Origin of the sequence: Microbacterium sp. PA5, from assembly GCF_049860775.1 — a bacterium.
In the GTDB taxonomy this organism is placed as follows: Bacteria; Actinomycetota; Actinomycetes; order Actinomycetales; family Microbacteriaceae; genus Microbacterium.
Window position 1 is genome coordinate 2,827,565 of record NZ_CP187567.1, and the last position, 56,588, is coordinate 2,884,152.

At 71.6% G+C, this 56,588-nt stretch carries 49 protein-coding genes (2 of these 49 running past the window's edge); 12 read left to right on the forward strand and 37 right to left on the reverse strand.

Annotated elements, in window-relative coordinates; genetic code table 11:
* Positions 1-133: the 3' portion of a hypothetical protein gene (locus tag ACPWUT_RS13375; RefSeq protein ID WP_284529101.1), read on the forward strand. Its footprint begins 17 nt before the window's first position; 133 of the gene's 150 nt are visible here — the last part of the coding sequence; its start codon lies off the left edge, out of view; the stop codon is at positions 131-133.
* Positions 134-263: 130 nt separating this feature from the next.
* Here ACPWUT_RS13375 and ACPWUT_RS13380 read toward each other — a convergent pair whose 3' ends face one another.
* From ACPWUT_RS13380 to ACPWUT_RS13415, 8 genes are all read right to left on the reverse strand, one after another.
* The gene (locus ACPWUT_RS13380) at positions 264-1,145 is read right to left on the reverse strand and encodes a transglutaminase family protein (RefSeq protein WP_284529097.1); all 882 of its coding nucleotides are present in this window, start codon (positions 1,143-1,145) and stop codon (positions 264-266) included.
* Entirely contained in the window at positions 1,142-2,074 is a 933-nt protein-coding gene (locus ACPWUT_RS13385) for an alpha-E domain-containing protein (RefSeq protein ID WP_284529096.1), read from the reverse strand. The genes ACPWUT_RS13380 and ACPWUT_RS13385 overlap by 4 nt, the downstream gene beginning before the upstream one ends.
* Positions 2,068-3,795: a circularly permuted type 2 ATP-grasp protein gene (locus tag ACPWUT_RS13390; RefSeq protein ID WP_425838455.1), complete on the reverse strand. Its 1,728-nt coding sequence runs from the start codon at positions 3,793-3,795 to the stop codon at positions 2,068-2,070. The genes ACPWUT_RS13385 and ACPWUT_RS13390 overlap by 7 nt, the downstream gene beginning before the upstream one ends.
* Before the next feature lie 141 nt (positions 3,796-3,936).
* Complete coding sequence (gene rocD / locus ACPWUT_RS13395) at positions 3,937-5,157, reverse strand: ornithine--oxo-acid transaminase (protein WP_284529094.1); 1,221 nt, start codon at positions 5,155-5,157, stop codon at positions 3,937-3,939.
* On the reverse strand, positions 5,154-5,960 hold the full coding sequence (ddaH, locus tag ACPWUT_RS13400) for a dimethylargininase (RefSeq protein ID WP_425842301.1): 807 nt from the start codon (positions 5,958-5,960) through the stop codon (positions 5,154-5,156). Before ddaH ends, rocD begins: the two co-directional genes overlap by 4 nt.
* Positions 5,961-6,213: 253 nt before the next feature.
* Complete coding sequence (locus ACPWUT_RS13405; protein WP_425838459.1) at positions 6,214-7,209, reverse strand: NAD(P)-dependent alcohol dehydrogenase; 996 nt, start codon at positions 7,207-7,209, stop codon at positions 6,214-6,216.
* Positions 7,206-7,433 carry a helix-turn-helix transcriptional regulator gene (locus tag ACPWUT_RS13410; protein ID WP_284529092.1) on the reverse strand — a complete coding sequence of 76 codons (228 nt, stop codon included), beginning with the start codon at positions 7,431-7,433 and terminating at the stop codon, positions 7,206-7,208. Before ACPWUT_RS13410 ends, ACPWUT_RS13405 begins: the two co-directional genes overlap by 4 nt.
* Positions 7,433-7,879 carry a hypothetical protein gene (locus ACPWUT_RS13415; protein ID WP_284529090.1) on the reverse strand — a complete coding sequence of 149 codons (447 nt, stop codon included), beginning with the start codon at positions 7,877-7,879 and terminating at the stop codon, positions 7,433-7,435. Before ACPWUT_RS13415 ends, ACPWUT_RS13410 begins: the two co-directional genes overlap by 1 nt.
* A gap of 137 nt (positions 7,880-8,016) precedes the next feature.
* On the opposite strand from ACPWUT_RS13415, the gene ACPWUT_RS13420 reads away from it, so the two are divergent.
* On the forward strand, positions 8,017-8,757 hold the full coding sequence (locus tag ACPWUT_RS13420) for a hypothetical protein (RefSeq protein ID WP_284529088.1): 741 nt from the start codon (positions 8,017-8,019) through the stop codon (positions 8,755-8,757).
* A gap of 184 nt (positions 8,758-8,941) precedes the next feature.
* Here ACPWUT_RS13420 and ACPWUT_RS13425 read toward each other — a convergent pair whose 3' ends face one another.
* Genes ACPWUT_RS13425 through ACPWUT_RS13440 form a run of 4 tightly spaced genes read right to left on the reverse strand, consistent with a single transcriptional unit; the run spans position 8,942 to position 13,595 of the window.
* Positions 8,942-10,183, reverse strand: coding sequence for an FAD-binding protein (locus ACPWUT_RS13425; RefSeq protein WP_425838464.1), 1,242 nt, complete (start codon positions 10,181-10,183; stop codon positions 8,942-8,944).
* Positions 10,184-10,230: 47 nt separating this feature from the next.
* Entirely contained in the window at positions 10,231-11,745 is a 1,515-nt protein-coding gene (locus tag ACPWUT_RS13430) for an alpha-N-arabinofuranosidase (protein ID WP_425838467.1), read from the reverse strand.
* 45 nt (positions 11,746-11,790) lie between these two features.
* Positions 11,791-12,636 (reverse strand): carbohydrate ABC transporter permease, encoded by an 846-nt coding sequence (locus ACPWUT_RS13435; RefSeq protein ID WP_425838470.1) that lies wholly within the window; start codon positions 12,634-12,636, stop codon positions 11,791-11,793.
* Entirely contained in the window at positions 12,633-13,595 is a 963-nt protein-coding gene (locus tag ACPWUT_RS13440) for a carbohydrate ABC transporter permease (protein ID WP_425838473.1), read from the reverse strand. Before ACPWUT_RS13440 ends, ACPWUT_RS13435 begins: the two co-directional genes overlap by 4 nt.
* Positions 13,596-13,772: 177 nt before the next feature.
* Between ACPWUT_RS13440 and ACPWUT_RS13445 the strand changes: the two genes are divergently transcribed.
* Both ACPWUT_RS13445 and ACPWUT_RS13450 read left to right on the forward strand, forming a co-directional pair.
* On the forward strand, positions 13,773-15,038 hold the full coding sequence (locus ACPWUT_RS13445; RefSeq protein WP_425838476.1) for an ABC transporter substrate-binding protein: 1,266 nt from the start codon (positions 13,773-13,775) through the stop codon (positions 15,036-15,038).
* Between the two features lie 64 nt (positions 15,039-15,102).
* The gene (locus ACPWUT_RS13450) at positions 15,103-16,344 is read left to right on the forward strand and encodes a family 1 glycosylhydrolase (protein WP_425838479.1); all 1,242 of its coding nucleotides are present in this window, start codon (positions 15,103-15,105) and stop codon (positions 16,342-16,344) included.
* 31 nt (positions 16,345-16,375) lie between these two features.
* Here the strand turns inward: ACPWUT_RS13450 and ACPWUT_RS13455 are convergent, their stop codons facing one another.
* Together ACPWUT_RS13455 and ACPWUT_RS13460 are read right to left on the reverse strand one after the other, a co-directional pair.
* On the reverse strand, positions 16,376-17,380 hold the full coding sequence (locus tag ACPWUT_RS13455) for a LacI family DNA-binding transcriptional regulator (RefSeq protein WP_425838482.1): 1,005 nt from the start codon (positions 17,378-17,380) through the stop codon (positions 16,376-16,378).
* A 91-nt stretch (positions 17,381-17,471) separates the two neighbouring features.
* Positions 17,472-21,164 carry a proline dehydrogenase family protein gene (locus tag ACPWUT_RS13460; RefSeq protein WP_425838485.1) on the reverse strand — a complete coding sequence of 1,231 codons (3,693 nt, stop codon included), beginning with the start codon at positions 21,162-21,164 and terminating at the stop codon, positions 17,472-17,474.
* Positions 21,165-21,296: 132 nt separating this feature from the next.
* Between ACPWUT_RS13460 and ACPWUT_RS13465 the strand changes: the two genes are divergently transcribed.
* Genes ACPWUT_RS13465 through ACPWUT_RS13475 form a run of 3 tightly spaced genes read left to right on the forward strand, consistent with a single transcriptional unit; the run spans position 21,297 to position 23,485 of the window.
* Complete coding sequence (locus tag ACPWUT_RS13465) at positions 21,297-22,181, forward strand: LysR family transcriptional regulator (RefSeq protein ID WP_284529085.1); 885 nt, start codon at positions 21,297-21,299, stop codon at positions 22,179-22,181.
* Positions 22,182-22,238: 57 nt separating this feature from the next.
* On the forward strand, positions 22,239-22,892 hold the full coding sequence (locus tag ACPWUT_RS13470) for a hypothetical protein (protein WP_425838488.1): 654 nt from the start codon (positions 22,239-22,241) through the stop codon (positions 22,890-22,892).
* The gene (locus ACPWUT_RS13475; RefSeq protein ID WP_425838491.1) at positions 22,889-23,485 is read left to right on the forward strand and encodes a hypothetical protein; all 597 of its coding nucleotides are present in this window, start codon (positions 22,889-22,891) and stop codon (positions 23,483-23,485) included. The genes ACPWUT_RS13470 and ACPWUT_RS13475 overlap by 4 nt, the downstream gene beginning before the upstream one ends.
* A gap of 371 nt (positions 23,486-23,856) precedes the next feature.
* Here ACPWUT_RS13475 and ACPWUT_RS13480 read toward each other — a convergent pair whose 3' ends face one another.
* On the reverse strand, positions 23,857-25,194 hold the full coding sequence (locus ACPWUT_RS13480) for a hypothetical protein (protein WP_425838494.1): 1,338 nt from the start codon (positions 25,192-25,194) through the stop codon (positions 23,857-23,859).
* Between the two features lie 70 nt (positions 25,195-25,264).
* Between ACPWUT_RS13480 and ACPWUT_RS13485 the strand changes: the two genes are divergently transcribed.
* The gene (locus ACPWUT_RS13485; protein ID WP_425838497.1) at positions 25,265-26,824 is read left to right on the forward strand and encodes a collagen-binding domain-containing protein; all 1,560 of its coding nucleotides are present in this window, start codon (positions 25,265-25,267) and stop codon (positions 26,822-26,824) included.
* Here ACPWUT_RS13485 and ACPWUT_RS13490 read toward each other — a convergent pair.
* Positions 26,821-27,381, reverse strand: a complete 561-nt coding sequence (locus tag ACPWUT_RS13490; RefSeq protein ID WP_425838500.1) for a thioesterase family protein — start codon at positions 27,379-27,381, stop codon at positions 26,821-26,823. The two genes, ACPWUT_RS13485 and ACPWUT_RS13490, sit on opposite strands and share 4 nt — an antisense overlap.
* 132 nt (positions 27,382-27,513) lie before the next feature.
* Between ACPWUT_RS13490 and ACPWUT_RS13495 the strand changes: the two genes are divergently transcribed.
* Both ACPWUT_RS13495 and ACPWUT_RS13500 read left to right on the forward strand, forming a co-directional pair.
* Positions 27,514-28,017, forward strand: coding sequence for a GNAT family N-acetyltransferase (locus tag ACPWUT_RS13495; RefSeq protein WP_284529078.1), 504 nt, complete (start codon positions 27,514-27,516; stop codon positions 28,015-28,017).
* Between the two features lie 5 nt (positions 28,018-28,022).
* On the forward strand, positions 28,023-28,778 hold the full coding sequence (locus ACPWUT_RS13500; protein WP_425838503.1) for a nucleotidyltransferase domain-containing protein: 756 nt from the start codon (positions 28,023-28,025) through the stop codon (positions 28,776-28,778).
* An 18-nt stretch (positions 28,779-28,796) separates the two neighbouring features.
* On the opposite strand, the gene ACPWUT_RS13505 is transcribed toward ACPWUT_RS13500, so the two are convergent.
* Genes ACPWUT_RS13505 through ACPWUT_RS13515 form a run of 3 tightly spaced genes read right to left on the reverse strand, consistent with a single transcriptional unit; the run spans position 28,797 to position 32,327 of the window.
* Positions 28,797-30,569 carry a cytochrome b/b6 domain-containing protein gene (locus ACPWUT_RS13505; protein ID WP_425838506.1) on the reverse strand — a complete coding sequence of 591 codons (1,773 nt, stop codon included), beginning with the start codon at positions 30,567-30,569 and terminating at the stop codon, positions 28,797-28,799.
* Positions 30,569-31,540 carry an electron transfer flavoprotein subunit alpha/FixB family protein gene (locus tag ACPWUT_RS13510; RefSeq protein WP_425838509.1) on the reverse strand — a complete coding sequence of 324 codons (972 nt, stop codon included), beginning with the start codon at positions 31,538-31,540 and terminating at the stop codon, positions 30,569-30,571. The genes ACPWUT_RS13505 and ACPWUT_RS13510 overlap by 1 nt, the downstream gene beginning before the upstream one ends.
* 10 nt (positions 31,541-31,550) lie before the next feature.
* Complete coding sequence (locus ACPWUT_RS13515; RefSeq protein ID WP_425838512.1) at positions 31,551-32,327, reverse strand: electron transfer flavoprotein subunit beta/FixA family protein; 777 nt, start codon at positions 32,325-32,327, stop codon at positions 31,551-31,553.
* Between the two features lie 99 nt (positions 32,328-32,426).
* On the opposite strand from ACPWUT_RS13515, the gene ACPWUT_RS13520 reads away from it, so the two are divergent.
* Positions 32,427-32,945, forward strand: coding sequence for a MarR family winged helix-turn-helix transcriptional regulator (locus tag ACPWUT_RS13520; RefSeq protein ID WP_425838515.1), 519 nt, complete (start codon positions 32,427-32,429; stop codon positions 32,943-32,945).
* On the opposite strand, the gene ACPWUT_RS13525 is transcribed toward ACPWUT_RS13520, so the two are convergent.
* The 8 genes from ACPWUT_RS13525 to ACPWUT_RS13560 all read right to left on the reverse strand — a co-directional run bounded on the left by ACPWUT_RS13525 (position 32,932) and on the right by ACPWUT_RS13560 (position 47,072).
* Complete coding sequence (locus tag ACPWUT_RS13525) at positions 32,932-33,708, reverse strand: enoyl-CoA hydratase-related protein (RefSeq protein ID WP_284529068.1); 777 nt, start codon at positions 33,706-33,708, stop codon at positions 32,932-32,934. The genes ACPWUT_RS13520 and ACPWUT_RS13525 overlap by 14 nt on opposite strands.
* Before the next feature lie 42 nt (positions 33,709-33,750).
* The gene (locus ACPWUT_RS13530) at positions 33,751-34,950 is read right to left on the reverse strand and encodes an acyl-CoA dehydrogenase family protein (protein WP_425838518.1); all 1,200 of its coding nucleotides are present in this window, start codon (positions 34,948-34,950) and stop codon (positions 33,751-33,753) included.
* 190 nt (positions 34,951-35,140) lie between these two features.
* The gene (pulA, locus tag ACPWUT_RS13535; protein WP_425838521.1) at positions 35,141-41,188 is read right to left on the reverse strand and encodes a pullulanase-type alpha-1,6-glucosidase; all 6,048 of its coding nucleotides are present in this window, start codon (positions 41,186-41,188) and stop codon (positions 35,141-35,143) included.
* Between the two features lie 177 nt (positions 41,189-41,365).
* The gene (locus ACPWUT_RS13540; protein WP_425838524.1) at positions 41,366-42,538 is read right to left on the reverse strand and encodes a thiolase family protein; all 1,173 of its coding nucleotides are present in this window, start codon (positions 42,536-42,538) and stop codon (positions 41,366-41,368) included.
* A gap of 122 nt (positions 42,539-42,660) precedes the next feature.
* On the reverse strand, positions 42,661-43,851 hold the full coding sequence (locus ACPWUT_RS13545; protein ID WP_425838527.1) for a bifunctional 2-methylcitrate synthase/citrate synthase: 1,191 nt from the start codon (positions 43,849-43,851) through the stop codon (positions 42,661-42,663).
* A complete protein-coding gene (gene prpB / locus ACPWUT_RS13550) occupies positions 43,848-44,774 on the reverse strand; it encodes a methylisocitrate lyase (protein WP_425838530.1) in 927 nt (308 codons plus the stop codon). Before prpB ends, ACPWUT_RS13545 begins: the two co-directional genes overlap by 4 nt.
* Before the next feature lie 130 nt (positions 44,775-44,904).
* Positions 44,905-46,446: an MmgE/PrpD family protein gene (locus ACPWUT_RS13555; RefSeq protein ID WP_425838533.1), complete on the reverse strand. Its 1,542-nt coding sequence runs from the start codon at positions 46,444-46,446 to the stop codon at positions 44,905-44,907.
* On the reverse strand, positions 46,443-47,072 hold the full coding sequence (locus ACPWUT_RS13560) for a GntR family transcriptional regulator (RefSeq protein WP_425838536.1): 630 nt from the start codon (positions 47,070-47,072) through the stop codon (positions 46,443-46,445). The genes ACPWUT_RS13555 and ACPWUT_RS13560 overlap by 4 nt, the downstream gene beginning before the upstream one ends.
* 177 nt (positions 47,073-47,249) lie before the next feature.
* On the opposite strand from ACPWUT_RS13560, the gene ACPWUT_RS13565 reads away from it, so the two are divergent.
* Positions 47,250-47,783, forward strand: a complete 534-nt coding sequence (locus ACPWUT_RS13565) for a ribonuclease H family protein (protein ID WP_284529057.1) — start codon at positions 47,250-47,252, stop codon at positions 47,781-47,783.
* 15 nt (positions 47,784-47,798) lie between these two features.
* Here the strand turns inward: ACPWUT_RS13565 and ACPWUT_RS13570 are convergent, their stop codons facing one another.
* The 10 genes in view from ACPWUT_RS13570 to ACPWUT_RS13615 are tightly spaced (at most 37 nt apart) and all read right to left on the reverse strand, a layout consistent with a single transcriptional unit that may run on beyond the window.
* Entirely contained in the window at positions 47,799-48,161 is a 363-nt protein-coding gene (locus tag ACPWUT_RS13570) for a VOC family protein (RefSeq protein WP_425838540.1), read from the reverse strand.
* 37 nt (positions 48,162-48,198) lie between these two features.
* Positions 48,199-48,678 carry an NUDIX domain-containing protein gene (locus ACPWUT_RS13575; RefSeq protein WP_284529054.1) on the reverse strand — a complete coding sequence of 160 codons (480 nt, stop codon included), beginning with the start codon at positions 48,676-48,678 and terminating at the stop codon, positions 48,199-48,201.
* A 20-nt stretch (positions 48,679-48,698) separates the two neighbouring features.
* On the reverse strand, positions 48,699-49,712 hold the full coding sequence (locus tag ACPWUT_RS13580) for an aldo/keto reductase family protein (protein WP_425838544.1): 1,014 nt from the start codon (positions 49,710-49,712) through the stop codon (positions 48,699-48,701).
* 29 nt (positions 49,713-49,741) lie between these two features.
* Positions 49,742-50,965 (reverse strand): 23S rRNA (adenine(2503)-C(2))-methyltransferase RlmN, encoded by a 1,224-nt coding sequence (gene rlmN / locus ACPWUT_RS13585; RefSeq protein ID WP_425838547.1) that lies wholly within the window; start codon positions 50,963-50,965, stop codon positions 49,742-49,744.
* Between the two features lie 29 nt (positions 50,966-50,994).
* A complete protein-coding gene (locus tag ACPWUT_RS13590; RefSeq protein WP_425838550.1) occupies positions 50,995-52,620 on the reverse strand; it encodes an ABC transporter ATP-binding protein in 1,626 nt (541 codons plus the stop codon).
* A complete protein-coding gene (locus tag ACPWUT_RS13595) occupies positions 52,617-53,126 on the reverse strand; it encodes a GbsR/MarR family transcriptional regulator (RefSeq protein WP_284529049.1) in 510 nt (169 codons plus the stop codon). Before ACPWUT_RS13595 ends, ACPWUT_RS13590 begins: the two co-directional genes overlap by 4 nt.
* Before the next feature lie 5 nt (positions 53,127-53,131).
* A complete protein-coding gene (locus ACPWUT_RS13600; protein WP_425838554.1) occupies positions 53,132-54,550 on the reverse strand; it encodes a serine hydrolase domain-containing protein in 1,419 nt (472 codons plus the stop codon).
* Between the two features lie 2 nt (positions 54,551-54,552).
* Positions 54,553-55,443: an ABC transporter permease gene (locus ACPWUT_RS13605; RefSeq protein ID WP_425838557.1), complete on the reverse strand. Its 891-nt coding sequence runs from the start codon at positions 55,441-55,443 to the stop codon at positions 54,553-54,555.
* Positions 55,436-56,368 carry an ABC transporter permease gene (locus ACPWUT_RS13610; protein ID WP_425838560.1) on the reverse strand — a complete coding sequence of 311 codons (933 nt, stop codon included), beginning with the start codon at positions 56,366-56,368 and terminating at the stop codon, positions 55,436-55,438. Before ACPWUT_RS13610 ends, ACPWUT_RS13605 begins: the two co-directional genes overlap by 8 nt.
* A protein-coding gene (locus ACPWUT_RS13615; RefSeq protein ID WP_425838563.1) for a M14 family zinc carboxypeptidase crosses the window boundary here: on the reverse strand, positions 56,365-56,588 show its 3' portion. The gene runs 1,123 nt beyond the window's last position; only the last 224 of its 1,347 coding nucleotides appear in the window; its start codon lies beyond the right edge, outside the window; it ends in the stop codon at positions 56,365-56,367. Before ACPWUT_RS13615 ends, ACPWUT_RS13610 begins: the two co-directional genes overlap by 4 nt.

Genomic DNA, 56,588 nt, shown 5'->3' on the forward strand with positions numbered 1-56,588 from the left:
GTCCGACGACGCATCCACCGAGCAGCAGGCCCCGGTCGGGGGCGACGAGACCACCGAGGACGAACTCCAGGCCGACAACGCCGTGGAGGCCGACACCTTGAAGACCCTCGACCCCGACGACGCCCCGGCCTGACCCTCCGCCGAGCCGACACGATCCGCGCGAACCGACATCGTCCGCACCGCGCGGACCGTGTCGGCTCGGCGGAATCTTGTCGGCTCGGCGAAGGAGAAGGGCAAAAGGAGGGGCGAGGGACCCGGCGGGGTCACGCCTCGCGCGTGATGGTCACCTTCACGTGCAGGTCGCTCTTGAAGGGGCCCGCGTACACGCCGCGCAGCGGCGGGACGTCGTTGTAGTCCCGCCCGCGCCCGACGAGCACGTGGCGGTCGCCGATCTCGACGCCGTTGGTGGGATCGAATCCCTGCCAGTCGCCGGCGAACCACTCCACCCAGGCGTGCGACTCGCCCGACACGGGCACGCCGATCTCGGGGTTCGCCTGCGGGTGCAGGTAGCCGGAGACGTAGCGCGCCGGGATGCCGACGTGACGGAGTGCACCGAGGGTGATGTGCGTGATGTCCTGGCAGACGCCCTTGCGCTCCACCCACGCGTCGGCCGCGGTCGAGTGGACGCCGGTGATGCCGTGCATGTACTCGACGGCGTCGCCGATGGCGCGCGCGATCGCCAGGGCGGCGTCGGCGGGGCGGTCGTGCTGGTCGGCGATCGAGCGGGCGATGCCGGCGACCTCGGGGTGAGGCGCCGTGCGCGAGGTCTGGCCGAGCATCTCGACCGTCGCGATCTGACGCTCGGCCTCCTGGGCCAGCTGCGCCCAGTCCATCCCGCTCGGCTCGAAGGGCCGCGGGCGCACCTCGACCAGCGAGCGCGCCGTGATGTTGAGCGCCGAGTGCGCGGCGAGCACGTCGAACGCGGCGACCCGCGTGCCGAAGTAGTCGACGTACTGGTTGACGCTCGTCGACGGCTCGATGTCGAGCTGCGAGCTCAGCACGAACTGGCTGTCGGTCGAGCTCGGCAGCATGCGCGCCTCGTTGTACGACGCCCCGACCTCGCCCTGGTAGGTGAAGCCGGTGGCGTGCTCGATCCGCAGCCGGCGCGGCCCCTGCACGGACTCGGGTCCCAGGCGGAAGGTCATGAGGTCTCTCCGATCCAGCTCGGCTCGGCGTGCGTCGGGAAGAAGCGCCCGCGGATGGCCTCCGAGGCCTCCCGCGTCACCTTCTGGACCTGCTCCATGTGGGCGGGAAGCTCGTCCAGGACCTCTCCGATCGGCCGGTACTCCAGGTCGTTGCGGATGCGTCCGAGGGCTCGCAGGACCGTGTTGGAGTGACCGACGCGGTCGGCGACCGGGTCGATCGCCCGCATGCAGTCCTCGGCGCGCTGGATGGAGTGGATGATCGAGCGCGGGAACAGCCGGTCCAGCAGCAGGAACTCGGCCGCGTTGCGCGCGCTCGGCATGCCGCGGTAGGTGCGCAGGTACGCCTCGTACGCGCCGCAGGAGCGGAGGATCGTCGTCCACGACGGCCCCGACGCCTCGGTGAGGGAGCGGGTAGCAAGAAGGCGCGCCGTCATGTCGGTGCGCTCGATCGAGCGGCCGAGGGTGAAGAACTGCCAGGCCTCGTCGCGGCTCGTCGACGAATCCGAGATGCCCACGGCGAGCGCCGCGCGCTCGCGCACCCACTGGAAGAACTCGTGCACCTTCTCGTCGTTGAGCCGCCGCGGCATCCGCGAGTACGTGGTGTTGAGCGTCTCCCACAGCTCGGTGGAGACGATCTCCCGCGCGCGGCGCGCATTCTCGCGCGCCGACTGGAGCGCGTAGGCGATGCTCGACGGGTTCTGCCGGTCGACGGCGAGCCGGGTGAGCACGTCGCCGCGCGTCACGCGCTCCACGTCGTCGGGCGTGGGCGATCCCATGACGCCCATGAGCGAACGGCACGCGGTGTCCTCGTCGATCCACGGGTCCTCCAGCAGCAGCTGCAGGTGGACGTCGAGGATGCGGGCGGTGCCGTCGGAGCGCTCGATGTAGCGCCCGATCCAGAACAGGCTCTCGGCGATGCGGCTCAGCATGGCGTCACCCCCGTTTCGTCTCGCTGCGCTCGGTCGACGACAGGGAGGTCCGCGCCCCCGGTCTGCTGCTGCTGTTGCTGCTGCTCCTGCTGCTCGCCGGTGGTCGCCGGGCGGTCCTGCGGGGAGTGGTCCGGCTCGTGCTGCGGGTCGTAGACGATCGAGATCGCCTCGGTGATCGAGGCCTGCTCGGCCACGAGGCCGGCGAGGTTCTGCCGCTGCCCGTACTCCGTCGTGCGGGGCGCGTCGCCGCCGACGATCCACGTGTCCTTCGACCCGCCGCCCTGGCTGGAGTTGACGACCAGCTGGCCCTCCGGGAGCGCCACGCGGGTGAGGCCGCCCGGGAGCACCCACACCTCGTCGCCGTTGTTCACCGCGAACGGACGCAGGTCCGCGTGGCGGGGGCGCATGCCGTCCTCGACGAGCGTCGGGATCGTGGAGAGCATGACCACCGGCTGGGCGATCCACCCGCGCGGATCCTTCTGGAGCTTCTTGCGGAGCTTGTCGAGCTCGGCGGGGCTCGCGTCGGGGCCGACGACCAGTCCCTTGCCGCCGGACCCGTCGACCGGCTTGACGACCAGCTCGTCGAGCCTGTCGAGCACCTCCTCGAGGGCGCCGGGATCCTCCAGGCGCCAGGTGTCGACGTTCTTGAGGATGGGCTCCTCGGCCAGGTAGTAGCGGATGAGATCGGGCACGTACGTGTAGAGGAGCTTGTCGTCGGCGACGCCGTTGCCGACCGCGTTGGCGATCGTGACGTTGCCGAGCCGGGCGGCGAGCATGAGACCCGGCGCCCCGAGCATGGAGTCGGCGCGGAACTGCAGCGGGTCGAGGAAGTCGTCGTCGACCCGCCGGTAGATGACGTCGACGCGCTTGGGGCCTCGCGTGGTGCGCATGAAGACCTTGCCGCCCATGCACTGCAGGTCGCGTCCCTCGACGAGCTCCACGCCCATGAGGCGCGCGAGCAGCGTGTGCTCGAAGTAGGCCGAGTTGTACACGCCGGGGGTGAGGACGACGACGTTCGGATCCTCGATCCCGGGAGGCGCGGCGGCCTGCAGCGCCTGCAGGAGCTTGTTCGGGTAGTCGCCCACGGGGCGCACCCGCATCGAGACGAACAGCTCCGGGAGGGTCTGGGCCATCACCCGGCGGTTGGAGATGACGTAGCTGACGCCCGAGGGCACGCGCACGTTGTCCTCGAGCACGCGCATCTCGCCGTTCTCGTCGCGGATCAGGTCGATGCCCGACACCTGGATGCGCACGCCGTTGGCCGAGCGGATGCCCGCCGCCTGACGGTAGTAGTACTGCGACGACGCGATCAGCGCCGCGGGGAGCACGCCGTCGCGGACGCAGTGCTGGTGGCCGTAGGCGTCGTCGAGGAAGGCCTCGAGCGCGCGGACCCGCTGCTGCACGCCCTTCTCGATGCGCGACCACTCGTCGAACGCGATGATCCGCGGCACGGCATCGAGCGGGAACGGACGCTCCTCGCCCGCGAAGTCGAAGGTGACCCCCTGGGCGAGATAGGAGCTGGCCAGGGAGTCGGTGCGTCCGCGCAGCTCCTCCTGCGTCATCTGCGCGAGGGCCTGGTACAGCTCGCGGTAGGCCGTGCGCGACTCCGCCGTCTCGCCCGGATGCCGGGGCTGCCCGAACATCTCGTCGAAGGCGGGCACGCCCGACGCGGTCTTGCGCGGCGCCAGCGTGGAGCCGTATCCGTCGAACAGGTCACCCATGTCACGAGCCTAGTCCGGGGCGTGTTTCATGAGTGTGTCGGCCCGGCCCGGCGCCGCATGTCCCACTTTCGGTCGTTCCGAAGCGCCCCCATCAACCGAATGTGGGACATGCGTCACGGAAAGTGGGACACCCCGGCGGCGTCAGCCGGCGAGGACCACCCTCAGCTGCTCCACGGCCCAGTCGAGCTCGGTCGCGCGGACCACGAGCGGCGGCGCGATGCGGATCGTGTGCCCGTGGGTGTCCTTCACGAGCACGCCGCGGGCGATCAGCCGCTCCGCGACCTCGCGGCCCGTGCCCACGGCGGGGTCGATGTCGATGCCCGCCCACAGGCCCGCGACGCGGACCGCCGTGACACCGTGGCCGACCAGGCCGGCGAGCTTCTCCTCCAGGTGGGCGCCCAGCGCGACGGCCCGCGACTGGAACTCGCCGGACGCGAGCATGTCCACAACCTGGCGGCCCACGGCGCACGCCAGCGGGTTGCCGCCGAAGGTCGACCCGTGCTCCCCCGGACGGATGACGCCCAGCACGTCGCGATCGGCGACGACCGCCGACAGGGGCACGATGCCGCCGCCGAGCGCCTTGCCGAGGAGATAGATGTCGGGCACGACGTCCTCGCGGTCGCACGCGAACGTGGTCCCGACGCGGGCGAGTCCGGACTGGATCTCGTCGGCGATGAACAGCACGCGGTGCCGGTCGCAGATCTCGCGGACGGCGCGCAGGTAGCCCTCCGGCGGGATGATGACACCGCCCTCGCCCTGGATGGGCTCGATGAGCACCGCGGCCGTGTCGGCGGTGATCGCCGCCTCGATCGCGGCGGCGTCGCCGTACGGCACCGAGACGAAGCCGGGGGTGAAGGGCCCGAAGTCGTCCCGGGCCTGCGGGTCGTCGCTGAAGCTCACGATCGTCGTCGTGCGGCCGTGGAAGTTGCCGTCCGCGACGATGACCGTCGCGGCGTCCTCCGTCACGCCCTTGACGCGATAGGCCCACGCGCGCGCGACCTTGATGCCCGTCTCGACGGCCTCGGCCCCGGTGTTCATCGGGAGCACGAGGTCCTTGCCGCACAGGTCGGCCAGCGCCGCCGCGAAGCCGCCGAGCTGGTCGTTGTGGAACGCGCGGCTGGTGAGCGTCACCCGTCCGAGCTGCTCGGTCGCCGCGGCGACGAGGGCGGGATGCCGGTGGCCGAAGTTCAGCGCCGAGTAGGCCGACAGCAGGTCGAGATACCGCTTGCCCTCCACGTCGGTCACCCAGGCGCCCTCGCCGCGGGAGACGACCACCGGGAGCGGGTGGTAGTTGTGGGCGACGTGCGCGTCCTCGGACTCGATGAGGTGGGCGGTGGTCGCATCGACGGTGGGCGTGGTCATCGGGATCCTCGCAGTTCGAGCGTGCAGCACTTGATGCCGCCACCGCCGAGCAGGAGCTCGGACAGGTCGACGGGGACGGGTCGGTATCCGCGCTCGCGCAGCTGCTCGGCGAACCCGGTGGCGCGCGGGGAGATGAAGACGTTGAGGCCGTCGGAGGCGGCGTTGAGGCCGAACACGGCGCCGTCGGCGTCGGAGACCCGGATGGCGTCCGGGTAGCGCTCCTCGAGGATCGCCCGCGAGCCGTCGTCGAACGCCGACGGCAGATAGGCGATGTTGGCGCGCTCGACTCCCCCGGGGCCCTCGACCGGATCGAGGACGGCGATGGCGGTGTCGAGGTGGTAGAAGCGCGGATCGGTGAGGCGCAGCGAGACCACCTCGCGCCCGAAGACCTCGCCGAGCTCGCGGTGGCTGTCGCCGACGGAGCGGAAGCCGGTGCCCGCGAGGATCGTGTCGCCGACGAGCAGGAAGTCGCCTTCGCCCTCCTGCACCTCCACCGGCTCGACCACCTCGAACCCGTGCGCGGCGAACCAGTCCATGAACGGGCGCTCCTCGCCGCGGCGCTCCTCGACGCGGAAGCGCACGCCGAGCGCCCTGCCGTCGATGACGAAGCCGCCGTTGGCGGTGTAGACCATGTCGGGGAGGCCCGGGACCGGGTCGATGAGCTCGACCTCGTGGCCGAGCTCGACGTAGGTGTCGTGCAGCACCTGCCACTGGGCGAGGGCCTTCGCGGTGTCGGTCGGGTTCGCCGGCTCCATCCACGGGTTGATGCGGTAACTCACCGTGAAGTGCTCGGGCCGGCACATGAGGTACCGCCGGTGCTGGGCGACGCGACCGGACCCGGACGGGTCTGCTGCCGGCGCGGCCGCGACGGGCGCCTGATCCTGGGACAGGGGGGACATTTCGCTCCTCGGGACGAAGGGCGGCGGACGCTGTCCTGAGGCCCGGCGGCCCTTCGACCCGCGCTCACGCGGAGGGCGGGGAAAGGTCGTGGCGGGCACGCCGAGGCCCATTCTGCCAGACGGCCCTCGGCGACGCCGGTGCGCGCCGCCGCGGCGTTCAGCGAACGACGACCACTTTGCCGACGGTGTGCCCGGCGTCGACGTGGGCCATCGCCGCGCGGGCCTCGGACAGGCTCCAGGTGCGCTCCACCGGCGGCACGAGCTCGCCCGACGCGGCGAGCGCGAGCAGGCGCGCAGTGATCTCGGGACGTGCGACCGCCGCGAGCGGACGCAGCGCGCGCCGGGCTCCGATCGACAGGACCGCGGCGCGGAGGATGCGGCCCAGCGGGCCGGTCACGCGGTTCGAGCCGCCGGACACGAGCGCCACGGCGCCGCCGGCCCGGACGAGGCGCCGCAGGGTGCGCAGCGGCGTGGATCCGGCGATGTCGATCACGGCGTCGTACGCATCGGCCTCCCACGCGGCGAGGTCGGCGCCGCGGTAGTCCTCGGCGCGCCGCGCCCCGAGCGCCGCGACGACGGGGACGGCCCGTGCGCCGCACAGCGCGTCGACCTCGGCGCCGCGCAGCACGGCCAGTCGCACCGCGAAGGTGCCGACCCCGCCCCCGGCGCCGACGACCAGCACACGCGAGCCCTCGCTGACGCGGGCGAGGTCGAGCGCCTGCCAGGCCGTCCCGCCGGCCAGCGGGAGGGTGGCGGCGACGGCGAGGTCGAGGCCGTCGGGCACCGCGACGAGCCTGTCCGCGGGAGCGGCGACCGCGTCGCCGAGGCCGCCGCCGCTGAGCTCGCCGGCCACGCGGTCGCCCACCCTCCAGGCGGTCACTCCCGCGCCGACGGCCGAGACGACGCCGGCGACGTCGCGACCGGGCACGGCGGTCCGCGGGCGCCGCAGGCCGAAGGCGAGGCGCACCAGGAGGGGATCGCCCCGCATGATGCGCACGTCGGCGGAGTTCAGCGCAGCGGCGGCGACGTCGACGACGACCTCGCCGTCGCCGGCGACGGGGCGCGCGACCGTCGCGGCGGTCAGGACCTCGGGACCGCCGTAGCGCGACTGGCTCCAGACGGTCATCGTGGTGGCGGGGGCGTGGGCGGTCATGATTCCTCCGTGGAGTCCGGGTACTGGAAGACGTCGTCGAGGCGCACCCCGAGGACGCGGGCGATCTGGAAGGCGAGCTCGAGCGTCGGCGAGTAGCGGCCCTGCTCGAGGGCGATGAGCGTCTGGCGGGTGACCCCGATGCGGGAGGCGAGCTCCGCCTGGGTCAGGGCGGCCGCCTCGCGGAGGGGGCGGATGACGTTGGTGACGCGCGTGGGCCGGACCATCAGGCGAGCCCTCGGCGGTAGGCGACCAGGCGGGCCACGCTGCCGATGGTCGCGGTCAGGAAGAAGCCCGCGAAGATCGCGTTGCCGATCCAGAACGCCTCGCCGCCGACCATGGCCAGCGCGAGCGCGACGAGCCCGCCGATCACCGAGAACGCCTGGCCGACGCGATCGCCCATGCGTTCGATGTCGCGGTCGCGCACGTCGGCGCGGTGCTCCGTCTCGGGATCGCGCATCCCCGCGGCGATGCCCCAGACGATGCTGGCCACGATGGCAGCGACCAGCGCGCCCGCCACGCAGAAGATCATCGGCCACTGCCAGTCGATCTCGGCGACCGGCCGGTCGCCCAGCTGCGGCAGCACGATCGCCGCGTACACCGCCACGCCGGCGACGCTGGCGACCAGGCCGGTCCAGACGTTCCGCTCCGCATATCCCATGACGTATCCCATGACATCCTCCGACGTGCGTGTCAAAGATTCTTTACACGGAGTGTAGGAGCGGCGAGGAGGCGATGTCAAGAATTCTTTACTTCCTCCGGATCCGCCCCTTCACACGCATCGGGCGCGACATCTGCGATGCTGTCCCCATGGTCCGTCGAACGGGGGAGGAGACCCGGGCACTCCTGCTGCGGGTCGGCATGCAGATGCTGATGGAGCGCGGCGTGACCGCCGGCGTCCAGCACATCCGGATCCAGGACGTCCTGCGAAGAGCGGGCCTCACCACCGGGGCGGCCTACCGCCTGTGGGTGGACCAGACCGACTATCAGCGCGACCTGGCCGTCGCCATGGTGCGCCTGCGCCTGAGCGGGCCGGCGGACCACGCGCGTGCCGCGGTCGAGGATCTCATCGCCGCCGGCGCCAGCGGCGACGACATCATCCGCGCCGCCTCCGCCGCCCACCTGCGCAGCGCATCCGCCGACACCGACGACCCGGCCGACGCGATGGATGCGCAGTCCTTCCTCATCGCCCTCGCCCTGCGCACGACCGCGCAGACCTGGCCCGAGCTGACCGAGGCCAGCCGCGAGCGCCACCGCGAATCGATCGCGGCGTTCGCGGAGTTCTATGCGCACGTCATGGCGGCCTACGGGCTGCGGATGAAGGAGCCGCTCACCATCGAGGACTTCACCGAGGCGATGGCCGCCCTCGGCGAGGGCTTCGCGGTGCGTGCGCTCGAAGGGATCGATCACCCCACCTACGTCGCCGGCCCGGAGGCGGAGATCCCCGAGGGTCCGTGGACCCTCTTCGCCCTTGGCGTGCGAGCGCTCGTGAACGAGTTCACCGTGCCGGTCGAAGGCGGCGAACGCCCTCCCGCGGACCGCGCGCCGTGAGAGCTCTGGGGTCGAAGACATCGACCCCAGAGCGACACTCCCCCCGTGTGTCACGTCGGCCATCGGCTCCGCCGAGCTGGAACTGGCCTCCGCTGCGCGCTCCCCAGCAGCGCCCTTTCATGGTCACCCGTGGCCTGCTCCCCGGGCTAGAAAGATAAGTTGTTTCTCGTGACGGCGGCGGTCGTCACACGCCCAGCCGCGCGGTCCAGGCGTTCGCGAATCGCCGGTGGGGATCGCGCCGTGCGCGGAGGGCGACGACGTCGTCCCAGCGCGGGTAGCGCGCGGCGACCGCGTCGCCGGCCAGCGCGAACAGCTTGCCCCAGTGCGGACGCGCCGACGGAGGCAGGGCCGCCTCGATCTCGGGGAGAAGCGCCATCACGGCGGACTGATCGCGGACCCAGGTGAAGTGGATGCCGACGACGTCGGTCCCGAAGGCGGGGCTCAGCCACAGATCGTCGGCCGCGACCGTGCGCACCTCGCAGACGAGCACGAGCGGTGCGATCCGCGACGAGAGCCCTCGCACGGCCTCGATCGCGGCGCGCGCGTCGTGTCGCGGCACCAGGTACTCGCTCTGCAGCTCCTCCCCCGCCGATGGGGTGAACGCCAGGCGGAAGTGCGGGAGGCGGTCGAACCACGGTCCGCGAACGCCGAGCTGCGGCGTGCACGGCTCCGCGTCGATGCCGGGAAGGGGGTGGCGGGGACCGTCCGCCGGCCGCGCTCCCAGCGACGAGAGGTCGGGCGCGGCCTCACGGGTCTTCATCCAGATCTGGTCGACGGCGTCGGCGTCCCGCCACGTCGTGAACAGGCTCACGCTGTCGCCGCTGCGCTGCACGTCGTCGAAGCGGGCCAGCACGTCGTCCCACCGCGCCCCCTCGAAGACGGTCTGCGCCATCTCGAACGCCGGCTCCGTGTCGAGCTCGAGCGCGGTCACCACGCCGAGCGAGCCGAGCGACACCACCGATCCGTCGAAGTCCGGATCGCCGCGCTCGACACGGATGAGCTCCCCCTCCCCGTCGATGAGCTCCATCGCCGACACCTGCGTGGCGAGCGAGCCGATCCGCTCCCCCGACCCGTGAGTGCCCGTGGCCACCGCTCCGGCGATCGAGATGTGCGGCAGGGAGGCGAGGTTCGCCAGGGCGCGGCCGCGGTCGTGCAGCCAGGGCGCGAGGTCGCCGTAGCGGAGCCCGCCGGGCACCCGCACGACGCCGCGCGCGCTATCGAGCTCCGGCCCGCCCTCGAGCGCGGCGAGCGACAGCAGCGTGCCGTCGGTGTCGGCGATGTCGCTGAACGAGTGGCGACTGCCGACCACCCGCACCCGCTCCGCCGAGGCGACAAGGCTCGCGACCTCGTCGACGGTCGTCGGCGCAGCCACCGCCGCGGCCGAGAAGGCCACATTGCCCGCCCAGTTGGTGCCTGCCTGGCTCACGTCGGCTCCTTCGCATCCCGCCGGCCCGCCGGCGCTCGCTCCGGGGATCAGCCCAGGGCGAGTGCCGTCCACGATACGGGAGGAAGCGTGACGGTCAGCGTCCCCTCCACGACGGCGGCCGTCGTGTTGGGCCGAGGACGCACGCGGTCCGGATCGGCCAGCGTGTTGGCGGCGGACGTGTCGGCGTCGTGGAGGGTGTGCGACTCCACCACGGCGGCCGCGTTGCCCAGTCCGCGGACATCGACCGTAACGGTGACCGGCTCAGTCAGACTCCGGTTGACGAGAAACACGGCGGTGCGTCCCGCCGCGGCGTCGTGCGTCGCGACGGCGTCGACGAGGGGCACATCCCCGTACGCCTCGGTGACGTAGGTCGGGGCGTCGACGGCGACCTGGAGCGCCTCGCCGCGGGCGAGGCGGGAGGTGAGCGAGAACGGGTAGAAGGTCGTCTGGCGCCAGGCCGGGCCGCCGGGTTCGGTCATGATCGGGGCGATCACGTTGACGAGCTGCGCAAGGGAGGCCGACGCGACACGATCGGCGTGCTTGAGGAGCGAGATGAGCAGGCTGCCGAACACGACGGCGTCGGCGACCGAGTAGACGTCTTCGAGCAGACGGGGTGCGATGGGCCAGTTGTCGATCCCCTCGATCTTGTCCACTCCCTGGAACCGGTCGATGTACCAGACGTTCCACTCGTCGAACGAGAGGTCGATCCGCTTCTTCGAACCGCGCACGGCCCCGACGTGATCCGCCGTCGCCACCACGGCGTCGATGAACGCGTCCATGTCGACCGCGGATGCGAGGAAGCTCGCGAGGTCGCCCCCGCGTTCTTCGTAGTACGCGTGGCACGAGATCAGGTCGACGTCGTCGTAGGTGTGGGTGAGGACCGCGCGCTCCCATTCGCCGAAGGTGGGCATGTGGGCACTCGATGACCCGCAGACGACCAGCTGGATGTCGGGGTCGAGTTGGCGCATGGCCTTCGCCGTCCGCGCCGCGAGCTTGCCGTAGTCGTCGGCGGAGCGGTGCCCGAGCTGCCACGGACCGTCCATCTCGTTGCCCAGGCACCACATCCGCACGTCGAACGGCTCCGTGCGGCCGTGTGCCGCCCGCTGATCGCTCAGTGTCGTGCCGCCGCGGATGTTGGCGTACTCGAGCAGGTCGATCGCCTCCTGCGTGCCACGCGTGCCGAGGTTGACCGCGAGCATGAGGTCGCTCCCCACCTTGTCGAGCCACCCCGCGAACTCGTGCAGTCCGATCTCGTTGGTCTCGGTGGAATGCCAGGCGAGGTCGAGCCGCCGCGGGCGCTCGGCACGCGGTCCCACCGAGTCCTCCCAGCGGAAGCCCGACACGAAGTTGCCCCCGGGATAACGGATCGTGTCGACGCCGAGCTCCCGGACGAGCTCGATCACGTCGGTGCGGAACCCCTCGGCGTCGGCGCTCGGGTGTCCGGGCTCGAAGATGCCGTCGTAGATGTGACGGCCGAGGTGCTCGACGAAGCCGCCGAAGAGCTTGCGGCGGACGGGCCCCACGGCGAAGCGGGGGTCGAGCGAGAGTCGTGCGGAAGGCATGGCGGGCTTTCTGGTCAGCGGGCGGGTCGATGCGACGAAGGACGTCTACTTCAGGCCGCTGGTCGCGACACTCGCGACGAACCGGCGCTGAAGGAAGAGGAAGAGGATGGCGAGCGGAAGGAGGGCGATCAGCGAGCCCGCCATCATCACGCCGAAGGGGATGATCCCGCCCGGTCCGGTCAGGGCGGTGAGCCCCGAGGTGATCGTGCCCATCGCCGGGTCGGTGGTCATCACGAGCGGCCAGAGGAGGTCGTTCCAGTTGTTGACGAAGTTGTAGACGCCGAGGGTCACGAGCGCCGGGATCGCGTTCGGGAGGACGATGCTGCGGAAGATCCTGAACTCCGAGGCGCCGTCGACGCGGGCAGCGCTGTCCAGGTCGCGCGGCAGCGACAGGAAGAACTGCCGGAGGAAGAAGATGCCGAACGCATCCGCCGCCCGCGGAGCGATGAGCCCGGCATAGGAGTTGATCCAGCCGAGGTCGGCCACCAGCTGATAGACGGGGATGAGCGTCGCCTGGAACGGGATCATGAGACTCCCGATCAGGGCCAACAGCAGGATGCGGCTGCCACGGAAGTCCATGCGGGCCAGGACGTAGGCGGCGAGCGCGTCGAACGTCAGCGACAGCAGGGTCACCCCGCCGGCGAAGACGAAGCTGTTGACGATCAGGCGGGCGAACGGGAGGTCGCGGAAGATCCGGCCGAAGTTGTCGAGCGTCCAGGCATCCGGGACGAGCGTCGGCGGGAAGGCATTGACCTCCGCGACCGGCTTGAACGCCGTGAAGACGACGATCGCGATCGGCAGGATCGTGACGAGAGTCGCGACGAACACGACGGCGAACAGCACCGCGGGCGCGAACCGACGCCGCAGAGGCATGGTCGTGCCGGCGCTCATACGGCGGCCTCCGCGCGACGGCTGCTGATCCAGAACTGGATCAGACCGAGGATGAGCGTCGCGACGAGCAGGACGTATGACAGGGCGGCGGCGAACCCGAGGTCGAGATCCTTGAAGCCGGACTGATAGATCTGCATCACGACGGTCTGCGTGCTCCGGTAGGGGCCGCCGCCGGTGAGGACGTAGATCTGGTCGAACGCCTGAAGCGCGGCGATCGTCGCGATGACCACGACGAACCCGGTCGTGTTGCCCAGGAGCGGAACGGTGATGTGGCGGAACCGCCCCCAGGCGCCCGCGCCGTCCATCCGCGCCGCCTCGTACAGCGAGGGCGGGATGTCCTGGAGGCCGGCGAGGAACACGATCATGTAGAAGGGGAAGGTCTTCCACACGGCGATCAGCGCCACGGCGGGCATCGCGAGTGCGGGGTCCTGGAACACGTTGCCGATCTGCACGCCGAGGCCGCGGAGCCAGTAGTTGACGAGTCCGATCTGCGGATCGAGCAGGTACTGCCAAGCGAACGCGGCGACGGCCAGCGAGACGATGAACGGGATGAACAGGAACGTCCGGAAGATCCCGCGGAGGGGGAGCCGCGGGTGGTTCAGCGCCAGAGCGAGGAGCAGGGCGACCACGACGACCGTGGGCGTGAACAGCGCCGCGTAGAGGACGGTGTTCCCCATGGAGCTGAGGACCTGCTCATCGGTGAAGACGGCGAGGTAGTTCTCGAGCCCGATGAACTCCGGCACACGAAAGCCGTTGGCGTTCGTGAACGACAGGAGGAGCGCGCTGATCATCGGCCAGAAGACGAACGCCCCGAGGATCGTGACCGCCGGGATCAGGAACACGAGGATCGTCAGCCGCCGCCGCATCCGCGCCGAGAGCGGGCCGCGTCCCCCGAGCGGTGCGGGCGGCACGTAGCGCTGCCCGGGCCGGGAGCCGGGGTGGGTGGCAGTCGTCGCCATCGATCCTCCAAATACAACGTTGTAGTCACAAAGTAGGAACGGGGCGCCTCGCTGTCAAGTCGGCACTTGACACGCGTCATCGCCTCGCGCACCATGTGAATTGCAACGTTTACCTACATCGTTGTATCCGGACCCGAACCTAGAGTCGACATCGATGTCGAAAGGAAGCTCCCGCTGATGAGAAAGTTCCTCGCAGTCACCGCACTGAGCACGGCCGCCGTCCTCGCCCTCGCCGGCTGCGGCGGCGGCGCCGATCCCGGCCCGGCCGACGGACAGCCGATCGAGATCGACTTCTGGCACGGCTACACCGAGGCCGATGGCAAGGTGCTCGACGACCTGGTCGCCGAGTTCAACGCCTCGCAGGACGACGTGGTCATCACCCCGTCCACGAAGCCATGGGCGACCATCCTCGACACCGTGCTCCCCGCCCTCACCTCGAAGACCGGCCCCCAGCTGCTGGCACTGCCGCCCGAGAACATCCCCGTCTACGCCTCACAGGGGGCGCTCCTCCCGCTCGACGAGTGGTACGACGACGCCGACAGCGGCGCGGGCGCGCTGAACGAGCAGGCGGTGGCCACCGGAATCGTCGAAGGCGAACGCTACGGCGCCCCGCTGAGCTTCACGCCGCTGACGATGATCTACAACAAGACGCTCTTCGAGGACGCCGGCGTCGAGGTGCCCACGACGTGGGACGAATGGGTGACGGCGGCGAAGGCGCTCACCGTCGACGATGACGGCGACGGCACGCCCGAGCAGTACGGTCTCGCGCTCGCCGACCACGCCTCGGTCGGCAACGGCGTCTGGATGTCGCTGTTCAAGAGCGGCGGCGGTGATGTCGTCACCGCCGACGGCAAGGTCGTCGTCGACTCCCCCGAGAACGTCGCGACCCTGTCGTACTGGGCCGATGCCGTGCGCAACGACAAGATCTCGCCCGCGGGCCTCTCCGGCGTGGACACCGACGGCCTCTTCAGCTCGGGCAAGGCGGCGATGACCCTCGCAGGCCCCTGGATGGCGAGCGTCTCCGAGGGGGCGGGTATCGACTACGGGATCGCGCCGATCCCCGCCGGTCCCGCCGGCGCCGCGGCCTCGGCGCTCGCCGTCGATCTGACGGTCACGTCCCAGGCGAGCGAGCAGGAGCAGACGGCCATCGCGCAGTTCCTCACGTGGTTCTACCAGAAGGACAACATGATCACGTGGTCGCTCGGATCGGGCTGGCCGCCGCTGACCACCGACGTGGCGGCTTCCGACGTCGCCGAGAACCCCGTCGTGTCGGCGCTGACCGACCAGTCCTCGCTGGGCGTCGCCCTGCTCCCGGGCGTCATCCCGTCGACCGACATCCTCACCGAACTCGACACCGCCACCCAGAAGGCACTCGCGGGAGACGATCCCGCCGCACTCCTGGCGGCGGCACAGACCGCCATGACGGCGACCCTCGCCGAATAGTCCACCCACTCGACGTGGCGGCGCCCCGCACGGGTGCCGCCACGTCGCCGCACGAAAGAGCACCATGACCGCATCCCCCTGGTACCGCGACAGCCGCCTGCACTTCGCCCTCGGCGTCGAGGACACCTTCGTTCCGCAGGAGGAACCGGGGCGTCGCGCCCTCGACGAGTACGAGCTCATGCAGCACTACCGCTTCTGGGAGCTCGATCTCGAGCTCTGCGAGCAGGCTGGCGCCACCTTGGTGCGCTGGGGCATCCCCTGGTATCGCGTGAACCCTGCACCCGGCGAGTGGGACTGGTCGTGGCTCGACGAGGTCATCGACTGGTTCGACGCTCACCGGATCGATCTCGTCGCCGACCTCGTCCACTACGGCACGCCCCTCTGGCTCGAGGGCGAGTTCACCGCCCCCGACTACCCCGAACGCGTCGCCGAGTACGCCGCCGCCGTGGCGGAGCGGTACCGCGGGCGCATTCGCCACTACACGCCGGCGAACGAACCGCTGCTCAACGTCATGTACTGCGGCGAGTTCGGCCACTGGCCGCCGTACCTCACCGGCGACAGCGGGTTCGTCGCGGTGCTGAAAGGGATCTCCCGGGGCATCGTGCTGACGCAGCGCGCGATCGCCGCCGCCGATCCGGACGCCGACTTCGTGCACGTCGAAGCCTCGTTCCGCTTCGACGGAGAGACCGCCGTGCACGCGGCCACCGTCGAGCATCTGCGTCATCGCGCCTACCTCGTGCAGGACCTCGTGATGGGCCGGGTCGACGAAGCGCATCCGCTCACCCCCTACCTGCGGGCGCACGGTTTCACCGATGACGAACTCGCCTGGGCGCGGGACAACACCGCGCAGCCGGACGTCGTCGGCGTCAACTACTACCCACAGCACTCCACCGAGCTGTTCGAGGAGGGCGTGACGCTCTCCGGCGGCCCGGGTGAGCTCCGGCCACGGCTCGACGCCGGCACGGACGGGCTGAAGGAGGTGCTGACGGCCTTCGCCGAGCGCTACGGACGTCCGGTGTTCCTGACGGAGACGGGATTCACCGGGACGGAGGACGAGCGGATCGCCTGGCTGCGCGCCTCGGTCGACGCCGTGGCCGAGCTCCGCGCCGACGGCGTCGATGTGGTGGGCTACACGTGGTGGTGCATCACCGACATGTACGAGTGGACGTACCGCCACTCCGATCTACCGGCGCGCGAACATCTCCTGCGCATGGGGCTGTGGGCCCTCGAGGAGGATGCCGAAGGCGTGCGGCATCGGGTGCGCACCCCGGTCGCCGATGCCTTCCGGCAGGTGGCCGAGGGGTGAGCGCGCCACGGCGCGACACGCGGCCCCGTGACTAGGCGGACTCCCTGCGGAGGACGGAGAAGTCGACGCGCACCTCACGCGGTTCGATCGCGTCGCCGCGTCGTGCGATGCGCTCGACGAGCAGGTCGACGGCTTGGCGGGCGATCTCGCCGCGCCCGGGATCGACGGTCGTGAGGCTCGGCATCGCGTACTGCCCCTCGTCGATGTTGTCGAAGCCGACCACGGCCACATCATCGGGGATCCTGACCTGCTCCTGATGGAGAGCGCGCATCACCCCGAGCGCGAGTGCGTCGTTCATGGCGAACACGGCGTCGAACGTCGTGCCCGAGGCGAGAAGCCGGCGCACCGCCTCCGCGCCCTGCGCCTGATGCCACAGCCCGGCGCTCTCGACCAGGGCGGGGTCGTAATCGACGCCAGCCTCGTCAAGTGCCGCGCGATAGCCGTTCAGCCGCAACGCCGCCGACCCCATGACCTCGCCGGGATGCGCCCCCACCAGCGCGACGCGGCGGCGGCCGGACTCGAGGAGCGTGCGCGTGGCGGCGTGGGCCGCCTCGACGTTGCGCATCGTGACGTGGTCGACCGGTCCTCCGAAGATCCGCTCGCCGAGGAGGACCAGCGGGTAGGGGACGGCGAGCAGCGCGGCATCCGACTGCTCCATGCCGAGCGGGCTGAAAATGAGCCCGTCGGCGTTGCGGGTTCGCGGGCTCGACAGTACGCCCAGTTCGCGTTCGCGATCGCCGCCGGTCTGCTCGATCTGCACGATGAGCCCGTGGTGCTCGGCGCGGGCGATGACGGCGTCGGCGAGCTGAGCGAAGTAGCTGAGGCTCAACTCGGGGACGACGAGTCCGATCACTCCGCTGCGGCCGGAACGGAGGTTCCGTGCCGAGAGATTGGGCTGGTAGTCGAGCTCGGCGATGGCCGCCTGCACCCGCTGCCGGGTCTGAGGGCGCACGTTCGGATGCTCGTTGACGACGTTCGAGACGGTCTTGATCGATACGCCCGCGAGTCGAGCGACATCGTGCAGGGTCGCCGCCATCGGACCTCGTTCCTCGCTCCGCGCACTCCCCGCCGGAGAGCGCTGGCCTCACATTACAACGTTGTTCCCGTCGCGGCACGCATGGCGGCCCTCAGATCACGGCCTCGCTCCACCGGTCCGGATTGCCGAAGCGGTGCGCGGTGATCGTCACGGACTGCTCGTGCAGGAACGGCAGCAGCTCGAGGCGACCCGCGGTGGTCACCTCGTTGTCGTAGACCGCGATGTCCGGGTCGCCCCCGGTCGCCTCGGCCAGCGCGGTGTGCGCCGCCGCCACCGCCTCGGCCGATCCGACCAGCCGCACCCGATGCGCGTCGCCCGCGCCGAGACGGGCGATCCACTCGGCGTCCGTCTCGACGAACACGGGGACGTCGACGCCGGCGAGGGCGTGGCGGACGGCGGCGGGGATGCCGACGGGTGCGCTCAGGGTGAAGGTCGCGCCGGCGCGCACCCCGGCCACGACGACCCGCAGCACGGCCTGCCACGACGCGTCCGACGTCGCGCGGATCGACACCGGCACCGGCCGGTAGCGGAACAGGTTGCGCTCGACGCCGAGCGCCGAGACGTCCCGCACCCGCCCGAACTCGCGGTCCCACGCGACCGCGTCCGACAGCGCGCCCCGGCGCAGCCACTCGAAGGAGTCGTAGTCGAGGGTCGGCTGGGCGGCCTCGATGACCGCGGTGATGCGGCTGTCGAGTCCGCGCAGGTGCAGCGTCGACGACTGCGCGGCGCCGGCGGTGGCGCGCCAGGAGCCCAGCCCGATGAGGTAGTTCGGGCCACCGGCCTTGGCGCCTGCTCCGACCGAGGAGCGCTTCCAGCCGCCGAACGGCTGACGCTGCACGATGGCGCCGGTGATGCCGCGGTTGACGTAGAGGTTGCCGGCTTCGACGCGGTCCAGCCAGAGGGCCAGATCGTCGGGGTTCTGGGTGTACAGGCCCGCCGTCAGCCCGTAGGCGACCGCGTTCTGCAGCTCGATCGCCTCGGTCAGCGATCGGGCGTGCATGACGCCGAGCATCGGACCGAAGAACTCCTCGAGGTGCGTACGCGAGCCCGGTCGCACGCCCACGCGGATCCCCGGCGTCCAGAGCCTGCCCTCGGCCCCGGGCGCGTCGACCTCCGACGGCTCGACGAGCCAGCGCTCCCCCTCCTCCAGGGAGTTCCCCGCTGTTCCGAGAGCCCAGGCGAGCTTGCCCTGCGGCGGCTCGATCACCGGCCCGACCTCGCTCAGCGGATCGGACGGCATCCCCACGCGCAGCGAGCGCGTGGCGTCGACGAGCTGCCGCGCGAAGCGCTGGGAGCGGCCGACCGAGCCCACGAGGATCGCGAGCGACGCGGCGGAGCACTTCTGTCCGGCGTGCCCGAAAGCGCTCTTCACGAGGTCGGCCGCCGCGAGGTCGAGATCGGCGGAGGGCATCACGATCATCGCGTTCTTGCCGCTGGTCTCGGCCAGCAGCGGCAGATCGGGGCGCCACGAGCGGAAGAGGGCGGCCGTGTCCCACGACCCGGTCAGGATCACGCGGTCGACGTTCGGGTGCGAGATGAGCCGCTGTCCGAGAGCGCCCTCGTCCACGTCGACGAGCGTGACGAGCTCCCGCGGGAGGCCGGCCTCGTCGAGCGCGTCCCAGATCGCCTCGGCGACCACCGCCGCGCACCGCCGCGCCTGCGGAGCGGGTTTGAACACGACCCCCGACCCGGCGGCGAGCGCGGCCAGCACGCCGCCCGCCGGGATCGCGACCGGGAAGTTCCAGGGCGGGGTGACGAGCGTCAGCCGCGCGGGCACGAACACCGCACCGCTCACCCGGTCGAGTTCGCGGGCGGTCGCCGCGTAATAGTTCGCGAAGTCGACCGCTTCGCTCACCTCGACGTCGGCCTCCGCGAACACCTTTCCGGTCTCGGACGCCGCCACTTCGATGAGCGCCCCGCGCCGCTTCTCGAGGGCGCGCGCGGCGGACTGGAGCACGGTGCTGCGCTCGACGGCCGGCGTCGCCCCCCACGCCGCGGCGACCTCGCGCACGCGCGCGACGGCGGCCTCCAGCGTCTCGGCGTCGTCGATGCGCGCCGCGGCGATGGTCTGGTCGCCCTGCGTGGAGGTCGTCACGCGTCCGAGGATCTCCCGCGCCCACTCCCGGTTGCCGGGCAGGGCGGGATCGGTGTCGGGCGCGTTGCGGAAGCCCGGCGCACCGCCGCGTCGCAGCGGCGACCGTGACGCGGCCGACTCGTGCGACGCGAATACCGCCGTCTCGACGAAGGCATCGTCCTCGTCGGCGCTGATCGTCAGCACGGCCTGGGTCAGCGCCGACTCCGCCGCGGGTCGCGGGAGGGGGACCGTGGCGGCATCCACCCCGGCGTCCGGATCCGACGCCGTCTCGGCGGGACCGGCGCCGTCCACCGAGGAGCCGCGACGATCCTGCTGCCGGTTCGGCGTGTCGGGGAGCATCCGGTCGCCCGCGCGCTCCACCGACTGCACGAACCGGTCCCGCTCGCGGGCGAACATCTCAGGGTCGTCGGCGAGATCGAAGGCGGCCGAGAGGAAGTTCTCGCTCGATGCGTTCTCCTCCAGCCGTCGCACGAGGTAGCTGATGGCGACGTCGAACTCGTCGGGGCGGACGACGGGCACGTAGAGCAGCACGTGGCCGACCTCGCGCGACACCGCCTGCACCTGGCCCTGGGCCATCCCGAGGAGCATCTCGAACTCGACCGCGTCGCGGACGCCGCGCTCACCGGCCAGAAGCCACGCATAGGCGATGTCGAACAGATTGTGCCCGGCCACGCCGATGCGGACGGCCGCCGTGTTCTCGGGGCGCAGCGCCTCGTCGAGGCACCGGAGGTAGCCGGCGTCGGAGTCCAGCTTCGATGCGTGCGTCGCCAGGGCCCAGCCGTGCATGACGGCGTCCACGCGCTCCATCGCCAGGTTCGCCCCCTTCACCAGGCGCACCTTGATGCGTCCGCCGCCCGCGGCGACGCGCTCCCGCGCCCACGCGGTGAGCCGCCGCAGGGCCGGCAGCGCGTCGGGCAGGTAGGCCTGGAGCACGATGCCCGCTTCGAGGCCCGCCAGCCGCGGGTCCTCGAGGATGCGCGTGAACACCGCGATCGTCAGGTCGAGGTCGCGGTACTCCTCCATGTCGAGGTTGATGAACGTGGGCGCCGCGCCGTCGCCCCCTGCCGCCGTGAGGTACAGCGGCAGCAGGCGCTCCACGACCGCGTCGACGACCTCGTCGAAGGCCCACATGGAGATGTGGCTCGCGATCGCGGACACCTTGACCGACACATAGTCGACATCGTCACGGCGGATGAGGTCGTGGATGCCGTCGAGGCGCCGCAGCGCCTCGGACTCGCCGAGCACGGCCTCGCCGAGGAGGTTGAGGTTGAGGCGCGCCCCCGTCTCGCGCAGCCGTGCGATCGCGGGCCCGAGTTTCTCGGGACGCGCGTCGACGACGAGGTGACCGACCATCTCGCGCAGCGCCCGGCGGGCGATCGGCACGGTGGGCGCGGGCAGCACGGGCGCGACGGCACCGCCGGTGCGCACCGCCCCGCGCAGGTACCAGGGCAGGAAGTCCGGCACGAGGGGAGCCACGCGGCTGAGGTTGGCCGCGGCGGCCGTCAGGCTCTCGGGGCGCATGACGCCGTCGACGAAGCCGATCGTGAACGGCAGGCCGTTCGGGTCTTTCAGCACACCGGCCAGCCGCTCGGCCGCGGGGTCCACGTCGGCCTCCGCCGACTCCGCCACCCATCGCTGCGCCAACGCGATCGACTGCTCGACCAGTTCCGTGATCGCCTCCCCTGCCATGTCCGCCCCTTCCGCCACGACTCCAGCCTGCCCCGAGTTCATCCCTTCAGGGTGAGGCACCACCACGCTTCGAGAAAAGCGACCATCTACGATGGTTATCGTTCGTTCCTGTCGATCATTTGAGAGGCACCCGTGTTCGAGCTGCGACGGCTGCGTCTTCTCCACGAGCTCGCCCTGCGCGGCACGCTGTCCGCCGTCGCCGAGGCGCTCGCCTACAGCCCGTCGACGGTGTCGCAGCAGCTCGCCCAGCTGGAGCGGGAGGCGGGCGTCCCCCTCCTGGAGCCCGACGGGCGACGCGTCCGCCTCACCGAGCACGGCGCCGCCCTCGCCGCCCACGCCGCCCGAGCCCTCGCGCTCGACGAGCGCATTCGCGCCGAGCTCGAGACGCTGCGGCCGGGCGTCGCCCCCGTCCGCATCGCCGTCTTCCAGACCGCCGCCCGCGCCCTCGTGCCGGCGGCGCTGACCCTCCTTGCCGAGCGCGCGCCGCAGCTGCGCGTCGAGGTCGCCGAGACCCCGCCCGAAGAGGGCCTGTTCGAGCTGTCCGCCCGCGGCTTCGACCTCGTGATCGCGGAGCAGTACCCCGGTCACACCCGCGAGCACCGCTCCGGCCTCGAGCGCCACCTGCTCGGCACCGACCCGGTGAGGGTCGCCTCCGCCGACGGCGCCCGCGATCTGGCGTCCCTCCGCTCCCGCCCGTGGGTGCTCGAGCCGCGCGGCACCGCCGCCCGCGACTGGGCCGTGCAGCAGTGCCGGGCCGCGGGGTTCGAGCCCGATGTGCGCTTCGAGCTCGCCGATCTCACCGCGCACGTGCCGCTCATCGCCGCCGGTCACGCGGTCGGGCTCCTTCCCGACCTGCTGTGGGCCGGCGAGCGCCCGCCGCTGCGGCTGACCGACCTCCCCGGCGCGCCCGTCCGCGAGGTCTTCACGGCCGTCCGCCGCTCCGACGTGGAGCGCTCGGGCATCCGGATCGTGCGCGAAGCCCTCGCCGACGCCTTCGCCGCCCGCGCCCGGGCCTAGCCCCCCCCACCCGCCCCGGCTGGCTCCCCCGCCCGGGCACTCCCCTAGGCTGTCGGCGTGACCGAACCCGTGCAGGCCCCGCGCCCGAACCGGTTCGCACGGCTGCGGGCCGCCACCGACCGCGTGCCCACGAAATGGTTCGCCACGATCGGGACGGTCCTGTTCCTCGCGGCCACAGCGGCGTTCGGCGGGCTGAACGACGTGCCCGCCGAGGCGAAGACCCTCGACGAGCTGACGGCCGGTGAGACGCACACGAGTCCACAGCTGGCCATCACCGTGGAGCGCGGCGTGCTCATCGACTCGCTGAGCGGCACCGGCGCGTTCCCCGACGAGGAGAAGGGTGAGCGCCTGCTCGTACTGCTCGTCGAGGTCGAGAATCGCTGGGACCGCCCGCTCGCCACGTTCGGCAGCGAGGGGGTGCAGCGCGCCGTGCTCTTGGAGGGGGATGGCCGCGCCGCGGACGGGATCGTGCGCGAGGACGATCAGACCGTGACGCCGTGGCTCCAGCCGGGCGTCCCGGCCCTCCTCGCGTTCAGCTGGGTCGTCCCGGGGGACGCCTACGCCGACGGCGATGCTCTGAAGATCGTCCTCGGCGACGCCACGCTCTACCAGGCGCAGCTGCTCTCGTCCGGGGAGAGCTGGGTGGATCGGGCGCCGGCCGCGGTCGTCACGATCCCGCTCGAAGACGTCGGAGCGGGAGCGGAATCATGAGAGGGTTCCGCGGCTGGCTCGTCGGCATCCTGCTGCTGGTCGCCGCGTGGTTCGTCGCCGCCGCGACGCCCGACGGCGAGGCGCGGATGACCGACCCGTTCCGCGTCACGGCCTCGCTCGGGACACCGGCCGTCGGCGACAACCTCGCCGTGACCGTCCGCGATGTCGTGGTGTCCGACGGGGTGACGGCGAGCGGCGGCTGGCAGGCCAGCGGAACGTGGGTCGTGGTCGACCTCGACGCCTGGACCGTTCGCACCGAGAGCCCTGGCGCGATCGGCGTCGCCTACCTCGTGCTCCCCGACCGCACGATCGCGGCGAGCGAGCGCCCCCTCACCCTCGACCGCACGGCGACCCTCCTCGATTCCCGCCTCCACGTGGACATCCCGCAGGCGGGCTCGCTCGCCTTCGAGGTGCCGGCGGATGCCATCACGGGCGCCGCCGTCCTGCAGATCGCCCAGGACAACGGCGCGGGGCCGGGCGATCCGGCGCTGAGCCTCGAGGGCGACTCCGTCATCGAGATCCCCCTGTCGCTCTCGGACCTGCCCCGGGTGTCCGACCGCGCGCTCATCCGCACCGGATGGGTCAGCCCATGACCCGCGCGTGGTGGCGCCGGAACGCCGTCGCCCTCGCTGTGCTCGTCGTGCTCGTCCCGGCAGGCCTCTTCGCTCTCGACACGCTCGAGTTCGGGACGGTGCGAAACGCCGAGCGGCCGGTCGCCGCCGGCGCATCGACCTCCATCGCGGACTGGGACTTCGGTCCGGTGACGATCGAGCCTGTCGACGCCGCCGAGGTCGGCGCGCCGAGCGGGACCGAGCCGGTCGTCGTGACGATCCGCGTCGATCGCGGCCACCGCTTCCTCGGATGCCAGGCGCCGAGGATCGTCGAGCCCGCGACAGGTCGCAGCTGGATGAGCGTCACCACCCTCGACTGGGCGCCGCCGGTCGGCGCTCAGACGACCTGCACCTCACGCACCGGCATTCCGTACGACCTCGTCGCCCTTGTCCTGCTCCCGAGCGGCGTCGGCGACGACCTCGTCGTCGAGCTCTCCACCGGGAGCACTGCCGCCGGCGGTCTGGACCTCCGCTTCGCTGTCGACCGCTGACAGCCGATCGAGCGTCTCGTCGTACGAGGCGGCGACGACGCTCACCCGCAGCGGCTCGATGATCACCGACACGCCCAGCGTCAGCGCGACGAACACGGGCCCCCAGAACGAGCGGTAGTCGTGCGGGCCGAGCAGTCGCGAGATCCCGATGAGTCCCCACTGCTCCGCGAGGGTGACGACGGTGCTGAGCAGGACGTACGACCCGATCAGCACCGGGCCTGCCCGCCACATCAGCACGAGGGCGCGTCCGATCGGACGGAAGCGGCCGACGAAGCTCTCGCCGAGGTCGGCGAGCCGGCGACGGAGGCGCTGCGGGATGGTGCCGTAGCGGCTTCGCCACCGCTCCACCGTGCGCCCGCCGAGCTGCGGCGCCGCGGCGCGCACCGCCTGCCCGTAGATCACGCCCGCGATCGTCAGCCACGCGACCGGCAGGAGGATGAGGCCGCCTGCTTCGCCGAGCAGCCACTCGACCCCGTCCCAGAGGAAGCCCAGCGGCGCCAAGACACCCACGAGACCCTCCCGGAGGTCCGCGAGCCAGACCATCGCCTGGCGCCCGTCGACCCACGCGGTGAGAAGGCCGAGGGCGTCCTTCACGAGATAGGCGGCCAGGTAGACCCACAGCGCCTCGAGATACACCGCGGCCACGCCCGTCCATCCGGGGAGCCGCGCACGGTAGCGCTGGTGCAGCCACCGCGCCACGAAGGCGCCGAGGAGGAGCGAGAGCGTGAAGGGATCGAAGCCGAGATCGTCGATCGTTCCGGACGTGTCGTAGTCCGCGCCGGCGACGGCGGCGCTCAGGCCCCACTGGAACTGCCAGGCGAACGCACCGTTGATGTACGAGACGACGTCCTCGCGCATGAACCCCCACGCGGTGTAGAACGCCACGAAGGGGAGGATGCCGCCGAGGATGCCGTCGAGGAACGCCTTCCGTCGCGCGCGCGCATCCTCCGGCAACGGCGCCAGGCTCCGCAGCTTCCGCATCCCGTCCCGCAGGACGAGGAACATCGCGACATAGGCCACGAGAAGGCAGAGGGCCGCGAGCGGAAGGAGGAGGATGCCGCCCAGCGCGGTACGCGCCCCCACGAGCGACGCGAGCTCCAGCACGAGATAGTGCGCCAGCGTGCCGCCGAGCATCCACGCCAGCAGCGCAGGCCAGTGCGCGGCCAGGAGGCGCGCGCTGCGCACGACGATCGCGATCACGCTCACACGCTAGCGGGTGCCGCGGTCGAGGCCGTTCCGCATCGGCCTTCGCGTGGGTACCGTGGGTCGGGTGAGTCACCGTCCGACGCGCCGAACGCCCTGGGTGTGGGCGGCGGTCGCCGGTGCGGCGGTCGTGATCGGGATCGGGTCCCCGCTCGCGCCGGCCGTCGGCGCCCCGGGCGACACGATCGGCCCGCTCAACCCGGTGACGGACCCGGTCGGCCACGGACTCGCCCGAACTGCCAACAGCGGATTCCTCGTCTTCGTGGAAGGCGACGTGGTGCTCAACGCCGACGAGGCGGAGGGGACCATCGCCGTCGGCGGCGACCTCTCCTTCCTCACGGCGTACAACATCATCGCCGCGCGCCCGACTTACACGGCCGACGGGGACGACTCCTTCGTGGCGCTCCATGTCGACGGCGGGGTCGTCTGGCCGGACGACGGCTCCCTCATCCTGCGGATGCTGGGCGGGCAGGGATACGCGAAGATCGCCGATGCCTCGACCTACGACGTGCCCGACGCCGCGGGCCAGTCGTTCCGCATCGTCGAGCCCGGTGCGACGTTCGACTCCCAGCCGCGCATCGAGGGCACGATCACGCAGTCCGCCGCGTCGGTGTCCGCCCCGGTGCCGACCGACCTGATCGACATCGCCACCGCATTCGGTCAGTACCGCACGACGGCGACCGTCCTCGGCCGCTGCACACCGACGATCGAGCTCCGAAACCGCGACGACGGATCCCCGCTGCCGGCCCCCGGTCCGGGCTCGAACGGCCGCGTCGAGCTGGTCGCCGGGCAGACCAACGTGCTGAACCTCACTACGACCGCGCTCGAGAACCTCGACAGCATCACGTTCTCGGGAGGACCGACGGCGAGCAACCCGCTTCTTGTCAACGTCTTCGGCACGTCCTTCTCGGGCACCATCCCCAACAGCGCCGGGATCGGCGGCGCCCAGGCGCCGTACATCCTGTGGAACTTCGTGGACGCCGCCTCGGTCGTCGTCAGCGGAGGCGACACTCTCGAGGGCACCCTGTACGCGCCGTACGCCGACCTGAACTGGCAGGTGACGCAGAACATCGAAGGCAACGTCATCGCCGCCTCGTTCGTCCACGGCCCCGCAGCCGGGCCCATCGGCACTCCGCGCGAGGTCCACGACTTCCCCTTCGCCGCCGAACTCACGTGCATCGAAGCGGGCGCGACGCCGACCCCGACGCCGACGCCCACGCCCACGCCGACCGTGACCCCGACTCCGACGCCGACCGCCACGCCGTCGCCCACACCGACTGTCACGCCGACGCCGACGCCGACACCGACACCGACACCGACCGTGACCCCGACTCCGACGCCGACCGCCACGCCGACGCCCACACCGACTGTCACGCCGACGCCGACCGCGACGCCCACACCGACGGTCACGCCGGATGCGACCCCCACCCCGGCGCCGACCGCGACGGCGCCGTCACCCGACCCGAGCGGGCTCCTGCCGGATGCGACCGAACCCCCGGGTGGCGGACTGCCCGCCTCCGGAGGAACGCTCGGCTGGGCGCCGTGGGTCGGCCTCGGCGCACTCACCACCGGTGTTCTCGTCCTCTTCGCCGACCACCGCCACCGGGTGCGCCGGCTGCGGCGCTAGTCCCAGAGACTCGGCGCGGGTGCCTTCGTCGAGGGAAGCGCCGCGCCGACGGCCCAGTCGGTCACCCAAGAGGGCAGCGGCGGCAGGTCGTCGGGCCGGTGGAGCGCCTCGAACAGCTCCTCGGTGTTGACGACGCCGCCCGTTCGCCGGAGGAACCGCGCGCGCACGATCATCTCGGCGTAGACCTCGCCATCCACCACCGCGCGGTGGATCTGGTAGACCGCCTTGTCGTCGTGGCCGTACAGTCGCGACTCGACCGTGAAGCGCTGCCACAGCTGCAGAGACTTGCGGAAGGTCACCGTCTCGCTCGCGACGACCGCGTACCACCCTTGCGCATTCATGGCATCCCAGATGCCGGTGCGGATGAGCAGGTCGAACCGCCCGAGGTCGAACAGCGACGCGTAGCGGCCGTTGTTCATGTGCCCGAGGAGGTCGATGTCGGTCGGCAGCGTGCGCAGCCGCACCCGTCCGACCGAGGTCGGCGCGATGGGTCCGCGGCGGCGCAGCAGCACCTTCGCGCGCCAGATCGTCAGGAGGGTCCGCCACCACACATTCACGAAGCGCGATGCTAGCGATGAGACCCACGTGAATACGAAATCCGTTGTGGGATATCGACAGGCGACGGACCGCTGATTGACACGGCTCGCGCCGATTTCGTGATTGCCCGGGCCGGACGTAGAGTCGGCCCCATGGAAGCCGAACCGCTGACCGACACCGTCGTCCGTCCTGTTCGTGACGTGGATGCCGAGGCTCTCGGCCGCGTGCACGCGACCTGCTGGCATGAGACCTACGATCACCTGATCAGCAAGGCCGCCCTCGAGAACGTCTCCCCCAAGCGCCTGGCCGAGCTGTGGACCCACTGGGCCCAGCAGGGCGAGGGCTTCACGATGGTCGCCGCGCTCGTCGAGGGCGAGATCGTCGGCTTCGCCGGCTCCGGCCCCGCGCGCGACCGCGACGCCCCGCGCAACCGCGAGCTCTACTTCATCTACCTGCTGGATCGCTTCCACGGCACCGGCATCGGGCAGAAGCTGTTCGACGCCGTCGCCTCCGACCCGGAGCTCTACCTCTGGGTCGCCGAGGACAACCCTCGCGCGCACCGCTTCTACACGCGCAACGGCTTCACCCTCGACGGTGCGACGCACACGGAGCCCTTCCTCGGCGAGACGCTGACCGAGGTGCGCTTCGTCCGCTGACCGCAATGTTCACCGTCGAGGAGCGTGAGCTGCTGCGGGGCGCGATGATCGCCCACGCCGAAGAGTCCCCCGACATCGTGGGCGCGGCCCTGGTCGGCTCGGCCGCCCGAGGACGTGAGGACCGCTGGTCCGACATCGACCTGGTGCTGAAGCTGGCACCGGGGGTCGACGAGGCCGTGGTCGTGGACGCGTGGACTGCCTGGATGCACGACCGGGCCGACGTCGCCGACACCCTCGACGTCCACACGCGCGACGCGCGCTACCGTGTGTTCCTGCTGGCCTCCAGCCTGCAGGTCGACGTCTCGTTCTGGCCGCACGACGCATTCCGCGAGACCGAGGACGGATTCGCGCTCATCTTCGGTGACGCCAACTCCCCGACGCGACCGACGCCACCCGACGTCGACGGCCTCATCGGCATGGGATGGCTGTACGCGCTCCACGCTCGCTCGGCCGTGGCGCGCGGGCGCGTCTGGCAGGCGACCATCATGCTCGACCATCTGCGCGACCAGACGATCGCACTGGCCTGCCTCAGCGACGGCCTCGACCCGTGGCATGGGCGCGACGCCGACCGGCTGCCCATCGGGCTGCGCACCGCGCTCGCAGCGGCCCGCGCGGGAACGGTGACGGTCGATGCCCTGTCGGCATCGCTCGCCGCCCTCACGCGCGTCTTCGCCGAGGAGGTCGCGCATCACGACCTCGCCCGCGCGCGACGGCTCGAGGCGCCGCTCGCCGTGATAGCGGAGCGGATGCCCGACCGCTGAGCCGGGTCGAGGTCCTGCTCAGCGGCCGCTGACGGTGCCGAAGAGCTTGGCGATCGGCGCGATGACGAGCGGCCGCGCCGCGATCCAGCCCCCCGCCATCACCGCGACGGAAGCCACGAAGATCCAGAAGCCGGTCCAGTTGTCGGCGTAGGCGACGCCGTCGACCGAGCCCTGCGCGGCGTACATGTGGTTGAGGTTGCGCAGCGCCCCCGTCGCGAACACGAGCGCGACGTGCACGATGATGAACGCCACGAAATAGAGCATCACCGGGAAGTGGACCTTGCGCGCCCACTCGATCGGGTACGCGGCGCTCAGGCGCGCACTCTTCTTGGGCCACACCGCGCTCATGCGGAAGCCGGTGATCGCCGCCAGCGGTGCCGCGAGGAACACCGTTGAGAAGTAGGCGAGCTGCTGCAGCGAGTTGTAGTTGACCCAGCCGTTCTCGGTGGGCCAGTCCAGAGACACGTACTGGAGCGCGGCCGACAGCGCGTTGGGGAACACCTCCCAGCTGGTGGGGACGATCCGCATCCACTGCCCCGTGGCGAACAGCAGCACGACGAAGACGGCGCCGTTGACGAGCCACAGGAGGTCGAGCGCCTGATGGAACCAGATCGTGAGGCTCGTCTTGCCCTTCTTGTTGCGCCGGGGCGTCCAGAACACCGCCGGCCGCTTCTCGGTGCGGATCTGCAGCCCCGTGCGGATGATCAGCAGCATGAAGAAGGCGTTGAAGAAGTGCTGCCAGCCGATCCAGGCGGGGATGCCGACGGGCGCCGACTCGGGCAGGTGGTACTCCCCCGGATAGGCCGCGAGGAAGTCCTGCATCGCGGGCAGCGACAGGACGACGCGCACCAGCGCGACCGCCATGGCCGCGACGACGAGCAGACCCGCGCCGCCGACGAGGAGTGCGCCCGCCCACTGCCCGCGGGTGAACGGCCCGACGCGCGTGGGCTCGGGCTTCGCCGGCGGGCGGTGGAAGGCGGCACGACCGGGCCACACCGTGCGAGGAGCGGTGAGCGGCATGCGCTCGGCCGCGGGGATGACCACTGCGCCGGGTGAGGCGACGGTCGCCGGGGCGGCAGCGGTGACCGTCGGCTCCGATGCGGCGACGTCGACGGTGGGCGACGGCGCGGCCGGAGCGGCGGCCGGGATCGGACCGGCCGGGCCGACCGCAGGGCTGGGGGCTGCGGGGCGTGGGGCGTGGATGCGGATGTCGAGTGCCGGCCAGGGCGCGCCGCCCGCCACGCGGGGCAGACCGCGGCGGACGCCCGTGTCCGCGGCATCCGCGTCGGCGTCCGCGGCGACGGGGTCGGGCGCGTCGGGCGCCGTGGGCGCCGTCGACGGCGCCGGGGCGGAGGCGGCCGAGGCGGAGGCGGTCGGGGCGGCCGCGGGCGCCGGTGCGGTCGAGGCGGCCGCAGACGCCGACGACGCCGCTGACCCTGCCGCGGGCGCCGGGGTCGCTGCCGGGCCCGCTGTGTCCCTGGCGGGCGGCCATGCGTCGCCGCCGGGCGTTCGGGGCAGACCGCGCCGCAGGGCGACAGGCGACCCTGCCGGAGCCGCGGTGCCGATGTCCCCGTCGTGCGTGAGCGCGGCGTCCGACGGCGCGGCCCCTTGCTCCGGCGTCACAACCGGCGGTGCCGCGGGGACGGCGTCCGGCCCGGGCCCCGCGACGGCGTCCGCCTCCGAGGCCGCGTCCGGCTCGGGTGCGACGCCGGCGGGCGGCCAGGACTCGCCGCCGGGACGGCGCGGCAGACCGCGCCGGATCGAGGGCACTCCCGGACCGCGTGTCGCCATCAGGACTTCTTGGTTTCGAGGGCCGCGATCAGCTGCGGGACGACGGTGAACACGTCGCCCACGATGCCGAAGTCGGCGATGTCGAAGATGGGCGCGTCGCCGTCTTTATTGATCGCGACGATCGTCTTCGCGGTCTGCATTCCCGCCTTGTGCTGGATAGCTCCGGAGATGCCGAGAGCGACATACAGCTGCGGCGAGACCGAGACGCCGGTCTGGCCGACCTGGTGGGCGTAGGGGATGTACCCGGCGTCGACGGCCGCCCGCGAGGCGCCGACCGCCGCGCCGAGCGCGTCGGCGAGCTGCTCCACGAGCGCGAACTTCTCCTGGGATCCGAGCCCGCGGCCGCCGGCGACGACCCGTGTCGCCCCTCGCAGCTCGGGGCGCGAGGAGGTCGCCACGACGGCTTCGAACGAGTCGACCGTCGCGGCCGGAGCGCCGGAGGCCGCGACCTCCAGCGCCTGCACGCGCGGCTCCTGCGCCTCGGCCCGCGCGTCGACCGCGCCCTGGCGCACGGTGATCACCGGGGCGCCGAAGGTGGGGGCGCTGGTGACGTTGTAGGCGCCGCCGTAGACGGAGTGCTGCGCCAGCACGCCCTGGTCGTCGCGGACGACGCCGACGGCATCGACCGACAGCGCCAGCGACTGCCGCGCGGCGAAACGGCCGGCGACGTCGCGGCCCTCGATCGAGTTCGACACGAGCACCGCGTCGGGCTGCACGAGGGCGAACGCGGCGGCCACGGCGTCCACGATCGGCGTGGTCAGCGCGCCCGCGTCTCCCGCCGCGGTGAGCACCACCGCGGCACCGAGCTGCCCGGCCGAGGCTGCCGCACCGTCGCCGCCGCCCACCACGAGCGCCACCGGAGTGCCCACCGCGGCGGCGGCGCCCAGCAGGCCGGCGGACGACGAGGCGAGCTCGCCGCCGGGGGTCACGTCGAGCACGACCAGGATCGAGTCATCTGCGAAGTCGGTCATCGTCGTCTCCTCACACCAGCCGGTTCTCGATGAGGTACGCGGCGAGCCTCTCGCCGGCGTCGCCCTCGTCGACGAGCTTCACGCCCGCACCGCGCGGGGGCTTCTCCGTGACCGCCGTCATGATGGTCTGGGGCGCGACGCCGGGGTCGACGTCCACCCCGAGATCGGCCAGCGACAGCGTCTCGAACGGCTTCTTCTTGGCCGCCATGATGCCCTTGAAGTTCGGAAACCGCGCGTCGGGGAGCGCCTCGGTGATCGAGATCACCGCGGGCAGCGGCGCCGTCACGTGCGCGGCACCGCCGTCGGCCGCACGGGTGCCGGCCACCGCGGTCTCGGAGATCTCCACCGCCGACAGCGCCGTCGCGTGCGGCACGCCCAGGTGCTCGGCGAGCATCGCGGGGAGCACGCCGGCGGTGCCGTCGGTGGACAGGTTGCCGGTGATGACGAGGTCGAAGCCCGCCCGGCGGACGGCCGCGGCGAGCACCTTCGCCGTCACGCCGAGGTCGGCGCCGGCGAGCGCCTCGTCGACCACCTGGATCGCCGACGACGCGCCCATCGCGAGGCCCTTGCGGATGGTCGCGGTCGCCGCCTCCGAAGCCATCGACACCACGACGACCTCGGTTCCGGCGTGCGCGTCGGCGTACGAGAGGGCCACTTCGAGGGACCGCTCGCCGATCTCGTCGAGCACCCGCTCCGACGCGTCGCGCTGCGACAGACCGGTCTCGAGGTCGAGCTTGCGGTCACCATAGGTGTCCGGGACTTCCTTGACCAGCACCACGATTCTCATGACGTCCTCCGACCTTCGAGTCTATTGAGCGCGCCCGCACGCCGACCAGCGCGCAGGAGGAAACCGACTAGCGTGATCCCCGACGGCAGGAGGCGCATTGTGGCCCGCGTGACACCCCCGGCAGGCGATCCCATCGCCGAGGCGCGACGCCAGTGGATCGCGCACGGCTGGACCGATGCCGCCGCCGGCATGACGGCGGTGACCTCGATCATGCGCGCCCACCAGCTGCTGCTGGCGCGTGTCGACGAGACGTTGAAGCCGCTCGGGCTGAGCTTCGCGCGGTACGAGCTGCTGACCCTGCTGAGCTTCACCCGGGAGGGGCGGATGCCGGTGGGCTCCGCGGCGCGGCGGCTGCAGGTGCATCCCACGAGCGTGACCAGCACCGTCGACCGGCTGGAAGCCGCGGGGCTCGTGCGCCGCGAGCCCCATCCGACCGACGGCCGGGCGACGCTCGTGGCGCTCACCACCGCCGGGCGGTCGCTCGCCGAGCGCGCGACGACGGCGCTTAACCGCGACGTGTTCTCGCGGCCGGGGCTGGGCGATGAGGACCTCGACGCGCTCATCGGTGCGATCGCGCGACTGCGCGCCGGGGCGGGCGACCCCGTCACCGGTTCGTGAACTCGGGCGGGCGCTTCTCGCGGAAGGCGGCCATGCCCTCCTTCTGGTCGTCGAGGGCGAACAGCGACGAGAACACCTGCTTCTCGAAGCGCAGCCCCTCCGCTCCCGTCGTCTCCTGCGAGGCCCGCAGCGCCTCCTTGGCGGCGTAGACGACCGGCAGCGACTTCGACGCGATCGCCTCGGCGACCTTGCCGGCCTCGTCGAGGAGCTCGGCGGCCGGGACGACGCGCGAGACGAGGCCGGCGCGCTCGGCCTCGACGGCGTCCATCATGCGTCCCGTGAGCACCAGCTCGGCGGCCTTGTAGTAGCCGATCGCCCGGGGGAGCCGCTGCGTGCCGCCGAGACCGGGGATGACCCCGAGGGTGATCTCCGGCTGGCCGAACTTCGCGGTGTCGGCGGCGAGGATGATGTCGCACGTCATGGCCAGCTCGCATCCGCCGCCGAGGGCGTAGCCGGCGACCGCGGCGACGACCGGGGTCCGCACCCGGCTGAACGCCTCGAGACCGACGAAGGGGTTGTCCATCGCCATGTCGCGGGAGGACTTCGACTCCATCTCCTTGATGTCGGCGCCGGCGGCGAACGCCCGCTCCGACCCGGTGAGGACGATGCAGCCGATGCCCTCGTCGGCGTCGAAGGCCGCCGCGGCGGCGGCGAGCTCGGCCACGAGCGTCGAGTTCAGCGCATTGAGCGCTTCGGGGCGGTTGAGGGTGATCCAGCCGACGCGTCCGCGCGTCTCGGTCAGGATGGTCGCGTAGTCGGTCATGTCGTCATGCTTTCATCTCGCGGGGCGGGACGCACGACGCGATCACCGTGCACCCTCGGCGAGCACGTGCCGGCCGATGATGACCCGCATGATCTCGTTGGTCCCCTCGAGGATCTGGTGGACGCGGAGGTCCCGCACCACCTTCTCGATGCCGTAGTCCTGCAGGTAGCCGTATCCGCCGTGCAGCTGCAGTGCCTCGTTGGCGATCGTGAAGCCGGCATCGGTCGCGTAGCGCTTGGCCATCGCGCACTGCACGGTCACCTCGGCGTAGTCGGAGCTGCCCGGGGTCGTCTGATCGAGAGCCAGCGCCGCGCCCTGGACGAGCGCGCGCGCCGCACGGAGCTCGGTGGCCATGTCGGCGAGGCGGAAGACGATCGCCTGCTTGTCGGCCAGCGGCTCGCCGAACGTGAACCGTTCGTGCACGTACCGCACGGCCCGGTCGAGGGCCCACTGCGCTCCGCCGAGCGAGCACGCGGCGATGTTGATGCGCCCGCCGTTGAGTCCGCTCATGGCGATCGCGAAGCCGCCGCCGAGCGAGCCCAGGACCGCGGATGCCGGCACGCGCACCCGGTCGAGGATCACCTGCCGGGTCGGCTGGGCGTTCCATCCCATCTTCTTCTCGTGGGGTCCGAACGACAGGCCGTCGGCGTCACCCGGCACGAGGAAGGCGGTGATCCCCCGGGCGCTTCCCGCCCCGGAACCGGTGGCAGGGTCGGTGCGCGCCATGACGACGTAGACACCGGCCTCGCCGGCGCCGGAGATGAACTGCTTCACGCCGGTCAGCACGTAGTCGTCGCCGTCCGCGATCGCCGAGGTCGTGATCGCGGCCGCGTCGGAACCCGCTCCCGGCTCGGTCAGGCAGTAGGCGCCGAACTCGGTCATGGCGACCAGCCGGGGCAGCCATGCGTGACGCTGGGCGTCGGTGCCGTAGCGGTCGATCATCCACGCGACCATGTTGTGGATCGTGATGTAGGCGGCGATGGTGGGATCGCCGACGGCGAGCTCCTCGACGATCGCGACCGCGTCGCTGCGGCTGAGGCCGCTGCCGCCGACGTCCTCGCGCACGTAGATGCCGCCGAGGCCGAGCTCCCCCGCGATCGCGAGCACATCACGCGGGAAGTGGCGGGTCTGATCCCACTCCAGCGCGTTCGGGGCGAGGTGGGTCCGGGCGAAATCGCGCACGGCATCCAGAATCGCTTCGCGTTCCTCCGCGGAGAGGGATTCGGTGACGGTCATGCTCATGTGTTCACGTCCTTGTGAGGCATATCGACGGCATCGTCCGTGCCTTATGGGCACAGTGATCATTTTACATGGATGTCCATCTATCTCACGCCGGAAGGTGGAACGACGGCAGTCGTTGCCGCCTCACGGATACGGAGGCGGCAACGACTGCCATGTGTCTCGGTCGGGGGTAGACGATTCAGGCCGCGGATCAGTAGACGAACAGCGGACGCACCCCCGAGCGGGAGTCGCGGTGATCGCCGGCGCCGGTGAACGAGGTCCGCAGCAGGTGGATGCCGCGCGGCAGCTTAGGCAGCGTGACGTCGATCCGGCCCTTCGCGGATGCCGGGAGGGCGACGGTGGCCACGACCTTGCCCGCGTCGGTCACCGTCAGCGTTCCCACGGGCGCGCTGCCGTCGGCGGCGACGACCTTGCCGGTCACCTTGACCGGCGTCCCCTGCTTGGCGACCAGCCGCGTCGGAGCGGCGGTCGTGCTGGTCTTCACCGCGGCGGCGTCGACCAGGACCGCGACCGTGCGCGCCGGCACCGTGACGGTGCCCGTCCCCGCATTCCAGGTCGTCGTCTTCACGACGGGGTCCGCGCCCTTGGCCTGGGCGGCCGTGAGCGCGAAGCCGCGGCCGGCGAGATCGTCGATCGTCTGCGTCGTCGCATCGGGCGACGCGTTGAAGACGACGAGCGCCCCGTCGAGGGCGGGATCGGCATTCGGCCCGACGAGGTCGTCGATCTGCATGACGATGACCCCCGGCGTCGCATCCGGTCCGCTCGCGGGGAACGTCACCTTCTGCGAGATGAGGTCCGCGGACCCGAGACGCAGCAGGCCGACGTCCGAGCGCACCCGCAGCAGGTCCAGCGCGGCCGCCTCGGCCGCCGCCATGTCGGAGGCGCCCGGCTTCAGCGCGGGATCGGCCAGCAGCGGCTCCATGATGTCCCACTTCTCCTCGTTGTCGGCCGCCCGCGGCAGGCCCGAGCCGAACGTGGACTCCTGACCGGTCCAGTCGATGCGGTTGAACCAGTCGCCCGAGTTGTAGCTGTTGCGATCCAGCGACTTCGAGCGGAGGAGCTCGGTGCCGGCGTGCCAGAACGACGGCGTCTGCGACAGCGTCACGGTGGCCAGCGACAGCGTGTTCATCCGCACGCGGTCGGCCATCGGGGTGTCCTTCGGCAGCTTCAGCACCGACAGGTCGTAGAGCGTCTCGTTGTCGTGCGCGTCGACGTAGGTGATGATCTCATCCGGCTCGTCGGCGTATCCCGCCGGTTGACCGTTGTAGTCGAGCTCGGAGCCCTTCTTCACGTCGCCGTCGGCGGTCGTGAGCTCGTAGTCGCGGAGGTTCCCTGCGAGGCCCAGCTTGACGAGGTCGGTCTGCCGCGCGAGGTCGGCGAGCGCCTGCTCGCTCGTGCCGTTGATGGGGTCGCCGTTGGGGTCGGTGCCGAGGCCCGTGCCATAGCCCTGCCGGAACGTCGAGCCGCTGTCGACCGGGCTGCCGCCGTGGACGGCGTCCCGCAGCCGATCGGAGAAGGTCCCGATGCCGGTGCCGCCGAGCTGCCCCTGCGTCGCCTGCTCGAACAGCGCGTCGTCGGCGACCTCGCCGAAGTTCCAGCCCTCCCCGTAGAGGTAGATGCGCTTTCCGTCGACGCCGTCCTTCTTCAGGGTGAGCTCGTCGAGCGCGGCGCGGATCGCGAGCATGTTCTCCTTCGAGTGGTGGCCCATGAGGTCGAAGCGGAAGCCGTCGACCTTGTAGTCGCGCGCCCACGTGACGACCGAGTCGACCATGAGCTTCTGGGCGACCTCGTGCTCGGTGGCGACGTTCTGGCAGCAGGTCGAGGTCTCCACGGCGCCGGCCGCGTTGAGCCGGTGGTAGTACCCGGGCACGACGCGGTCGAGCACGGAGCGCTCCGCCTGACCCGACGCCGCGGTGTGGTTGAAGACCTGATCCAGCACCACCTGCAGCCCCATGCCGTGGAGCGCTCCGACCATCGAGCGGAACTCGCTCACGCGCGCTCCGCCGTCCGCGTCGACGGCGTACGATCCCTCGGGCGTGGTGAAGTGGAACGGGTCGTAGCCCCAGTTGAACCCGTCGGTGTCGGCGACCGCCTCGACGCACGCCTGCTGCTCGGTGGAGGCCGGCCCGAACGACGCCAGATCGCAGTCGGGCGTCTGCTGGGCGGCACGGTCCTCCTCGATCGTCGCGATGTCGAACGACGGCAGCAGGTGCACGGTGTTGATGCCCGCTTCGGCGAGCTGACGCAGCTGCGCGGTGCCCGCGCTGTCGCGCGTGAACGCGCGATACGTGCCGCGCTCCTGCTCGGGCACGGTCTCGTCGGTGATCGAGAAGTCCCGGATGTGGAGCTCGTAGATCGCGCGGTCGACCGCCCGATCGATGCGCGGCGCCTTCGTCTTCTGCCACTGCTTCGGCATGAACGCCCGGTCGTCGAGATCGATCGCGACCGACCGCTCGGAGTTGAGCGTCAGGGCGACCGAGCCCGGATCGGTGACGACGTTGGTCTCGATCGCATCGGTGCTCGGCGCGTAGACGACGACCTCCCAGAGGTACTCGTCGCCGCGGAGCTCGCGTCCGCCGGCGGCGGTCCACGTGCCGGCCGCCGCGTCGAAGGTCGCCTCGTGACGCACCGGGTCGGCGTCCGAACCTGCCTCCCACGTCAGGAGGGTCGCGGACTGCGCGGTCGGCGCCCAGAGCCGGAAAGTCGTCGTGGCCTTCCGTCCCGCGCCGGCGAACGAGACGCCGAGGGAGTCGTCCGCGACGTCCGACGCGTAGAGGTCGTCGAGCACGCCGGGGATCTGCACCCCGGTGAACGCGGTCAGTGCGCCGTCGGCGCCCCATTGCGCCACGCGCAGCTGGCCGCGCAGGAGCGCCGCCACGTCGCCGCGGTCCGCACCGGCGACGCGCAGGGCGGTGAAGCCCTCGAGCGCGGGGAACCGCTCCACCTGCTCCGCGGTGAGCCCGCCCGCCACCAGCTCCAGCTCCTGCGGGTCACCGCCGGCGACCTCGCCGTCCGCGAGCGCCAGCGAGGCGTCCGGCGAGGAGAAGAGCGCCCACTCGGCACCCGCGGCGGAGGTGCCGAGGTCGTCGGGCCACGCGATGGTGTCCGCGTCGATCCAGTGCGCACGCGACTCCCCGGTGCCCGGCAGCGGCGGGTCGGCCGCCACGATCTCGAGCACGTGGGTGGCGAGGTCGTAGCGGAAGACCACCCGCTTGCCCTCGGTCACGCTGAACGCGATGTTGGCGCCGCCCGGTGCTCCTCCGGCGCCGTAGTTCTCGTCCCAGCCGAGGCCGTGGGCGACCTTCACCTCGTAGGAGCCGGTGGGGATGCGCGAGGTCGCGAACTCGTAGACGCCGTCGCGGTCGCCGTCGAGCATGAGGCTCCGCAGGCAGTCCGGCGACCAGTCCGCGGCGCAACCCAGTTCACTCTGGAACGAACCCGGAAGCGTCACCACCGGGCCCTCCGCCGTGGACTGGGCGCGCTTGGTGACGGGGTCGAAGTAGAAGGTGATCGGCCCGCCGTCGTGGGTGATGGCGATGTTCGCGCCGCCGGGCGCACCGTCGGCGCCGTAGTTCTCGTCCCAGCTCTTCTCGGTGGCGACCTTGTACTCGTACGTGCCCGCGGGAAGATCCACGGTCAGCCGCCAGATCCCGTCGACGAGCGTCATCTGCGCCTCGTCGCAGTCCGGCGACCAGTCCGCGGCGCAGCCCATCTCGCTGTTGAGACTGCCGGGGATGCTCACGAAGTCGTACGGCGTGGGCTCGGTCGGCTCCTCGGGCTCCTCCTCTTCGACCAGGGTCACGCGGTTGCCGACCGACGCGTAGGTGGAGGCGGCCGAGCGCTGCCCCGCCGCATCCGTCGAGACCGCGCGGTACTCGACGAGCGTGCCCGTCGCGAGCCCGTCGACGTCGTGGAACACGCGCGGCGCAGTGTCCTCCGCGGTGCCGAGCGGCTGCCACTCGTCGGAGCCGACGACGCGCCAGGCGAAGCTCGTCTGCCGCCACGACTGGTCGGCCGACGCCGCGACGGGTGCGGAGCCGGTGACCCCCGCACCGGCCTCGGGAACCGAGACCGTGAGCCCGGCCGCCTCGGCGGGCGCGGTCACGGTCGAATCGGCGCGGAGCACGACGGCCGACAGCGCCGGCACCGTCACAGTCGCCTGCGCCGCGCCGTCCGAGGCGACCGGATCGCCGCCGCCGTAGACCGGCGCGTAGGACGCGTCGGCGGTGAGCGTCGTGAGGTCGACGGCGGAGGCCGAGGTCGTGTTGTTGAGCGCGACGAGGTACTCGATGCGCTCTGCGGGGTCGACGCGCGAGAAGGCGTACACCCCGTCGGCGGCGTACCGCTCGATCTGGGCCCCGTCCACCAGCGCCGGGTGGTCGGCGCGCAGCTGCGCGAGGTCCGCGATGTGCGTGTAGAGCGGGGTGTCGGTGTCGAAGCGGTCGACGCCGCCCACCGTCTCGCCCGTGATCAGCGTCTGGTCCCGGTACTCCGCCACCTCGCTGGCGAACAGCGACTGACGGGCGCTCTTGTCGTTTCCTGCGCCGACGCCGGTGAAGCCCTGCTCGTCGCCGTAGTAGACCACGGGCTGGCCGCGGCTCAGGAACAGCAGGTCGTGGGCGAGGAGGTCTCGTGCGAGGGCGTCGCCGCTGTCCTTGAGGAAGTAGCCGACACGGCCCATGTCGTGATTGCCGAGGAACGTGGGGAGGGCGGTCGCCGACGAGTCGGTCGTCGTGTACCGGTCATCGCCCGCGAAGAGCTTCTCGAGGGTCGACACGTTCCCGCCCTTGGCGAAGCTCGTGGCCGCGGACTGGAACGCGAAGTCGAGCACCGAGTTCATGTCGGTCTTGCGGACGTACGGGGCCAGGAGGGCGGGGTCGGCGTCGTACACCTCGCCGAACATGAAGAAGTCGTCCTTGCCCTGCGCGTGCGCGTAGTCGAGCACGCGCTCCGTCCACTGCTCCCAGAACGGGAAGTCGACGTGCTTGGCGGTGTCGATGCGGAACCCGTCGATGCCGAGGTCGATCCAGTCCTGGTAGACCTCGACGAACCCGTTCACGACGTCGGGATGCTCGGTCATGAGGTCATCGAGCCCGGCGAAGTCGCCGTACGTGGTGGACTCGCCCGAGTAGGTCGAGTCGCCGCGGTTGTGGTACAGCGTCACGTCGTTGAGCCAGGCGGGCACCTTGATGTCCGCCTCGGCCTCCGACACGACGGGCATGTAGGGGAAGCTCGTGTCGGCGTCCAGCGCCGGGAAGTCGCCGGTACCCGCGTAGTCGGCGGGGTCGAACGCGGTGCCGTCCGCGTCGCGGTACGGCGAGGTCTCCTGGTCGATGTAGGAGTACTCGCCCTCGGCATAGGAGATGACGTCGGCGGTGTGGTTGGTGATGATGTCGAAGTACACGTCGATGCCCTCGGCGTGCGCCTCGTCGATGAACGCCTCCAGCTCGGCGTTCGTGCCCAGGTGCGGATCGATCCGGGTGAAGTCGGTGATCCAGTAGCCGTGGTAGCCGGCGCTGGCCGCATCGCCCTCGCCCTGCACCGGCTTGTTGGCGAAGCTCGGCGTGAGCCAGATCGCGGTCGTGCCGAGCCCCTTGATGTAGTCGAGGTTCGCGCGCAGGCCGGCGATGTCTCCGCCGTTGTAGAAGCCCGACGACGCCGGGTCGAAGCCGGTCGCCAGCCGATCGCCGTCCAGGCCGCCGCGGTCGTTGGCCGCGTCGCCGTTGGCGAACCGGTCGGTCATGACGAAGTAGAACTGCTCGCCCGCGCCGGCCTGGCGGACCGGCTCGGAGGCGAGCGCGTCGTCCTCGGCCCCGTAGCCGCCGCGGAGCGAGAGCACCTCCACGCCCACCCGGTGGGCGGCGTCGTCGAAGAGGAACCGCAGGGTGGCGGGCCCGGCCACGGTGAGCGGGATGTTGTCCCCGCCGCCGTCGAGGCCGTACGCCTCGTCCCACGCGTCGTCGACGGCGACCTTGTACTGCCACGAGCCCGCAGGCACCTCGAACTCCGCAGCGAAGACGTCCGGATCGCCCGTCGGCGCCAGTTCGGTCTGCGCGCAGTCGGGCTGCCAGTCGGCGGAGCAGCCGAGCTCGCTCTGCAGGTCGCCGACCAGCGCGAACGTGCGCGGCTCGGCCGCGACGGCGGCGGGCGGAGCGGCCAGCGCGACCCCTCCGAACCCGGCGGCGACGAGCGCGACGGCGCTCACGACGGAGACGAGTCTGCGGACCGCGGCGGACATGTGGGCTTTCGAGACGGCGACGTTCGACACTGTGACTCCCCGAGCGTTCGCGGGCACGGCATCGTGCCCGGTCAGTCCTGCCGACGATACTCAGACCGGTCACAGTCGCGAGTGAGAATGCCCTCATCTGAGTCTCCGGCGCCGCGACGACCGGTCCCTGCGGCCGGAGGGTGAGCGCTACAGGCGCTCGATGATCGTGGCGTTGGCCATGCCGCCGCCCTCGCACATCGTCTGCAGTCCCCAGCGTCCGCGGGTGTGCTCGAGGTGGGCCAGCAGCGTCCCGAGCAGGCGCGTGCCGCTGGATCCGAGTGCGTGGCCGAGCGCGATCGCGCCGCCCCACGGATTCATGCGAGCCGGGTCGGCGCCCACCTCGGCCGCCCACGCGAGGGGGACGGAGGCGAACGCCTCGTTGACCTCGTACGCGTCGAGGTCGTCGATCGTGAGGCCGCTGCGGGCCAGGATGCGCCGGGTGGCGGGGATCGGGCCCGTGAGCATGAGGAGGGGGTCGGAGCCGGTCACGGCGAAGGCGTGGAACCGGGCCCGCGGGGTGAGGCCCAGGGCCGACGCCGTCTCCTCGGCCATGATCAGCACGGCGGAGGCGCCGTCGGTGAGCGGCGAGGAGTTCCCCGCGGTGATCCGCCAGTCCAGTTCGGGGAATCGCGCGGCGGCGGCGTCCGAGCGGAACGCGGGCGGCAGACCGGCGAGCGACGCGGTCGTGGTACCCGGGCGGATCGTCTCGTCGGCGGCGAGATCGCCCTGCGGCAGGAGCTGGCCGTCGAACAGCCCGGCCGCGGTGGCCTCGGACGCACGCTCGTGCGACTCCGCGGCGAACGCGTCGAGATCGTCCCGCGTGAAGCCCCAGCGCTCGGCGATGAGCTCGGCCGAGATCCCCTGGCCGACGAGGCCCTCGTGATAGCGGTCCCGCAGCAGCGGCGACCCGGGCGAGCCGGCGACCGAGCCCGCCGCACCGAGCGGCACCCGGCTCATCGACTCGACCCCGCCGGCGATCACGATGTCGTACTGGCCGCTGATGACCCCCTGCGCCGCGAAGTGCGCGGCCTGCTGGCTCGATCCGCACTGCCGGTCGATCGTCGCCGCCGGCACGGCCTCGTCGAATCCCGCCGCCAGAGAGGCCTGACGCGCGATGTTCGCCGACTGCTCCCCGACCTGGCTGACGCAGCCGAGGAGCACGTCGTCGACCTGCGAGGACTCGAGCCCGTTGCGCTCCAGCACCGCCCGGAGCACCCCCGCGGCCAGATCGACCGGATGGATGCCCGAGAGCCCTCCTCCCGGCTTGCCTCTCCCCGAGGGGGTGCGGACGGCGTCGACGATGACGGCGGTGCGACTCATGGCATCCATCATGCCGCCGCACCGGACCGCCGGCTCCTCCACCGGCACAACCGGCAGCTCGTGCGCGGGGAGAGCCGCGCGGCGAGTGAGGCGCTCCATCCCTCGCGCGCGGCCCTCACACCTCAGCCGTCGGCCTCCGCCTGCCGGAGCGAGATCGCCGCGGTGCCCACGTCGTCGACGAAGCCGTCGATGTGGCGCTCGTCGTGCCCGACGTACTCGGACAGCGGGCGGATGAGCGCGTTCGAGGCGGTCTGCTCCATGATGTGGGCGGTCCACCCGACCACGCGCGCCGCGACGAACAGCGGCGTGAAGGTGAGGGTGTCGAAGCCCATGAGGCTGTAGGCCGGGCCGGACGGGTAGTCGAGGTTGGGGTAGATGCCCTTGCGGGCGACGAACTCCGACTCGAGCATCGCATAGAGCGCCTCGACGTCGGGGCGGTCGTAGTGCGCGATGAGGGTGTCCAGCGCCGCCTTCATGGTGGGAACGCGCGAGTCGCCGCGCTTGTACACCCGGTGGCCGAATCCCATGATCTTGCGCTTCTCGGCGAGGGCGGCCTCGAGCCACGGCACGACGTTGTCGGCGTCGCCGATCTCGTCGAACACGTGCAGGACCGCCTCGTTGGCGCCACCGTGGAGCGGACCCTTGAGCGCTCCGACCGCCCCGACGACGGCCGAGTAGAGGTCGCTGAGCGTCGAGCTGATCACTCGCGCCGTGAAGGTCGACGCGTTGAACGAGTGCTCCGCGTAGAGGATCATCGAGCGGTTGAAGGCATCCACGACGACGGGATCGGCCTCTTCGCCGAACGTCATCCAGAGGAAGTTCGCCGCGTAGTCGAGGTCGTCCCGCGGTGCGACGGGCCCCTGCCCGCGCCGGCGGCGCTGCCCGTAGGCGACGATGGCCGGCAGCGCCGCGAACAGGCGCACGCTGCGGGCGAGGTTGTCCTCGGGGGTCCCGCTCGCGTCCATCACCGATCCGGTGCCGGCGAGGTCGCGCGCGCCGAGCACGCTCACCGCGGTGCGCACCTCGTCCATGGGGTGCGCGTCGAGCGGCGTCAGGTCGATGGCCGCACGGACGTCGTCGGCCAGCGCCCGGTGCGACCGCTCCTCCGTGCGGAGCGCGGCGAGCTGCGCGGCATCGGGGAGCTCCCCGTGCCACAGGAGGTAGGCCACCGCCTCGGCGGGCTGGGTGGCCGCCAGCTCGTGCACCGGGTAGCCGCGGTAGAGCAGCGAGTTCGTCTCGGGGTTGACCTTGCTGATGGCGGTGACGTCGGCGACGACGCCGGCCAGCCCCTTCTTGATGTCGGTGTCGGTCATGCCGTGCTCCCTTGCGTTGCCTGCCGGTCGTCGAGCTCGAAGGTGAAGACGTCGGAGTCGAACCGGCTGTAGCCCTCGTAGTCGATGAGGTCGTACAGGTCGGCGCGATGCTGCATCTCGCCCAGCCGCGACGTGAGGTGTCCTTCCTCCGTCAGCGTATCCAGTGCACGGCCCGCCGCGCCCATCGCCAATCGCAGGAGCGACACCGGCCAGATGACGATGCTCACCCCGGCGCTGCGCAGCTGCTCCACCGAGAAGAGATCGGACTTCCCGAACTCGGTCATGTTCGCCAGGATCGGCACGTCGATCGCCGACGCCATCGCCTCGAACTCGGCGAGGTCGCGCATCGCCTCGGGGAAGACCGCGTCGGCCCCGGCATCCACGAGCGCCTTCGCGCGGTCGATCGCGGCATCGAGCCCCTCGACGGCGCGGATGTCGGTGCGGGCGATGACGAGGAAGTTCGGATCGCGGCGCGCGTCGACGGCGGCGCGGATGCGTTTGAGGGCGGTGCTCTCGTCCACGACGGCCTTGCCGTCGAGGTGACCGCAGCGCTTCGGATTGACCTGGTCCTCGATGTGGGCTCCCGCGAGACCGGCGTCCTCGAGGGTCTGGATCGTCCGGGCCACGTTCATGGGCTCGCCGAATCCGGTGTCGGCGTCGATGAGGGCCGGAAGGTCGGTCATGCGGGCGATCTGCTGTCCGCGGGCGGCCACCTCGGTGAGGGTCGTCAGGCCGATGTCGGGGAGGCCGAGATCGGCCGACAGCACCGCGCCCGAGATGTAGACGCCCTCGAAGCCCTTGCGCTCGATGAGTCGCGCGCTCAGCGGGTTGAAGGCGCCCGGGAAGCGGATGAGCTCACCGGCCGCGAGCCGCTCTCGGAGCATGCGGCGCTTCTCGCTGGCGGGGATGGCGGAGTACAGCATCAGAGCACCTTTCCGTCGGGGAGCGACGTTTCGTCTCGTCGCTGCGCGCCTCGCTCAACGACCGGAGACCGGTCCCCCCGGTCGCTGAGCGAGCGGAGCGAGACGAAACGCCGAACCGCAGCGCGCGACATCAGAAGAGTCCCTTCGGGGCGGGTGCCCCGTCGAGGACGCCCGGGCGGGCGACGAACCCCAGCTGCCGCACCTCGTCGGCGCTCAGCTCGGGGAGCCGCTCGACGAGGGCCAGGAAGCGCTCGATCTCGGCCGGCTCGAGCACCGGCTCGGCCAGCAGCCGGAACTTGCGCACGTAGTCGGCGCGGGCGAACGGCCGCGCACCGAGCGGGTGGGCGTCGGCGACGGCGATCTCGTCGACGATCGTGGTCCCGTCCGCGAAGGTGATCACGACGCGTCCGCCGAACGCCTTCTCGGCGGGGTCGTCCGAGTGGTAGCGGCGCGTCCACTCGGCATCCTCCGCCGTCGTCACCTTCTGCCACAGTGCGACGGTGTCGGGGCGGGCCGCGCGCTCGGGCGCGTACGAGTCCACGTGGTGCCAGCCGCCGTCCTGCAGGGCCACGGTGAAGATGTACGGGATGGAGTGGTCCAGCGTCTCGCGCGACGCGGTCGGGTCGTACTTCTGCGGGTCGTTCGCTCCCGAGCCGATCACGTAGTGCGTGTGGTGGCTCGTGTGCAGCACGATCGATGCGACCTCGCTCCCGCCGGGGCCCTGAGCCTGTCGGAGGGACGGGTGCTCGTGGTGCAGCTTGCGCGCCAGGTCGATCCAGGCCTGCGCCTGGTACTCGGCCGAGTGCTCCTTCGTGTACGAGTCGAGGATGGCGCGCTTGGGCTCGCCGGTCGCCGGGAGCGGCACCTCGTACGCCGCGTCCGGGCCGTCGAGCAGCCACGCGATGACGCCGTCCTCGCCTTCGTAGATGGGGTTCGGCGACGTCTGCCCCCGCATCGCGCGGTCCACCGCCTCGACGGCCATCTTGCCCGCGAAGGCCGGGGCGTACGCCTTCCAGGTGGAGATCTCGCCCTTGCGCGACTGGCGCGTGGCCGTCGTCGTGTGCAGGGCCTGGGCGACGGCCTGCTCGATCGCGGCGACGTCGAGGCCGAGGAGGGTGCCGATGCCCGCGGCGGCCGACGGGCCGAGGTGGGCGACGTGGTCGATCTTGTGGCGGTGCAGGCAGATGGCGCGCACGAGATCGATCTGGATCTCGTACCCCGTCGCGATGCCCCGGACGAGGGCGGCTCCGTCGGCGCCGACGTGCTGGGCGACCGCGAGGATCGGCGGGATGTTGTCGCCCGGGTGGGAGTAGTCGGCGGCGAGGAACGTGTCGTGGTAGTCGAGCTCGCGCACGGCGACGCCGTTGGCCCAGGCCGCCCACTCGGGGCTCGTCCGGGTCTGCGCCGGCACGCCGAACACGGTGGCGCCGTCGCCGCCTCGCGAGACGGGGTGGTCGAGCGCCTGCTGACGCGCGGCGCTGACCGGAGCGCGGGTGAGGGAGGCCGCGGCCACGGCCGCGTTGTCGATGAGCCGGTTGACGATCATGTCGACCACGTCGGCCTCGACGGCGACGGGATCGACGGCGACCTCGGCGATCGCGTGGGCGAGCTGCTGCTCGCGCGGCAGCTCCTCGTCGCTGCGGTGGACGCGGACGTGATGGGTGACGGTCATGCGGGGGCCTCCAGGGACTCGAGGATGCCGGTGAGGGCGTTGTGCAGGTGGACGTGGGTGGCGTGCGCGGCCAGGTCGGCGTCGGCGGCCGCGATCGCCGCGGCGATCATGCGGTGCTCGCCCGCCGAGGCCGCCAGGCGCTCCGGCTTGTCGCGGGCGAGCCGGCGGACGCGCACGAGGTGGGTGCGGACGGTCCGCAGAGCGCCGGCGAGATAGTCGTTCGAGACGGCGGCGTCGACCGCGGCGTCGAAACGTGCGATCAGCGCGTAGTAGTCGTCGGGGGCGCCCGCCGTGTCGATGGCGGAGAACTCTGCGGCGAGCGCCGCGAAGACCTCGCGGCCGCCGCGGTGGGCGGCCAGCCGGGCCGCGCTCTCCTCGAGCGCGCGGCGCAGCTCGAACAGCTCGCGGATGTCGTCGGCGTCGAGTTCGGAGACGACGGTCACGCGGGGCGAGGCCTGGATGACCAGGCCGTCGGCGGCGAGGCGGCCCAGGGCTTCGCGCAGCGGCGTGCGGCTCACGCCCAGACGCGCGGCCTGCTCCACCTCGCCGAGCACGGTGCCGGCGGTCAGGACGCCGGACTGGATCTCGTCGAGGAGCGTCAGATAGGCCCGCTCACCCGCTCGCATGCTCCCCCTTCGACCTCCCCATTGTATACACAAACACCCCCAGTCACCCCTCCCCCTTCCCCTCCCTCGCCCCTGCGTATACATCCGGCGAGAATGTGGCGCATCCGGCGCCCTCCGCGGCGGGGAGACCACCGTTCGCGCCACGTTCGCGTGGAGCGGATCGACTACCGTCGAGGGGTGACCGAATCCTCCCGCTACGTCGTGGCCACAGACGGCGCCTGCAAGGGCAATCCCGGCCCCACCGGCTGGGCGTGGGTCGGTGAGGACGGACACTGGGCGGCGGGGTCGCTTCCCGAGGGGACCAACAACATCGGCGAGCTGCTCGGGCTGCTCAAGGCGATCGAGGACCACCCCGACGTGCGGGAGCTGGTCGTGCAGGCCGACTCCAAGTACGCGATCGACACCTACTCGTCGTGGATGGACGCCCACCGCCGGCGCGGCTGGAAGACGTCGACGGGCGCGCCCACCAAGAACCGCGACCTGCTCGAGCAGCTGATCGTGGCGCGCGACGCCCGCCGCGCCGCGGGCCTCCCCGATGTCGTCCTCGAGCACGTCCGCGGACACCGCGGCCACGTGCTCAACGAATGGGCCGACGAGCGGGCCGTCCGCGCCTCCGAGCACGCGGCGACGGGCACGGCGAGCGCCTGGTCGTCGCTGAGCGGCCACCACGAGAAGCTCGACGTGTCGGCGGCACCCACCCGCAAGCGCTGATGGGGCACAGGCCGGCTAGATGCCGGTCGACCCCTCGAAGAGCCCGATGTGGTTGCCGTCCGGGTCGACGATGATCGCCCACCAGCTCGTGGCGGTGATGTTGTCCTTCGCCATCACCACGCCGCCGCCGGCGGCCTCGGCCTTCGCGATGGTCTCGTCGATCGAGTCGACCTCGACGTAGGAGCGCGGCTGGGTGAACCCTTCCGAACGCGGCGCGAGACCGCCGCCGCTGATCTGGTTCGGGGCCTGCCACATGGGGTAGCCCTCGAAGCCGGGGACCTCCGCGATCTGCCACCCGAACAGGTCGGAGTAGAACGCCGCCCCCTTCGTCAGGTCGCCGACCGGGATGTCGATGTGCGTGATGTCTCCGTGCGCCATGGCGTCGTCCTCTCGTCCCTGTGCCGACAGTGTGCCCTCAGGCTCCGACGTCCGCCAGCAGCTCTTCGAGGCGGTCCAGTGCCGGGCGCTGCCCCGCGACGAGGCGATCGCGTGCGTCGGGGATCGACATCCACTCGACGCGGTCGACCTCGGGGAACTCCTGCCGCCGGCCCGAGCGCGGCGGCCACTCGAGCTCGAACGTGCCGAACTCGAACTCCGTGGCGGTGAACTCAGCGCCGTCGGTGACGAAGACGGTGACCCGCTTGCCGGAGGAGTAGGCGAATGTGCCGAGTTCGGCATATTCGCCGTCGGGCGGGTCGATGCCGAGCTCCTCCCGGAACTCACGGCGGGCGGCGTCGAGCAGCCCCTCGTCGCCGTCGACCTCTCCCTTGGGGATCGACCACGCCCCGTCGTCCTTCCGGGACCAGAACGGACCGCCCATATGCGCGACGAGCACCGACACCCCGCTCGCCCCGTCGAGGCGATAGAGCAGGATGCCGGCGCTCGTCGCGGGCATCGCGTCTGCGCGCCGGCCGATCAGGCCGGGCGGCCCTTCGGCGACACGGTGTAGGTCTGCTCGACGTCGGTCACGGCGACCGGCGCCAGCGCCGCGTCGACCGCGGCCTTGGTGTCGTCGTCGAGCACGACGCCCGAGGCCTTCACCGAGTCCTCGAGCTGCTCGGGACGCGAGGCGCCGACGAGCGCGGCGGCGACGTTCGGATTGTGCAGCACCCACGCGATCGCCAGCTGCGGCATGGTGAGGCCGGCCTCCTCCGCGATCGGCTTCAGCTTCTGCACGGCGGTGAGCACGTCGTCGTCGAGGAAGCGCTGGATGAAGTTCGCGCCGCTCTTCTCGTCGGTCGCGCGCGACCCCTCCGGCACCGGCTGGCCGGGCAGGTACTTGCCCGACAGCACGCCCTGCGCCATCGGCGACCAGACGATCTGCGAGATGCCGAGCTCCTCGGAGGTCGGGATGACCTTGCCCTCGATCACGCGCCACAGCGCGGAGTACTGCGGCTGGTTGGAGACGAGCTGGAAGCCCAGCTCGGTCGCGAGGGCGTGCCCCTCGCGCAGCTGCTCGGCCGTCCACTCGCTGACCCCGATGTAGAGCGCCTTGCCCTGGCGGACGATGTCGGCGAACGCCTGCATCGTCTCCTCGATGGGGGTCTCGTAGTCGTAGCGATGGGCCTGGTAGAGGTCGACGTAGTCCACTCCGAGGCGACGCAGCGACCCGTTGATGCTGTCGAACACGTGCTTGCGGGAGAGGCCCTGATCGTTGGGGCCCTTCTTGCCCGTCGGCCAGTAGACCTTCGTGAAGAGCTCGAAGTCGGGGCGGTCGAGCCCCTTGAGCGCCTTGCCGAGCACGACCTCCGCGGCGGTGTTGGCGTACGCGTCGGCCGTGTCGAACGACGTGATGCCGAGATCGAGCGCCTTGTGCACCGTCGAGATCGCGGCGTCGTCGCCGACCTGCGAGGCGTGGGTCACCCAGTTGCCGTAGGTGATCTCCGAGACCTTGAACCCGCTGTTGCCGAGATAGCGATAATTGACCATGTCTCCACGCTAGTGGCGGTGGAGGGCACTCAGGCCGTGGCAGCCGCCGCGCGATCCTCTTCGGTCGCGACGAGCTGCCCGCAGGCGCCGTCGATCTCCTTGCCCCGCGTGTCGCGCAGGGTCGTGGGGATCCCGGCGTCGTTGAGCCGTCGGACGAACTCGTTCTGCACCGGCACCTCGGACGCCGTCCACACCGAGCCCGGCGTCGGGTTCAGCGGGATCGGGTTGACGTGCACCCAACCGCGGCCGCGTGCGTTGAGCTTCTCGGCGAGCAGGTCGGCCCGCCAGGCGTGGTCGTTCATGTCCTTGATGAGCGCGTACTCGATCGAGACCCGGCGACCCGTCTTCTCGAAGTAGCCGCGGGCCGCGTCGAGGGCCTCGTCGACCTTCCAGCGCGAGTTGATCGGGATCATCTCGTCGCGGAGGCCGTCGTCGGGGGCGTGCAGCGACAGCGCGAAGGTCACCGGGATGTCCTCGGCGGCGAGCTTGTTGATCGCCGGCACCAGGCCGACCGTCGAGACCGTCACTCCGCGCGCGCTCATGCCGAGGCCGTGCTTCTGGTCGACCATCGTCCGCACCGCCTGCATCACGCGGTTGTAGTTGGCCAGCGGCTCGCCCATCCCCATGAACACGATGTTCGTCACCCGCTCGCCCTCGTGGTGGGCCGGGCCGAACGAGCCGTCCGCGATGAGGCGGTTGGCGCGGACGATCTGCTCCACGATCTCGGCCGCCGACATGTTGCGGGTGAGCCCGGCCTGTCCCGTCGCGCAGAAGGGGCAGTTCATGCCGCACCCGGCCTGACTCGACACGCAGAGGGTGATGCGGCCCGGGTAGCGCATGAGGACGGACTCCACGAGTGCGCCGTCGTGGAGCTTCCAGAGGAACTTGATCGTGTCGCCCTTGTCGGTCTCGAGCCGGCGCACCTCGGTGAGGAGCGGGGGCAGCATCGCCCCGACGAACTCCTCGCGCCCGGAGGCGGGCAGGTCGGTCATCGCGGCCGGGTCGGACGTGTAGTGCTGGAAGTAGTGCTTCTCGAGCTGCGCCGCGCGGAAGCCCGGCATGCCGAGCTCCTTGACGCGCTCGACGCGCTGCTCGGGGGTCAGGTCGGCCAGGTGCGCCGGCGGCATCCCCTTCTTGGGGGCCGCGAACTGCAGGAGCGGCTTGCCGTCGGCGTCAGTGCGCTGCGTCCACCCCTCGGTGCGCGGGCGCACCTGGCGGGGTCCGGTGGCGCGCACGGGCGTGGATTCGGTCATGGATCCAGGGTAGACGAGCCGCCTGAGGATCAGCCTGCGAGGGCGGCCTCGCGGCGGCGCGCCTGCTCGACGGGGTCGGGCACCGGCGCTGCGGCGATGAGGGCACGCGTGTAGGGGTGCCGCGGGCGCCGCAGCACGTCGCCCCGGGAGCCCTCCTCCACGATGCGGCCGCCCTGCAGCACCACGATGCGGTCGCACAGCTCATCGACGACGGCGAGGTCGTGGCTGATGAACAGGCAGGCGAAGCGCAGCTCGCGCTGGAGGTCGCGCAGCAGATCGAGCACCGTCGCCTGCACCGAGACGTCGAGGGCGCTCGTGGGCTCGTCGGCGATCAGCAGACGCGGCCGCAGCGAGATCGCGCGGGCGATCGCCACCCGCTGCCGCTGACCGCCCGACAGCTCGTGCGGATAGCGACGGTGCCACCCCGACGGCAGGCCGACCGCGTCGAGCAGCTCGGCGACCCGGGCGTGGAGCGTCGCGCCGCGGAGGCCGCCGTGGACGTGCAGCGGTTCGGCGATCGAATCGCCGACGGTGCGGCGCGGGTCGAGCGCGGCGGTGGAGTTCTGGAAGACGACGCCCACGCGCCGCTTCACCGCCACGGCGCGGCGGCCGCGCACCCGCGCGAGGTCGACGCCGTCGATGCGCACGGCACCCGCCGAGATCGGCGCGAGGCCGAGGGCGCATCGGCCGATCGTCGACTTGCCCGACCCCGACTCGCCGGCGAGGGCGACGATCTCGCCTTCGCCGACGCGGAGGCTGACGCCGTGCACGGCGGCGACCGCGCGTGCCCCGCGCCCGTAGACGACGGAGAGGTCGTCGACGTCGAGCACCGCCGACGCGGGGATGGGCGCGGGTCGCTCGGGAGCCCCCAGCCGGGGGACGGCGGCCAGGAGCCGCTGGGTGTATCCCGCCTGCGGCGCCGCGAACAGCGTGCGCACCGCCGCCGCCTCCTCGACACGGCCCTCCCGCATCACGACGACGCGGTCGGCGATGTCGGCGACGACCCCCATGTCGTGGGTGATCATGATGATCGAGGTGCCGATGCGCTCGCGCAGCCGGCGGAGCACGTCGAGCACCTCGCGCTGCACGGTGACGTCCAGCGCCGTCGTGGGCTCGTCGGCGATCAGGATCTCCGGCTCGCACGCGAGCGCGATCGCGATCATGACCCGCTGGGCCTGACCTCCCGACAGCTGATGCGGATAGCTCGACATCCGCCGCTCCGGGTCGGCGATCTCGACCTGCTCGAGGAGTTCGATCACCCGTGCGCGCCGCTCGGCCCTGGTCATCTCCGGCCGGTGGACGATCAGCATCTCCTCGATCTGCGAGCCGACCGTGAAGACGGGGTCGAGCGCGCTCCCCGGGTCCTGGAAGACGACGCCGATGCGGGTGCCGCGGATCCGCGCCCGCGCGGGTGCGCTCATGGCCAGGAGGTCCTCGCCGTCCAGCAGCGCCTCGCCGCGCACGCGCGCGCCCCGCGGCAGGAGGCCGACGAGCGAGAGCGCCGTGACGCTCTTGCCCGAGCCCGACTCGCCCACCAGGGCCAGCACCTCGCCGCGATCGAGCGAGAAGGAGACGTCGCGGACCGCGCCGACCGTCTCGGCGCCGACGACGAAGTCCACGGACAGGCGGCGGACCTCCAGCAGCGGCGTGCTCATGCGTCCGCGTCCTCGTCGGCGCCGGAGTCCCGGTAGGCCTCCCAGTCGCTGAGCATCTTGCGGTGATAGCCCACGAGCCAGATCATGTACCGCCGCGCGTTGTTCAGTCGCGTGCGCGGGCCGACGGCATCCTCCGAGACGACGTCCAGACCGTAGTCGATCGTCGAGGTGATCCGGCGGGCGTAGTCGCGCTCCCCGGCCAGGAAGCTCCCCCACACGTCCTCCTCCACGCGGAAGTAGCGGCTGCGGTCTCCGGGGAGCGAGTGGGGCTTGAGGAACCCGAGGCTCACGAGCGCACGGGTGGACATGGAGACCGCACCGGCGCTCGCGCCGAGCATCTCGGCGATCTGGGCCGACGAGAGGAACGGCCGGTCCACGATCAGCAGGAGCCCGAGCACGCGCCCGTCCATCCGGGGGTTGCCGGCGGCGCCCCACGCGAAGGCGAAGTCCTCCACGAAGGTGCGCAGCTCCTCGGCGAGGTCGAGCGCCGCGTCGTCCTTCTCCACGTCCGTCACAGTGCCATGCCCTCCAGGATCCGTCCGGGGTCCGGCTGAGCCATCGCCTCGGTGAACACGTCGAACGGCCACATCGACATGCCGCTCCACGTGATCGATTCCACCGCACCCGACCCGTCGCGCGCCACCTCCACCTGCTCCCCCGCCGCGCCGAAGCTGGCGCGGGAAGGCTGGCGGAGGGTTCCGTCGGCAGCGGTCTCCACCTTCTCGGCCAGGCGCGCCGGGTCGTCGAGCTGCGGGTGGAGGGCGAAGGTCGCCCCGCCCAGGTGGGCGAGATCGAGCACCGACCACAGGCTCGCGTAGCGACCCTCGACGCCCTCGATGCGGTCGTCGTCGTCCGCGTGGGCGAGGGCCAGACGCAGGAGTGCGATGGCGCCCGTGGCGAGGAGGTCGGCGGGCCCGTCGATCGCATTGGTGAAGACGCTGACCACGAGGTCGTTCTCGGGGTCGAGCCAGGTCCGCGTGATGTGGCCGGGGTATCCGCCGCTGTGACCGACGAGCAGCGCGCCGTCGAGCTCGAACAGCTCGAACCCGAGGCCGTAGTGCCGGTGCGCGCCGCCGATCTCGATGCGCGAGACGCGGTACTGGGCCTGCCGCTTGCTGTCGTCGCCCAGGAGCCGGTCGTCGCCCAGCGCGTGCGCGGCCAGGTACGCGCTCGTCTCGGTCGCCGTGGAGAACCAGCCGGTGGCCGCCGCCATGGCCCGCGTGTCGACGTGGGGGATCACCCGCCGCCTGCCGCCGAGGGCGAAGCGCGCCGTGTGGCCCGACGCGTACTCGTCGGCGCGCGCCGCCTGCCACTCCGAGCCCGAGCGCTCCAGCCCCAGCGGCGCGCAGATGTTCTCGCGCGTGAACGTGTCGTAGTCGGAGCCCGACGCGGCCTCGACGACGAGACCCAGCACCGAGTAGGCGATGTTGGAGTACTTGAAGTGCTCGTTGCGCGCGAAGATCCGTCCCTCGGTGCGACAGATGTCGACGATGCGCTGCCGGTCGGGGAAGGCCGCACCCCGCTGCCAGTAGTCGGCGTCTCGGCCGTCGCGCACGATCCCGCCCTGATGGGCGAGCAGCTCCCGCACCGTGACGGCGGCCAGCTCCGACTCGGCCAGCTCCGGCACCCACTGCGCGACCGTGTCGTCGAGCCGCAGGGCTCCCCGCTCGGCGAGCTGGAGGACCGCGGTGGCGGTGAAGGTCTTGGAGTGCGAGGCGATGCGGAACAGGCTCCGGGAGGTCAGCTCCTCCCCGGTCTCGAGGTCGGCGCGACCCCACGCGAACTCGCTCACGAGCTCGCCGCGGTAGCGGATCGCCGCCTGGATGCCGGGCACCTGGCGGGTCTCCCCGGCGAACGCGAACCACCGCTCCGCGTACTGCGCCGCGTCGCGCACGGCGTCCCGTCGACGGGCATCCTCGGGAGGGCTCACGGTCACAGTCGGCGTCCTTTCGGGTCGAGCGCATCCCGCAGGATGTCGCCAAGGGTGATCAGCGCGAACACGGTCACGCTGAGGAAGAGGGCGGGGAAGACGAGCATGTGCGGCGACGAGCCGAAGTACGACTGGGCGTTCGCCATCTGCAGCCCCCAGGAGATCGACGGCGAGCGCAGCCCCACTCCGAGGAAGGTGAGCGTGGATTCGGCGACGATGATGCTGCCGACCATCGTCGCCGTGATCGCCAGGACCGGGCCGATCGCATTCGGCACCACGTGGGTGAGGAGCGTGCGGGTGTGGGAGATCCCCATGGCGCGGGCGGCGCTGATGTAGTCCATGTTCCGCACCGTCCGCACCGAGGTGCGCACGAGACGGGCCAGGGTCGGCCAGCTGAAGGCCGCGAGCACGACCGCCACCATCAGCGGCGTCCGCTCCCCCACGCTGTTGAGCACGATGATGGCGCCGAGGATGAAGGGGAACCCGAGGAACACGTCGGTCAGTCGCGAGACGAGGACGTCGGCGAAGCCGCCGAAGTAGGCGGCGATCGTGCCGACGACGATCGCGATGGCGAGCGCGATCAGCGTGGCCGTCACACCGATGAACAGCGACGTGCGCGCACCGTGGATGACGTTCGCGTAGATGTCGCACCCCTGCAGGTCGGTGCCGAACACGTGCGCGGCGCTCGGCGGCTGCGTGCTGTCGCGCAGCTCGCACGCGCGCGGGTCGGGCTGGCCGAACAGCCCTCCGACGAGGCCCGGCAGGAGGGAGATCACCGCGAGGACGGCCAGGATGGCCGCGCTGATCCAGAACAGGACGCGGCGTCGCAGGCTCGTCCACACGCCCCGGTTCACCGTGACGTGCTCGAGGGCGGCCGCTGCGGTCTCAGTCATGACGGCTCCGGGGGTCCAACAGCGAGTTGAGGAGATCGACCACCACGTTCAGCACGAGGAAGATCAGGATGAGCGTGGTGCCCACACCGACGACGGTCGGGCCCTCGTGGGTGCGGATCGCGCTGAAGAGGAGCTGCCCGATCCCGGGGAGGTTGAAGATCCCCTCGACGACCACGGCGCCGCCGAGGAGGAAGCCGAGGTCGATCGCGACGAAGGTCAGCACGGGCGCGACGGAGTTGCGCATGACGTGCAGCCCGACGATGCGCGAGCCCGGCATGCCCTTGGCGCGGAGCGTGCGCACGAAGTCGGAATCCATCGAGTCGATGACGCTCCCGCGCATGAGACGCGCGATGGAGGCGAGACCGAAGAGTGCGATGACGGCGGCGGGAAGGAGGTAGGCCACGGGCCAGCCGGCGTCGGTGCCCGCGATCGGCAACCAGCCGAGGTGCAGCCCGAAGAGCAGCTGCGCCGAGACGGCGACCACGAAGATCGGGATCGAGGTGGCGAGGATGGTGCCGAACAGGACGGTGCGATCGATCGCGCTGTCGCGGCGCAGGCCGGCGATGAGCCCGAGCGCGACGCCGAGCACCACCTCGATCACCCAGGCGGTGAGCGCCAGCGTGATCGTGACGGGCCAGCGGGAGGCCATCCGGTCGGCGACCGGGACGCCGGAGAACGTCGTGCCGAGGTCGCCGGTGAGGAGTCCGCCGAGGTAGCGCAGGTACTGCTGCCACAGCGGCTCGTCGAGGTGGAACTGCTCGCGCAGCTGTGCCACGACGTTCTCGGGCAGCGGCCGGTCGCCCCCGAGGGCGCCGATGGGGTCGCCGGGCAGCGCCCAGACCGTCGCGTAGATGATGAAGGTCACGCCGAGGAAGACGAGGAGGAACTCCGCGACGCGTGCGCCGATCCGGCGCGCGAGGATCATCCGTTCCTCCGTCGCACGGTCGCCAGCACCGCGGCGAGCTGGACGCCCACGAGCGCCGAGACCGGCGCCGGCACCAGCTCGGTGTCGGCCTCGGCGGCCAGCCATCCCCGGAATGCGGTGTCGATCTCGGCCCACGCCGCCCGCACCGGCTCGCGCGCCACGCCGGCGTCGATCTCGGCGGCGAGCGCCCGGCGCAGGATGCCGCCGAAGCGCAGCCGGA

Excerpts from the sequence above, each read along its gene's own strand:
- ACPWUT_RS13380 (WP_284529097.1), bottom strand. The coding sequence starts at position 1,145 with ATGACCTTCCGCCTGGGACCCGAGTCCGTGCAGGGGCCGCGCCGGCTG.
- ACPWUT_RS13385 (WP_284529096.1), bottom strand. The coding sequence starts at position 2,074 with ATGCTGAGCCGCATCGCCGAGAGCCTGTTCTGGATCGGGCGCTACATC.
- ACPWUT_RS13390 (WP_425838455.1), bottom strand. The coding sequence starts at position 3,795 with ATGGGTGACCTGTTCGACGGATACGGCTCCACGCTGGCGCCGCGCAAG.
- rocD (WP_284529094.1), bottom strand. The coding sequence starts at position 5,157 with ATGACCACGCCCACCGTCGATGCGACCACCGCCCACCTCATCGAGTCC.
- ddaH (WP_425842301.1), bottom strand. The coding sequence starts at position 5,960 with ATGTGCCGGCCCGAGCACTTCACGGTGAGTTACCGCATCAACCCGTGG.
- ACPWUT_RS13405 (WP_425838459.1), bottom strand. The coding sequence starts at position 7,209 with ATGACCGCCCACGCCCCCGCCACCACGATGACCGTCTGGAGCCAGTCG.
- ACPWUT_RS13410 (WP_284529092.1), bottom strand. The coding sequence starts at position 7,433 with ATGGTCCGGCCCACGCGCGTCACCAACGTCATCCGCCCCCTCCGCGAG.
- ACPWUT_RS13415 (WP_284529090.1), bottom strand. The coding sequence starts at position 7,879 with ATGGGATACGTCATGGGATATGCGGAGCGGAACGTCTGGACCGGCCTG.
- ACPWUT_RS13420 (WP_284529088.1), top strand. The coding sequence starts at position 8,017 with ATGGTCCGTCGAACGGGGGAGGAGACCCGGGCACTCCTGCTGCGGGTC.
- ACPWUT_RS13430 (WP_425838467.1), bottom strand. The coding sequence starts at position 11,745 with ATGCCTTCCGCACGACTCTCGCTCGACCCCCGCTTCGCCGTGGGGCCC.
- ACPWUT_RS13435 (WP_425838470.1), bottom strand. The coding sequence starts at position 12,636 with ATGAGCGCCGGCACGACCATGCCTCTGCGGCGTCGGTTCGCGCCCGCG.
- ACPWUT_RS13440 (WP_425838473.1), bottom strand. The coding sequence starts at position 13,595 with ATGGCGACGACTGCCACCCACCCCGGCTCCCGGCCCGGGCAGCGCTAC.
- ACPWUT_RS13445 (WP_425838476.1), top strand. The coding sequence starts at position 13,773 with ATGAGAAAGTTCCTCGCAGTCACCGCACTGAGCACGGCCGCCGTCCTC.
- ACPWUT_RS13450 (WP_425838479.1), top strand. The coding sequence starts at position 15,103 with ATGACCGCATCCCCCTGGTACCGCGACAGCCGCCTGCACTTCGCCCTC.
- ACPWUT_RS13455 (WP_425838482.1), bottom strand. The coding sequence starts at position 17,380 with ATGGCGGCGACCCTGCACGATGTCGCTCGACTCGCGGGCGTATCGATC.
- ACPWUT_RS13460 (WP_425838485.1), bottom strand. The coding sequence starts at position 21,164 with ATGGCAGGGGAGGCGATCACGGAACTGGTCGAGCAGTCGATCGCGTTG.
- ACPWUT_RS13475 (WP_425838491.1), top strand. The coding sequence starts at position 22,889 with ATGAGAGGGTTCCGCGGCTGGCTCGTCGGCATCCTGCTGCTGGTCGCC.
- ACPWUT_RS13495 (WP_284529078.1), top strand. The coding sequence starts at position 27,514 with ATGGAAGCCGAACCGCTGACCGACACCGTCGTCCGTCCTGTTCGTGAC.
- ACPWUT_RS13500 (WP_425838503.1), top strand. The coding sequence starts at position 28,023 with ATGTTCACCGTCGAGGAGCGTGAGCTGCTGCGGGGCGCGATGATCGCC.
- ACPWUT_RS13505 (WP_425838506.1), bottom strand. The coding sequence starts at position 30,569 with ATGGCGACACGCGGTCCGGGAGTGCCCTCGATCCGGCGCGGTCTGCCG.
- ACPWUT_RS13510 (WP_425838509.1), bottom strand. The coding sequence starts at position 31,540 with ATGACCGACTTCGCAGATGACTCGATCCTGGTCGTGCTCGACGTGACC.
- ACPWUT_RS13515 (WP_425838512.1), bottom strand. The coding sequence starts at position 32,327 with ATGAGAATCGTGGTGCTGGTCAAGGAAGTCCCGGACACCTATGGTGAC.
- ACPWUT_RS13525 (WP_284529068.1), bottom strand. The coding sequence starts at position 33,708 with ATGACCGACTACGCGACCATCCTGACCGAGACGCGCGGACGCGTCGGC.
- ACPWUT_RS13530 (WP_425838518.1), bottom strand. The coding sequence starts at position 34,950 with ATGAGCATGACCGTCACCGAATCCCTCTCCGCGGAGGAACGCGAAGCG.
- pulA (WP_425838521.1), bottom strand. The coding sequence starts at position 41,188 with ATGTCCGCCGCGGTCCGCAGACTCGTCTCCGTCGTGAGCGCCGTCGCG.
- ACPWUT_RS13540 (WP_425838524.1), bottom strand. The coding sequence starts at position 42,538 with ATGAGTCGCACCGCCGTCATCGTCGACGCCGTCCGCACCCCCTCGGGG.
- ACPWUT_RS13545 (WP_425838527.1), bottom strand. The coding sequence starts at position 43,851 with ATGACCGACACCGACATCAAGAAGGGGCTGGCCGGCGTCGTCGCCGAC.
- prpB (WP_425838530.1), bottom strand. The coding sequence starts at position 44,774 with ATGCTGTACTCCGCCATCCCCGCCAGCGAGAAGCGCCGCATGCTCCGA.
- ACPWUT_RS13555 (WP_425838533.1), bottom strand. The coding sequence starts at position 46,446 with ATGACCGTCACCCATCACGTCCGCGTCCACCGCAGCGACGAGGAGCTG.
- ACPWUT_RS13560 (WP_425838536.1), bottom strand. The coding sequence starts at position 47,072 with ATGCGAGCGGGTGAGCGGGCCTATCTGACGCTCCTCGACGAGATCCAG.
- ACPWUT_RS13570 (WP_425838540.1), bottom strand. The coding sequence starts at position 48,161 with ATGGCGCACGGAGACATCACGCACATCGACATCCCGGTCGGCGACCTG.
- ACPWUT_RS13575 (WP_284529054.1), bottom strand. The coding sequence starts at position 48,678 with ATGCCCGCGACGAGCGCCGGCATCCTGCTCTATCGCCTCGACGGGGCG.
- ACPWUT_RS13580 (WP_425838544.1), bottom strand. The coding sequence starts at position 49,712 with ATGGTCAATTATCGCTATCTCGGCAACAGCGGGTTCAAGGTCTCGGAG.
- rlmN (WP_425838547.1), bottom strand. The coding sequence starts at position 50,965 with ATGACCGAATCCACGCCCGTGCGCGCCACCGGACCCCGCCAGGTGCGC.
- ACPWUT_RS13590 (WP_425838550.1), bottom strand. The coding sequence starts at position 52,620 with ATGAGCACGCCGCTGCTGGAGGTCCGCCGCCTGTCCGTGGACTTCGTC.
- ACPWUT_RS13605 (WP_425838557.1), bottom strand. The coding sequence starts at position 55,443 with ATGACTGAGACCGCAGCGGCCGCCCTCGAGCACGTCACGGTGAACCGG.
- ACPWUT_RS13610 (WP_425838560.1), bottom strand. The coding sequence starts at position 56,368 with ATGATCCTCGCGCGCCGGATCGGCGCACGCGTCGCGGAGTTCCTCCTC.